This window comes from Hydrococcus rivularis NIES-593 (genome assembly GCF_001904635.1).
GTDB lineage: Bacteria > Cyanobacteriota > Cyanobacteriia > Cyanobacteriales > Microcystaceae > Hydrococcus > Hydrococcus rivularis.
Map to the genome: position 1 here is coordinate 1 of NZ_MRCB01000036.1, position 40696 is coordinate 40696.

The following is a 40696-nucleotide window of genomic DNA, read 5'->3' on the forward strand; positions in this document are numbered from 1 at the left end:
GGGTTTCGTCCAAGCGACTGGTTCGCTGGTATCGCCATCAGCCAAAATCGACTTTCGGGAAGAATTAGTAAATCCTTTTTGAGATCGGCTTCGTATCACTCTATGAAGACCTCGATCGATAAGCTTGCAAAAAGCGCGATCGCCGTTCATTCGTAAATAATACCTCACGCTTGAGCGATCGCTCGTCTGAAAACATTCATTCAAGTCAATCTGTAAAACAAGAAGTTTTGACTCATGAAACGTTTAATTCTCAGTAGTCTATCTATTCTTCTGTTGTCTGCTATCATCTTACCTACTGTCAAAGCCAAGGGGGTTGGCGGCACTGGCAAGAAAAACTTAACCACCGACGACGGGATTTCGCGAATTTTAATAGCACAAAATCAAACCTCATCTGGAATGTTAATGGCTAATGCTGACAATGGTACTCCAGATGGCTTGACGCAAGAGCAGTGGCTTGCCGCTAAGGGGGAGGTTTCCGTATCGCCAGTCAAAGATAACAGCTACACGGTCACGCTTAAAGCAAGTAACCTAGTGCCTAACGGACTTTATACCTTCTGGTGGGTCAATAAAAAAGTTGTGGGAATGGATATGGGGCCGGCAGGCGGGACTCCTGGTAACGAATTCAAAGCCGACAGCAACGGCAACGCTACTGCAACGATTACCGTACCCGCTAATAATAATTATCAAATGCTGGCGGTTGCCTACCACGCAGATAACAAGACACACGGTCAAATGCCTGGTGAAATGGGCAAAGTTACCTTCACTCATCTAATGGGCAATTTTCCAAAAACCAACTAGATGACTAGAAAGTAGCTGGCGTGGGAGCTTGAACATCATGCCAACTCGTCTAAAATCTCTCCTCGTTGGCGGGAAAAATGACCGAGAATAAACCGATGACCCCACCGAACCAACGCCGCTTCTATTCTAAGCTCAAACTGATATTTATCAGTGGTCTAGTTGCCATTGCGATCGCTGCTGCCAAATATTTTCCCCTGCAAGAACTTTTGCAAACATCGTTAATTCAGCTTAAAAATCTCGGTTTCATCGGCGCGATCGCATTTATCGCTATCTACAACCTAGCAACATTGCTTTTCGTACCCGGTTCTATCCTGACGATGAAAGGGGGTTGTTTGTTCGGCGTTTTTTGGGGTTCAGTTTGTGTCTTAATTGCTGCTACCCTTGGCGCGACGTGGGCTTTTTTACTTGGACGCTACCTCTCGCGGGATTGGGTTTGCCGACAGATTGGCAAAAATCCTAAATTTCAAGCGCTCGATCGCGCTGTTGGCAAGGAGGGATGGAAAATTGTTTTGCTAACTCGCCTTTCTCCCCTATTTCCTTTCAACCTCTTAAACTACGCCTTTGGGGTGACGCAGGTTTCCCTCAAAGACTACATCTTAGGTTCCCTCGGCATGATTCCAGGTACTGTCATGTATGTTTACATTGGCGCTCTAGCTAGCGACCTTGCCGCGATCGATATGTCCAATCGTCCCACGACAACTGAGACTCAAACTATACAGTGGGCAATCCGAATCATTGGATTAATCGCTACCATTGCCGTAACGATCTACACGACGCGCCTTGCCAAAAAAGCTTTAGATCGAAGCCTTTAGGATCGAGAAATCGCTCATGCTACAACTAAAAATCGCAAAAACCATGAAAAATATTCGTGCCAGAAACCGATCGCAGTTTTTCCGACAGGCTATTTTAATGGTAGCTACCTTTGGCATTACTCTTCTCTTTGCTGCTAACCCGGCTTTTGCCCAAGAATCTACTGGCAGTGTTGGGTTTAACCCGCAAGAATGGTTGCGAAATGCTTTGCAGTGGATCGACAGTCTCGGTACGGTTGGCGCGATCGCGTTTATTCTCCTTTACATTATTGCTACTGTCGCTTTTTTACCAGGGTCAATTCTCACTCTCGGTGCGGGTGTAGTCTTTGGCGTAGTTTGGGGAGCGCTTTATGTCTTCATTGGTGCTACTCTAGGAGCTACTGCCGCTTTCTTAGTCGGACGCTATCTAGCTAGGGGATGGGTTGCCAAGAAAATTGAAGGGAACAAGAAATTTCGAGCGATCGACCAGGGCGTTGGCAGAGAAGGACTCAAAATTGTCCTATTGACCCGACTTTCTCCGATATTTCCTTTCAATTTATTGAACTACGCTTATGGAGTCACTGGAGTTTCTCTCAAGGACTACGTTATCGGTTCGGTGGGAATGATACCTGGAACGATTATGTACGTATATATTGGTTCTCTGGCTGGTAATCTTGCCACGATTGGCACTGACGCTCAACCTGCTAACCCTGCCGTACAATGGACAATTCGGATTATTGGTTTTATCGCTACGGTAGCCGTCACCCTTTATGTAACCAAAATTGCGCGTCAGGCTTTAGAAAATGAAGTTTTAGAACCTGAGAATGAGCGATTCGATCTCAATTAATTAATCAAGAATATTTATTTCGATGAAACCCAAAAACGCACTGATTGCTAGTTTGACAGGAACAGTGATTGTAGCTTTGTGTTGCTTCACACCTATTTTGGTTATTTTACTGGGAGCAGTGGGATTAAGCGCAATCGTAGGTTATCTCGATTATGTTCTCTTGCCAGCATTGGGAATTTTGATCGTACTGACTGTACTTTCATATTTTCGCTACCGCAAGTCACATCGCAAAAATTGTTGTAAATAGGAGAAAAAATATGTCTGAAGAATGTTGCTCTCAAACTCAAAAGTCCTTAAAAGCAAACTGTCCGGTAAATGGAAATAAAGGCAAACGAGTTCCAACCATTACCCTGAAAAGTCTGCTAAAACCGAGGGCATTAGAAACCTTAAATCCTGAATCTAATTACTTTTTCTGCGACTCGATGGATTGTTCGGTAGTGTATTTCAACCAACAGGGTCAAACTTTTCTCACAGATGAAGTAAAAGTGCCTGTGTTTCAGAAAGATCGGGGGGGACAAGTTCCTGTTTGTTATTGTTTTAATTGGACGCGCGATCGCATACTCCAAGAAATTCAACAAACTAATCATAGCACGGCTGAATCTTCAATCCGCACTCATATTCAAGCTGGACGTTGTGGTTGTGAAGTCAATAATCCCCAAGGTAGCTGTTGTTTAGCCAATGTCCGTAAGGAAGTGAGAGATAAATGATGACAACAAATACAAAAATGACTGCTAAATTAATGACGGGTACTCAAGTCCCCGAACTTGAGGTTAAAACCCTTGATAGCAAGCTTTGGAAACTCTCCCAACAGAAACCCCAAAACCTAACAATGCTTGTCTTTTATCGAGGATGGTTTTGTCCGATTTGTCAAACCTATATAGAAGATCTCAACAATAATCTGAAGGATTTTGCCAAGCTGGGGGTTGAAGTCATTGCCTTGAGTGGAGACAGTCAAGAAAAAGCCCAACAATCAAGAGATAACTGGGGCATTCAACAGCTTACGATTGGCTGTGAAGTTAGTATTGACTTAATGCGTCGCTGGGGGCTTTATATTTCCCAAGGTGCATTTAAGAATGAACCCCCTCTATTTTGTGAACCCGGTCTTTTCTTGGTTAAACCTGATGGCACACTTTATTATGCGGCTATCAATAGCGCTCCCTTCGGTCGTCCGCAGATATCAGAGATTTTATGGGCGATCGAGTTTGTGTTGGAAAAAAAATATCCCATACGGGGAACAGAGTAGATCGTTCCATTAGGGATATTCAATGTTCTCAAGGAGTTAGTGATGTCAAATTCAGCCTTTCAAAACGTAATCGTTCCACCGATGGACGAATATAACCAAAGACTGGTTTCTTACGTTCATCCGCCTGATTGGGTCAATCCGCAACCGAGCGATCGCTACGATCTCGTCGTCATCGGTGCGGGTACGGCTGGATTGGTCGTCGCAGCAGGCGCAGCAGGGCTTGGCTTGGGTTTGAAAGTCGCATTAATTGAAAAACATCTCATGGGCGGAGATTGCTTAAATGTAGGTTGTGTCCCTTCCAAGTGCATCATTCGTTCCTCGCGCGTTGTTGGCGAGATGCGAGAGGCGGAAGCGTTTGGTATTAGCCCTCCCGAACAAATAAATGTTAATTTTTCTGCCGTCATGGAAAGGATGCGCAAACTGCGAGCGGGAATTAGTCATCACGATTCCGCTCAACGTTTCCAAAATCTTGGCATTGACGTATTTTTGGGATCGGGTCGTTTTTTACACAACAATAGCATTGAAGTTGGCGGTAAGACTCTTAAGTATAAAAAAGCAGTGATTGCGACGGGAGCAAGAGCCGTGCGACCTTCGATTGAAGGGATAGAAGAAGCGGGATTTCTTACTAATGAAACGGTTTTTTCTCTCACCGAACGCCCGCAACGTCTTGCTGTCATTGGAGGTGGTCCGATTGGTTGCGAATTAGCTCAGGCTTTCAGTCGTTTGGGATGTCAAGTAATTTTGTTCCACAAACATTCTCACCTCTTAGATAAAGAAGATGCCGATGCCGCAGAAATCGTTCAGAATGCCTTCATCCGCGAAGGGATTCATCTGGTGTTGAACAGCCAAATAGAACGGGTAAAAAAGACACCTGAAGGCAAAACGATTGATTTCATCGCCAATGGGACTAAACAGTCCATTATTGTAGACGAGATCTTAGTCGGTGCGGGACGCGCTCCCAATGTGGAAGGACTGAATTTAGAAGCGGTTGGAGTAGAGTACGATCGCAGGGGAGTGAAAGTTAATGACTATCTCCAGACAACTAATCCTAAGATTTATGCGGCGGGCGATATCTGCATGAATTGGAAATTTACCCATGCTGCCGATGCCGCAGCGCGGATAGTTATTAAAAATACTTTGTTTTCTCCTTTTGGTTTGGGACGATCCAAACTCAGCAGTTTAGTCATGCCTTGGTGTACCTATACTGACCCAGAAATCGCCCATGTAGGGATGTACGAACATGAGGCTCAATCCCAGGGAATTAATGTTAATACGATCGAAATTCCGATGAGTAGCGTCGATCGCGCGATCGCAGATGAGGAAACCGAGGGGTTTGTCAAAATCCATCACAAGAAAGGGTCTGATGAAATTTTAGGAGCGACAATTGTTGCCCGCCATGCTGGGGAGATGATTAGTGAAGTGACGACAGCAATTGTTAACAAGGTTGGTTTGAATGGTCTATCTAGCGTGATTCATCCCTATCCCACCCAAGCTGAAGGGATTAAAAAAGCGGCAGATGCTTATCGCCGTACACTACTGACACCGACCTCAAAAAAAATATTGGGATTACTCGCCAAGTTTTCTTAGGAGTCGATCCCAAAACGGTAAGCAGAGCAGCCAAATATCTCTATAAGCATTGCTAATATCAAATCCGGTTAATTAACCATAATTAACCGGATTTGATATGAAGAGCTTTTTGAAGCCCACATATCTCCGCCTGCTATGTCACACCATCGACACCCAGTAATCAGGATGTATAAAAAACTATTTAAGATCTGACGGTATGGCGCATGAGGCATTCCTTTACCACGCCTCGATGGTTCTGGAGGAAATATATCTTCAAACAACTTCCACTCCAGGTTGCTCAATCCTTCAAAACGCCCAGCCAGATCCTGATACATCCTTCTCAAATGAGAAGTAGATTACCACATCTTGGTATTAGTGGGATAGATTCATGGTTGCATAGGAATGATTTTCTCTGAATTTTCCACTTTCCTTAACAAAAACAACATCGATTTGTCCGAGAGCGTTGTCTAGAGGGCGGTTCCATCCCAGAATGATGTCGTATGCAACAAAGCCGCGTTCCTTCATATAGAGTACGACATCATGAAATTGAGGAGCATCTTTCATAAATTGAAACATAGATACTTCCAATACAACAACTTCTGTATCTCGTAAGGTCTGCTGACATCCATCAAGCACATTGAGTTCGGCACCTTGTGCGTCAACTTTGATCGGATAAGGACCATTGAGTTCTTTTTCCTTGATGACCTCATCTATCGCAATCATTGGAACAGTTCTCTCATATCCATCTGCATTAGTCCCCATCGTTTCTTTATAGAGCGATGAACCATCCAAATGATGGGATGTACATTAAAAGTTACTTCTCTTGTTTCGGAGCCAGCAGCAGCGATTAAATATAAGCCTCGGTATTTCTTCAAAATATGTTTCAATTCCGTTTCAAATTCTCTCAGTGGCTCTACAAGTAAAACAAAAGAGTCTGGAAAAGCTCTATAAAGTTCAGGAGTTTCTTTTGCCACGCCCACATCAATTATCGTGTTAGGTCTAAAACCTAAACTATAAAGAAGTGAATAGGATTCTGAGAGGTTATTTCTCGGAGTGCGCTCTCCATAAACTTTTGTAATTTTATAGCCGAGCTTATTTATAATTGCCTTTAAAAATTGTTTAATTTTCATTTTTCTCCTCATTAACGCATTTAGTTTGTCATGAAGCTAATACCATTTTTCATTCATTAATGACAGAGATGGTCGATCGCGAAAACATGAAAATTGGTATAACTTGTTATAATGAGGAAACTTTCAGTGTATTATCTGCTACAAAAATGTTAAACGAAAAGTTTGTATTTATCTTAACTAAAAAGAATGCTATACAAAGTTTTCTAGATAACTAGGTACGCTTTTGTCTAAGAGGACATCCCAAAAGTCTACTTTGTCATTTCCAGTGCAGGGGGACGCTTCGCGTTAGGGAAAAGGGGAAGGGGGAAAGAGGCATACTTCTTTCCCCCAATCGACCAATTTGGTCTCTCATCTAACTGAAAACTGCTATAAGACCATCTCTAAAAAAAATCTCTAAAAAAGAACGCTACAGATGTTCAAGGCAAAAGCTTTACACCCAGAGCGATTGAATAATTGCGAACTGATAATTGCGAATTGTGAATTGGGATAAGATGTTTCGCTTCGCTATTGCTACGCTCAACATAACGAAGTACTTTTCAGGCTCCGCCGCTCATTTGGTGGAATACCTTGCACGTTTTATACTTTTGGGACAACCTGTTACTCCCAACTTATATGAAGAATTGCTTTTTGGATAAAAAATGCTGACTTCTAAGCACGTTTTTGGCGGTATTTTATTAGCGAACCCATACCTAAAGCACCAACAGCTAACACAGCAAAGGTGGAAGAAGATTCAGGAACTCTAACCTCTACAGGTTCCACTTCTACGGGTTCTGCATAGATAAAATCATCTACAGCAACTAAGTCTACGCCATTTTGCGGATCGTCGGCAGGACCGGGGACGATTGTGTTATTTTCCAAATTAAAAAGTTGAGCATTGCCGAGGTTGAGTTCTACATCCGTGACAATCGGGTTGTCGAATAACACTCCAAGGAACGATGGCTGACCGCTGCTAGCAGGTTCGACGAAGAATCTACCTAGGCTATTTGAGCCGTTGAAAAACTCGATGAAGCTGGTGTCGGGAAGTTCTACATCGAGGAAAATGGCTCCAAAACCCCGCGTAGCAGCAGGAGTAGTAGTTCCGGGCACCGTGAAACTCTGCTCGATTTCATTATCATCTTCGCCGAAGTGAGCAAAAGTGTTGTTTGGGCTGAAGGCTGGAAACTGACCTGCAACGCCAGGATTAGCACTCTCGAAACCGTCTCCACTGACTGGATACTCTTCGTCGTATAGTGTGCCTCTATCGAGGAAGCGATCCTCTGGAATAAGAACGAGCCTATCTTGGACGATTACCTCGGTATTGCCGCCAAAATCGGTGCCGTCGAGTCTTACTCCATCCCAGTTAATAGTACGGAATCCATCTGCCTGAGGTCCGGCAGCACCGTTGTTGATTCCGCCAATTGCCGCCTGCATATCCTGAAATGCTCTAGCTGCATCAGTCCCAGCACCGCTAAAAATTGTTACTGCTTGTGCTGTTCCGGTCGTTCCTAGCAGCCCAAACATGGCTCCGGTCATTCCTACTAACAACCTTTTAGCAACAGTCATAGAATTACCTCCTTAACTGCTAAATTGGTCAATTGTTTTGTGTAGATTGTAATTGATTTAATTTTTTTTAAGTTTTCATAAAAAAAAGGTAGACGTTCGAGAAAGTCAATCGGTAAAGCCAATCCACAGATATACTCTTTTTGTTGATGTTGATTTTGCATTATAAAACTTCACAAAAATAATCAAAAACTATATTTAAATTTAATTTTCAAATTAGCGATCGCTTTAAATCTTTTTGTCAAGTAAGTTAGATAGATTCATCTTATCCATTTAAGCTTTCTTCAGCTAATGGACTATCTACCGTAGCGATGATAGATAAGTAAATATAATGAGACTACAATGTTCTAGGGAAACTTGAATAGACCATTTGCCGTAATGCAACCAGCAAATTTTCCCGCTACTACGGACTTAGTACTCATTGGTGGAGGTCACAGCCACGCGATCGCTCTAAAATTATTTGGGATGAAACCTTTACCAGGAGTTCGCCTCACTCTGATTACCGACGTTTCCCATGCCCCCTATTCGGGGATGCTACCCGGTCATGTGGCAGGTTTTTATAGTTTCGATGAAACCCACATCGATTTGCGTCGCCTCGCTAGATTTTCTCAAGCACAATTTTTACGCGATCGCGCGATTGGTTTAGATTTAGTTAACAACAAAGTTATTTGTGCCAATCGCCCTCCCGTTTCTTTCGATTATTTATCGATCGATATTGGCAGTACTCCCGCTACCAATTCAATTCCAGGCGCCTCAGAATATGCTATTGCTGCGAAACCCGTTCCTCAGTTTTTACAAGCTTGGAATCGAGTCGTAGAAGCTGTTACTAATAATCCCAAACAACCGATTAGTATTACTATAGTTGGTGGTGGGGCGGGTGGAGTCGAACTAGCCCTAAATATGCAAGCTAGATTGCATCAAGTATTAAAAAATGCTCGACAATCGTTAGATAATTTAACCATCCATATTGTCCATAGCGGCGCCGACTTATTAGCCGGTCACAGTCGATGGGTAAGTCAACGCTTGCAGCAAATCTTATTTAATAGAGGGATTAAACTACACTTACAAGAAACAGTCACTGAAGTATTACCAGATAAAGTTATCTGTCGTTCGGGATTAACGGTAGAATGCGATTATACTTTTTGGGTCACTCAAGCTTCCGCACCTAGCTGGATTAAAGAGTCGGGTATTGCTACAGATTCTCAAGGTTTTATTTTAGTAAAAGATACGCTTCAATCTGTCTCTCATCCTCATATTTTTGCAGCAGGCGATATTGCTACAATGCAACATTATTCTCGTCCAAAAGCTGGGGTTTTTGCCGTTCGTCAAGGAAAGCCTTTATTTGAAAATTTGCAGCGAATTATTTTAGGAAAAAAGCTGAAAGCCTACATTCCCCAGAAATATTATTTAAGTTTAATTGGAACGGGAGATAAAACCGCGATCGCGTCTTGGTCATTTTTGGGTTGGGAATCGCCTTTATTGTGGCGTTGGAAAGATAGTATCGATCGCAAGTTTATGCAACGCTTCAGCAATTTACCCCAGATGGAGAAGGATGATTAGTTAGATGTTATTTAGTGGTAATTTTTCCTGAAAATAGTCATCGCCCTCACCCCCAACCCCTCTCCCAAACTGGGAGAGGGGAAAAAGATGTCGATCGCGAAAACATGAAAATTGGTATTATAATCAACAAAAATACTTTCGATTATTGAGAGAAATTTTCTAAAAAGCTACCCAATCAACAATACTTTATTGCGAGCGAAGGTGGAAGAGCGTAGGTAATCATTTTGGCAGAATGTTATTTCTGCTACAAAATCTAAAATTATATTCGTTTATTAATATTAATTAGCAGCCTGTTGCACAACTTTTTACCTTACCTTTAGTAATGAAAATTATCAAAGGGCGATACTTTTTTTTTGTCAATCATAGTCGCAGTTTTAGTCGCACCCTGGGGATTTTTCCTGAGTCAAGCACCAGCAATCCAGACATTATTAGCTCAAAGGCCAATCACACTCACCGTATCTGCGGCGGCCGATCTCAACTATGTGTTCAAAGAAATCGGTGCTTTATGGGAGAAAGAAACAGGAAACAAAATCACCTTTAACTTTGGTTCGACAGGACAACTGGCACAACAAATAGAAAGCGGTGCGCCTGTAGATTTATTTGCAGCTGCTAACAAGTCATACATCGAAGACCTTGACAAAAAAGGGTTAGTAGTATCCAACACTAAAGCTTTGTATGGCAGGGGACGGATTACTTTATGGACAAGAGAAGACAGTAAACTCAACCCCAAAGACATTAAAGATTTAACCAAACCGGAATATAAGAGAGTTGCGATCGCCAATCCAGATCATGCACCCTACGGTATCGCCGCCAGAGAAGCATTTCAGTCAGTGGGTATCTGGGATGCAATCAAGCCGAAACTGGTGCTAGGCGAGAACATCCGCCAAACTCAACAATATGTGGAAACTGGCAACGTTGATGTTGGTATCGTGGCTTTATCTTTAAGCGTCAACAAGCCAGGAAAATGGGAGCTAATTCCGGAAAACTTACATAAGCCAATTGACCAAATGTTGGCTGTAGTCAAAAAGAGCAAGCATCAGACACAAGCTAAACAGTTTGCTCAATATATTAACGGGCCAAAAGGCAGACCATTAATGAAAAAATATGGCTTTGTTTTACCTGGAGAGACGGTAAAGTAATGGATTGTTTTCCTTATATATTGTCATTGCAAGTCACCGCACTAGCTACAGTATTACTGTTAGTTTTTGGGCTGGGACTAGCAATTTTCTTAGCCCGTGTTCGTTTTCGAGGAGAACTAATCATCTCTACAGTGCTGAATTTGCCCTTGGTACTACCTCCCAGCGTCATTGGTTTTTACCTATTGCTAGCTTTAGGTCGAGGTAGCCCCATATTGGAATGGTTTGGGATAGATATTTTATTCACTTGGCAAGCAGCAGCGATCGCTAGTGCAGTGGTGGCTTTACCCCTAATTGTAGAAGCAGCTAGAGCCGCAATTTTAGATGTCAATCCCGAATTAGAAGCAGCAGCACGTAGTCTGGGAGACTCCGAAATTAAGGTGTTATGGCGAGTCACACTACCTTTAGCTCGTTCGGGAATTTTGGCAGGCTTTATCTTAGCAGTCGCCAGAGCTTTAGGTGAATTCGGTGCAACCTTAATGGTTGCAGGGAATATCCCCGGACGCACCCAAACCTTACCTTTGGCTATTTATGATGCAGTGCAGAACCAAGAGTATGGCAAAGCCAACTTGATGGTGCTGGTGATGACTTTTTGGGCATTTCTATTGCTGTTATGGGCGCGTAGCCTGGAACAGCGTCGGCAAAAGCGTTTTACTGAGAAAATAATCAAAACTAAGGATGCAGCTTTTAGTAGACATTCACAAACAACTAGCCAGTTATCCTCTAGAAGTGAAATTTAATCTAGAGGGGCGAGTCCTGGGAATATTGGGGGGTTCTGGTTCTGGTAAAAGTATGACTTTACGTTGTATTGCGGGGCTAGAAACTCCTAAGCGGGGTCGCATTGTCGTTAATGGCAGGGTTTTGTTTGATTCATCCAAACGAATTAACCTACCAATTCGCTTACGCCGTGTGGGAATTGTCTTTCAAAACTATGCTTTGTTTCCCCATTTGACAGTTGCCGAAAATATTACCTACGGTTTACAAGATTTGTCTGTTGCAGAACGCCAGCACCGTTTGTCAGAACAAATTACCAAATTACAACTTTTTGGATTAGAAAATCGCTACCCACAGCAGCTATCTGGCGGACAACAGCAGCGCGTAGCTTTAGCGAGGGCTTTAGCTGTAGAACCAGAAGTGTTGTTGTTAGATGAACCTTTTTCGGCTCTCGATACCCACCTGCGACACCAACTGCAAGAACAACTGATTGAGACACTGAGCAGCTATCAAGGGGTGACACTTTTTGTTACCCATAATTTAGAAGAAGCATACGAAATTTGTGAACAACTTTTAGTCATGTCTCAAGGACAAGCGATCGCCTACGATAAAAAACAATCTATTTTTGAGCGTCCAGCTACTTATACAGTTGCTCAACTCACAGGTTGTAAAAACTTCTCTCAAGCTAAAGTAATTTCCCCTACACAAATAGAAGCTATTGATTGGGGCTGTACTCTCAAAGTCATTGAGCCAATTCCTGAATCATTAGCTTATGTGGGTATTCGCGCCCATCATCTCACCTTTACCAATGACCCCAACACTGAAAATACCTTCCCCTGTTGGTTAGCTCACACACGGGAAACGCCCCATAGGATGACGCTTTATCTCAAGCTACATAACCCACCGACTCAACCAAACGATTACCATATGCAAGCGGAAGTTTTTAAAGAAAAATGGTTAACTATCAAAGACCGTCCTTTCCCTTGGCATGTCAAATTAGATCCGCTCAAGCTGTTTTTAATGCAAATATAATAAAGGCGCCGGAGTATGAGAAGCGAGGGGAGATTTGAGATAGTTCCACCTAGAGAGTGATAATAGAGGGAGTAGCGCCTACTACTCTCAAACTTTCGTCTACTACTAGGAGTTTAGCACTGTGTCAGTCACCATCGAGCAAGATTTAAAAGACTACCTGGTTAGATTTGAGAATAAGCTGGATAAGTTAGGAGAAGACCTTAATCAGAAAATAGACAAACTTGATTCCAAAACAGACGGCGTTGCTAAAGAGCTTAACTCCAAAATAGATGACGTTGCTAAAGAGCTTAACTCCAAAATAGATAACGTTGCCAAAGAAGTTAACTCCAAAATAGACAATGTTGCCAAAGAAGTTACCGATCTAAAAGTGTCAGTGGCAAGGCTAGAAAAAACAGACGGACTGAGTAAGCGATTAGAAACAACCGAGTTTGTCAACCGTGGCATTTTTGTTAGTCTCATTATCGCCATTCTGGGCGGTTTTGCTAAGCTATTCGGTTTGATCGGCAATCGTTAACTTTAAGCAGCAGCACTTTCAAAATTAGCGATCGCTTAGCAAGATTTATTAGGCTTCATGCTTTGATTTTGGGAAGGGGAAAAGAAGAATTCTTTCAACTATTTTCTTCGTCAATCACGGCATTGCGATCTAACAACAGTAAATTGCGTAATTGTTCGGTATCTAATTCTGTTAGCCATTGTTCGCCAGTATCGACAGTTAATTCTGCTAACTGTTTCTTACTTTCAATTATGTCATTAATTCGTTCTTCTAGGGTTCCAGTACTGATGAATTTATGAACTTGAACGTTTCGTTTTTGTCCGATGCGAAAAGCGCGATCGGTTGCTTGATTTTCTACGGCGGGATTCCACCAGCGATCGACATGAAACACGTGATTTGCTCTGGTTAAATTTAACCCCGTACCGCCTGCTTTAAGGGATAAGATAAAAATAGGAGGTCCATTAGGATCGTTTTGGAAACGGTCTATCATTTCCTGTCTTTGTTGACTGCGAGTTCCACCATATAAGAATAAAACTTCGCGTCTTAATTTATTTTCTAAGTAAGGTTGGAGAAGTTTGCCCCACTCAGAAAACTGAGTAAAGATTAGAGCGCGATCGCCTTCTTCTAATAACTCTTCTAACATCTCTTCTAGTCGTAATAATTTTCCAGAACGTTGGCTCGTTTTAATACTTTCTTCCTTTAAAAAATGGGCAGGATGATTGCAGATTTGCTTCAGTTTAACTAGCAAGGTAAGAATTAGTCCTCGCCGTTGAATCCCGGCAGATTCTTCAATTTTAGAGAGTGATTCTTCTACTAATTTTTGATATAGTTCCGCCTGTTCTACAGATAACCCACAGAAGACATTCATCTCCTGTTTTTCTGGCAAATCTTGAATGATTTCCTTGTCAGTTTTCAGGCGACGAAGGATAAAAGGACGAACGAGCGATCGCAATGTTTGTAAAGATTCTCTATCACCATATCTTTCAATTGGAATAGCAAACCGTCGTTGAAAAAATTGTTGCGTTCCTAAAAATCCTGGATTGAGAAAATCTAAAATCGACCATAATTCTGATAAATGATTTTCTACGGGAGTCCCTGTCAAAGCAACGCGAAATCCTGATTTTAATTTACGTACTGCTTGGGACTGTTTTGCTTGTGGATTTTTAATATTCTGTGCTTCATCGAGAACTACTCCTTGCCATTCTACTGCTTCAAAAGTTGCCGCATCTCGATAGATCAAAGGATAGCTAGTAATGACTAAATTTTTATTCTTAACTTCCCTAGCAAAGGTTTTTCCTTTACTGCGTTTATCGCCGTGATGAATTAAGGTCGATAGCGTGGGAGAAAATTTTTTAACTTCTCTTTCCCAGTTGTTAAGTACGGAAGTTGGACAAACAACAAGTATCGGTTTTGCTAGTAAATCTTGTTCTTTTAAATTCAAGATAAAAGCAAGTAGCTGAGGCGTTTTTCCTAATCCCATGTCGTCTGCCAAACAAGCGCCTAAACCCCATTTTTCTAAGAAGGCTAACCAACCCACACCTCTCGCTTGATAAGGTCGCAATTCCCCTCTAAATCCCTCTGGTTTTTCTATCGGTTCGATCGCTTGTTTATTAGTAAAATTATTAATTAATTCTTTTAAAGCGCCAGAAACTTCAAAATTAACAATTGGAAGTTTTGCTAGAATTTTTGTTTCGCCACTACTAAGGCGCAATGCATCTTCAACCGTTAAATTAATCGGTTCGTTAGATTGCGTTAAAATCGCTTGTGCGGCGCGAACATCGGCGGGTTGTAGAGCAATCCATTCTCCATGAACTTTTACTAACGGCGATTTTTTAGCCAATAATTGCTCGAATTCTTGTTTAGAAATTGTGCGATCGCCAATGGCAATTTTTAAGTCATATTTGAGTAAACTTTTTAAGTTGAGACGTTCTCCTTTTTTGGGAGTGACTTCTGCGTGAAGTTTTATTCCCAATCGTTTTTCTTCCGCTCCTGAAGCTAATCCGGGTGGCAATTTTACGCCCAGTCCACTATCTTGTAATTGCCAAGCGATCGATTTAATAAATTCATAAACTTGAATCGAATTTAATTCGCATTGTTTGGGTTGTTTTTCTTGTAAACTATCTTCAATAGGAGAATAGAGACGAGAGGCTAGTCCTAATCCTTTGAGCAATGTTTCTTGGGGATGTTCGATAATTCGTCCCTCAAAATTTAAGCGATTGACAGGATTTTGCCAAATGGTTTGTGCGTTAATTAGAAAGTCCGGATCGTCTAATGCTTGCAAATAATATTTCAAGTGCCAAATCAATTCTCTTCCATTATTATCATCTTGGGTTGGTGGTTGTAGATAAAAGCAAACGTGAAATCGATCTTGACCTAATTGTTGGTTACTAGGTGTTGCTAAATAATCTTGAACGGGTAAACTCCAATTATATAGGGCAGTTTCTATTCGTTTTACTTCTTTTTCTGTTGCGGTAAAATTAGCCGAAATTTGAGTTAATCCCTTTAACCAAGGTTGAACGAGTGGAGCTTTAGGTAAATTAGAGATAGGAGTTAACCAAGCACGCAATTGAGCGTCTAGTATTTCTCTTAAAAACCCCAATAATAATTCCTGTTCTTTTGAGGTATTTATTAATTCTTCTCGCTCGCTTTGGAGATCGGAAGTATAAGCATAACAAGCAGCTGGCATAAGTTGAATAAATTTTGCAAAACGCGAGCGATCGACGCTGCTGTCGAGTAAAGGATACCATCGACCATAAAATTGTTCGGATTCTCGTCGAGAAATTCCCGGTAAAAATTTTCCTCTAGCTAATAAGTCTAAACTCCAGCGATAGATATGAGTCCAAAAGCGTAAATCCCCTCCTAAATATGAATCTCCAATTTGTAAAGAACCTAACGGTAGCGATTGTAAAATCTGAATAGTTTCAGCCGCATCGAGTCGAAATCCCTTAACTTCCCAATCATGCAAAACCAGAGATTTTTTTTCTATAGTTTGAGTTGAAAATTGCTCGGATAAAATTGGAATAATTCGTTTTTTTCTAGCTTGAGTTTGACTGGGTAAAGCAATAATTTCCGATTGCCATTTATCCTCGGATAGAGAATCAATTTTTAGATTTTGCAGAAGATTCTGAGAGCGCAAAAACGACAGTAATTCTTGTTGATTCAGGTTAAAGGGATGTAGGGTAACTGACTCGGAATTAGAATCGCTGTCTAGATTTCTCCAGGTTTCACCCCAAAGGAAAAAATAGCTATTAGCTGGTTTGACAATCCAACTTCCATGTAGAGTAGACATATGATTAGTTATCGGTTGTAACTCTTTTTCCGTATCTTACAGGTTGTCTAAAAAGTATAGAATGTGCAAGGTACTCCGCCGTGAGACGATGGATTCTGAAAAGCACTTCGTCATGTTGAGCGTTGCGATTACAAAGCAAAACATCTTACAGCAGTTTTCAGTCTCTTAGATGAGAGACAAAATTTATCGATTGGGGGAAAGGGAAAACATCCTGTATTCTACTGACTTTAAAATCCATCTAGCATACCAACTCCGAACAAGGATTCTTCGTTACGTTTTCCTGCACCTAGAATGACAAAATGGACTTTTTAGATGTCCTCTTAAATACATTCTGCCTGGGAATGTACTTTTTCCTTTTGAAAAATTTATTTAACCACTCGCAATTGTCCTGTTTGGATGCGCTTAAAGATTTCTTGGATGCCAGCTTGCTCGGAAGAACTGAGGGAAATATTTTGCAACATCGCTGCTAGAAATCGATCTTCTTGGGAGCTAGTAATTTGACCGGAGTTGAGGACGCGGTTAATTATATCGATTAAAGTAGGAGTGTCCCTATGACACTCTTGAGCTTGCAAGAAAAAATCGACAGTTTTTGCCTTTAACCACTGTTTTTCTACGGCTAGCTCGCCAAATCGAGGTCGAGGATATCTTCGCTTTTGCTCGACAACAATGGCATTAACCCGATCTTCATTCAACAAAGCAGCTTTTCTAAAATAGTACCCGATCGGATGCTGCCATTTTTGCGTCACTAACACGCTCCAGTAGTCGGCAAAGAAGTCAGCTGTCTGTGCTTTAATCCATCCGCGCAACGCTAGAATTTCCCCGATTCGCAGATCTTCATATTGTAGGCGATCGCGCAGCGCAACTTCCATCTGGGCAGTTGAAATGAGTGCGGCTCTTCGCAATACTAGACCTAATGGCTTAGTGGGGGGAAATTGAGACTCGGATTGTTTCACTTTGGGGAAAGGTTTGATTCGGTAAATCTCTGCGTCAGTACTCTAGATCGTGACACAGGAGGCGGTCTAGTGACAACTGCGAGATTGATAATTGGTAACAATTTTAACGGTTAATTGGTAACGGGTAACTGGTAGTCTAACGCCGATCTAGTCAGTGCTAAAACCTCTTGCCTTGCCCAGCGATCGGCTTCTAGAATATCTTCTAATGTTGGCGTTGTTTTATTGTGGGCGCTAAAGCGATCGCAAACGGCTTCGATCGTCCGAGGAATCTCCAAAAATTTAATCTTCTCCTCTAAGAACAAAGCTACTGCTTGCTCGTTTGCCGCGTTGAGTACCGCAGGCATCGCTCCTCCTGCCTTGCCAGCCGCATATGCCAACTGCATACAAGGATATTTCTGATGGTCGGGTTCTCGGAAGGTTAAACTGCCAGCTTTGACTAAATCCAGGGTTTCCCAATCAGTGTAAATGCGATCGGGCCAAGAAAGGGCATACAGTAAAGGCAGGCGCATATCGGGCCAGCCCAACTGTGCCAAAACCGACGTGTCTTGCAACTCGATCAGCGAGTGGACAATGCTTTGGGGATGAATGACGATATCGATCTTGTCATAATCGATTCCAAACAGGAAATGAGCTTCTATGACTTCAAGCCCCTTATTCATCAGGGTAGCGGAGTCTATGGTAATTTTCTTTCCCATTGACCAATTTGGATGCTTGAGGGCATCTTGTACCGTCACCGAGGCTAATTTTTCCACGGGATCGTCCCGAAACGCCCCGCCAGAAGCGGTCAAAATAATGCGTCGCAACCCCCCTTTGGGAACCCCTTCGAGGCATTGAAAAATTGCAGAATGTTCAGAATCGGCTGGAAGTAACTTAATTCCGTATTTTTCTACCAAAGGCAGTACTACCGGACCTCCAGCAATCAGAGTTTCTTTATTGGCAAGCGCGATATCTTTTCCCGCTTCAATAGCAGCGATAGTCGGCAACAATCCGGCACAGCCGACAATTCCCGTCACTACGCTTTCTGAATCGCCATAACGGGCAACTTCGACTACTCCCTCTTCTCCTGCCAAGAGAATGGGAGAGTAGTCCAGTGAAGCAACAGCGTTTTTGAGAGCAGAAAATTTGGTTTTATCGCGAACTGCAACGATTGCCGGTCGAAATTGTCGAATTTGCTCCGAGAGCATTTCGATGTTGCTGCCAGCGGCTAACCCCACGATCTGAAATTGGTTGGGGTATTGCGCTGCAATATCTAGGGTTTGAGTGCCAATAGATCCAGTTGAGCCTAGAACGGTGATTTTTTTCACGATTATTAAATAAATCTTTATTAAAGCAGGGGCTAGATATCACTATAAATTCTCACGACTCATCTGAGAAGACTGGAAGGCTGTTTGTAAAGAAAACATAATTGACTAAGGCAAGGAGCGCACCAACTGTCCGGGGACGAGGCGATGGGTGCCGCTGAGAATAACGCGATCGCCGCTTTGAAGAGTGCCGCGCACCAGGACGCGATCGCTTTGTGTATGTAAGACTTCCACATCTCTTCGTTCGACGAGAAATGTATTCCCGTCTTCCGATTTGACTGGTTCGCTCAAGACGTAGCAAGACCACAATCCGCGCGTCCCTTTGACTAAGGCGGTGATGGGTAGCCAGTATCCAGAGTCGCGAACGATCTCGTCTAACTTTAATCTAGCTATTTGTCCCGGCGAAACTTCTGTTCCTATCGATTCATCTAAAGTCAGAACTACTGTTAAAGTCCGGGTACTAGCATCAAGTTCCGGTAAAATTGACGAAACTTTTGCCTGATAGTTTTTTTGTCCGATTTGTAGCTGTTGGTGGCTGCCTGGGGAAATTCGGGCGGCGACGGTTGCGGGAACGCCGATGCGGACTTCCGGCGCTTTATTTTCTACTAAGCGCAGCACTGCCTGTCCGGCAGAGACGACGGTTCCTTCGTCAACCAGCCGGCGAGAGACTGTAGCACTAAAGGGAGCTTTGAGAATGTTTTTTTGCAACTGAAGTTGAATTCTAGCAATGATGGCATCATACTGTTGGATGAGAGATTGTTGAGCTTCAATCCGTTCGGGGCGCGTCCCAGCCAACAACTCATCTAGCTGGCTTTGCGATCGCTCCAGGCGAGCTTGCAGGACAGCTTGCTCGTTCAGCGCCTCGTCGCGTTGCTCGCGGGAAATCGCTCCTTCTGTGTAAAGCATTTCTCGCCGCTGACTTTTTTGGCGGGCAAGTTCTAGTTGTTGGCTCAAATCCCGCACCGATGCCCGTGCCGCAGCAATGATTTCGGGGCGGGAACCGGCTTGCATTTCTTTGAGCTGAGCGACAGCCTGGGCGCGTCGGGCAAGTAATTCGCGACGGGAGGTTTCTAACCGTTGAGAATCTAGATAAGCTAGAGGGGTTCCAGCCTTGACGCGAGATCCTTCATCGACGACGATGCGAGTTAGCTGCCCCGGCAGTTCGAATCCCAGTTCGCTAGTACGGCGAGCCGTAACCGTGCCCGTATAAAAGCGCGATTCTCGATAGGAATTGACTGGCTCGACAGCGATCGCTTTAACGGGGAGTATGCTGCTCGAACGAGGTTGTTTTGGTTGTAGAACGCGAGCCTCGCGGTTTCTCGGAAAAATTGAGTAACCCAGCATCAATAGGATAGCCACGCATCCCAATAAGGCAAATGCGTTAATTTTCGGGTTTTTAGTTAATTTTTCAACTCTAAAAGCCTCCCAAATGTTTTTTCTCTGGTTGAGTGTATGGTTATCGGAGCTTTCTTGCTTGCTGTTTGGAGGAGGGGACGTTGGTTCTGGAATGAATTCTTGATACGACGGAGGATTCAACAATTCAACCGCCGTACCGCCCCGAACGTCGCACCCCTCAACTTCCAACAACATTTCTGGAGCTGATTTTTGGGGTTGATGCAGTAACGCTGGCTCTGGTAGCGATCGCGCCCCTACTTCTGTTGCAATCGGTACTTGGGTGACAATTTTTTTGAGCAGCCTCGGATCGATCTGGTTATGTCCGCGATCGACAAAGCGAATGGTATGGGCTAACTCTGCCGCCTGAGTATTTTTAAGTAAATAGCCCTGTGCCCCGGCTTGCAGGGACTGAACTAAATAAGCTTCATCCTCGAAAGCGCTGAGAACGAGAACTTTGGTCTGAGGAAAGCGCTCAGAGATAATCTGCGTCGCCGCGATGCCATTCATTTTTGGCATCTCGATGTCCATCAGGACAATATCGGGTTCTAGCTTTTCTACCTGCGCGATCGCAGTTTCTCCGTTGTCAGCGCGTCCCACGACTTGAAAATCTTCCTCAGCCTCCAGCCAAGTTTGCAACACTTCGCACAGGAGAGCCTGGTCGTCTACCAGTAAAATCCGTGTCATGCACTAAACCCAAGTGTAACTAAGCTACGACGGCATCGGCTGGAGCTGGGGTTGGAGCTGGAGTTGGAGCCGGAGTACCGCCGGGATTGAGGAAGTTAGCGAAATCATCTCTAACCGCATTACCTAAAACTCCAGAGACACTGTTGGTCGCACTGGCATCGAAGAGGCTAGCAAGCCCAGCTTCAACTCGCCGTGGATCTACCGTACCACCGCCGGGAACCCCTTCACTGGGATTAATGCGATTGTCGCCAGCGGGAAGTTGCTCGCTAGGAACGAGCTGGGGAGTCTCGGTGGGCGCTGTACCAGACTCGTCGCCAGCAATTCTCTCCCTGGCAGATCCAGTCACCCTTTGCAATCTTCCTCGCCTAGCGTCAAGCTGAGCGAACCAGGCATCTACCGCTTCAGTATTGGTTCTTCCCAAAGAACCATCGGTAAATCCGGTCACATTAACTCGGTTACCAGTGTTGTCTACGCTCAAGCCTGTCGCGTAGTCAGTTCCCGCGCTTCCGAACTGTTGAATCCACTGGTTGTTGCCTGCCGTGTCGAACCTCGCCACCCAAGCATCATTTTCCCCTCTATTTCTGCCGCGTCCGCTAATCCTATCGTTCGTATATCCGGATATATAGATATCATCTTGTGCACTAATGTCCATATCAGCTAAATAGGAGCCATCATCGCCTGGAGTGCCAAACTGCCGGATCCACGTCGGCGTTCCATCTGCTGGGTTAAATCTGGCGAGCCAGATATCGTAAGCAGGATTGGCTTGGCTACCCGCCTGAAAATTACCTGTCGTCCATCCAGTGGCATAGACATTGCCTTGGCTGTCAACATCAACTCCCCAAGAAAATTCAAGACCTTGATCTTGACTTCCCAACTGTTGAAGCCACTGCACCTGACCGCTGGGATCGAGCTTCGCCAAAAAAACATCGTACTTTGACAGATTTCGAGAGGGATCGGCTTCTCGAACTAAACCCTGAGTCCACCCTACCACGTAGGCATTGCCATTCGCATCGGCGGCAACGTCGTATGCCTCGTCAAAAAAGGGAGATATGTCAAAAGGAAAAGTCGCTCCTGGCGCTCTAACCGCTGGGTTAAACCACTGCTGGTTCCCATTGGTATCGAATCTAGCCACCCAAGTATCATCCTGAACGGCAAATTGTAAGATGTCTTGTCGGTCGTTGTTTTTGATTCCCAATCCTGCCGCAGTGACATTTCCCTGTGCGTCTACATCGAGGGCATTTGCACCATTTGCAAAACCGCTAGTTAAATTAGCACCAAACTGCCGACCCCACAGCAGATTGCCATTAGGATCGTACTTGGCTATCCAGGCATCCTGAGATTGCGATTGCAACGGACCAAACAGGTTGCCCTGGGTCGATCCCGCCAGATAGATGTTTCCGGCACTGTCCGTAGCGACATCCAAGATCGAATCACTCTCGGAAGTTCCAAACTGCCGAATAAATGTTTGGTTGCCATTTTTATCGTATTTGGCTACCCAGAAATCTGAGGAGCCTGCGGAGGTGGTGCCATTTTGGACAGCCCCAGTGGTCGTTCCAGCGACGTAGAAATTGCCCGCAGGATCGGTAGCCGTATCGATCCCAAGATCGACACCAGAACCCCCTAATTGCTCGGCTCTCCTTTGCGCTGGTCTTTTGGGCGGTTGGTTGCCCACGTACTGAAAATAGTTTGCTGTCAGACTTAAATCGACTTCAGGTTTTGAGAGCACGAAACCGACGAGGTCGGGCACTCCCTGTCTGAGCGAAAAGATCGCCTCGCCAGCAAATGGTTGTTGAATTCCCTCGATCTGCAATCCTTCCAGTTCTAACAAGACATAATCTTGCGCAGAGCCGTTTAGCTGTATCCTGTCCTGAGAGGGATCGAAATCGTATATGAATGCGAACTCATTAGTTCCGAACAGATTCGTAGTAGTTAGGGTATTCGGGTCGCCTAAATAGTAAGGTCCGGTGCTATCTCCGAGAACATGTCTGTCTCGTCCTACCGAAGGAATATTCCTTTGTAAAATGAGAAAGGGATTTCCGCCTTGCGGAGTCCTTTGAATCTCAGTAATAATTTCAAACTCTGCTGGAGAGTTGTCAAATATATCCCCGAAAAGTAAATCTATATTTTGGGATGGAGGAGTTGAGTTGCGCGAAAAGGCATATATGGTATCGTTGCCACGGCGACCGAAAGTTGCTTCCAACCTCTCATCGGGTTCTGCAAAAGCTAAGTCGCTGACAGGCGTGAATAATGAGACAAGTAAGTTTAATTCTTCATCCATCTTATTTAAGTCCTCTTAATTCAATAATTTAGTTTTTTCGAGACTTAAGGTTCGGATTGGTTACTACTTTACCGCTGACTCGCGTAAAGGAAAAGTCAAATCGCTGAAATCGTATGCTGCTAAAGCTTCGATTGTTTGGGTCAATTAGTTGGTTATGGGTTGGTTATGAGACTGACAAAAAAGATTTAAAGCCTATAATTTTCTACAGGAAATATTTAGAAGTTTAGCCCTATAAAGGTAATAAAAAAGATTAGAGCGACAACGGGATTATGCCGCAAGCGAATAATCTTATAATTCTTTCAAACCTTTATCTATTCTCGTCTCTACTTCTGTGCCTATGGAGCGTTGCTCTCGAAGGGCAAATATCTTAGAGCTATTGTACCCAAGCTGCTTAACCGCTTCGATCGAATCTTTAAGGAGTAGAAATTCTAATCCCCGCCATTGGTTGAACACGCTGAGATAGCAACAGATTCGCTCGTACCAACTTAGCGGAGCTTCCCAGACAGAACTCAGACACTCTTGTGCTATTCGCCAATGTGGAAAGAATATTTGCCCCTCATTGGCTGGATCGAACCATATAGTATAGGCATGATGATCGGGAAGCTTGTCAGTTGGTTGTTTGGAGTTTCCACTCGCATAAATCAATAAATTGTCAGTGAACTGACTCATTGATTGTTGGGCGTGTTTTCTGTAAGAAAATAGGTATTCGGGGATTTCATAAAAGCGACCGAGCATAGCAAGTTTTAATAACAGAATTTCATCCGCATAAGAATAATTGCCTATCAGTGGTCTCATTTTGAGAGCGCTGGTGCGAATTAGCCCAAAAATTTGAATGTTTAAATGCCGACCGAGCAGCGCGTGAAAGCGCTCCTGCGGGTTCGGCGCATTGGTGTTTAGCTTGGCTTGGTAGTGTTGTAAAACTTGTCCATCTTTGTCAATGATTTTTGTGTAGGAGTGGCACAAGACTACGTTAGGGTTCTGTTCGAGTACCTTAACGCACTTGAGCAGAAAATCAACAGCCAGTACGTCATCATGGGCAGCCCACTTAAAGTATTTGCCCGATGACAATTCAAAAACGCGATTGAAGTTCCATGCCGCACCGAGATTCTTTTCGCTGCGGTAGTAGCGGATGCGGGAGTCTTTGGCTGCGTAGTCCCGGCAAATCTCTTTGGTAGCGTCGGTTGAGGCATTGTCTGAGATAATTAGCTCGAAATCTTCAAACGTCTGCGCCAAAATTGAATCCAAAGCCTCTTCGATAAATTGTGCGCCGTTGTACACTGGCAATCCTATGCTTAACGTAGGGTTATTATTTTTCATGTGTCTTCTTCAATCTTTTTTATTGTTAAACTTTTGCTCCAAGATCTCCTATGGTTTGCTCGCTGCTGGCTATTAATAAATCAGACAATTATTTCAAAACATTAGTTTATTTATTTGTTGGCAGTGATTTTTAACGATCGAATTCTTTCAAATAACTAGCAATTGCCTCGATTAAGTTTTGAATATCCTCTAAGCTATGATGCAAAGTAACAGTAAAACGGATGCCAGTTCTTTCTGGTGAAACGGCGGGGAAAGTAGCAACATTGAAGTAGTAACCATCTCTTCGTAAATTTTCTGCCAAAAACCTAGTTTTGTCGCGTTTCCCAACCCTAACAAAAAAGATAGGAGCTATTGATTCTTCGATAGGCACGTTATATTTTTTCAATAGCTCGTTACAATATTTAATTCTCGTCAGTAAATCGGATTGAAGCGTTCTTATCTCATCGGATAAATGAACCTTTGCGGATGCAATACATGCTCCCAGTAAGGGAGGCTGTATGGGTCCTGTGAATATAAGTGGTTCTCCACAGGTTCTAACCCGTTGACTCCATTTCTTTTCTGGAAACACTAATGCGCCTCCCGCCGCACCAAACGATTTATTTAGAGACGTAGCAATTACCATCTTGCTATGTAATTTAATCGTATCTAGCGTATATCCACGCCCAGATATTCTCTTCCAACTCATGCCATGAGCATCATCTACATACACATATAACTGTTCGTAATCATTCAGCATATCTTCTAAAGTCTTTAATGGCGATATATCGCCATGCATGGAATATATGCCGTCAATCATGTACCAAATACGAGAAGCCCTATTTCGCAGTTCTTTAATTTTCTGCTCTAGAATATCCAGACGATTATGGGGAATTTCGATCGCTTCGACACTATTTTCCAAGGATTTTAGTAAGTTTACAGCCATGCGCACAGTATTATGAACGTGGCGATCGAGGACGATAACATCCTTACTCTCAATCGTTACAGGAATTGCTGACATATGTGCAAGTGTTGTAGAAGGCAGAACAATTACGCAGTCGGCAGAAACATTAAAAATTTGAGCCAACAAAGCTTCCAGTTCAGAATGTTGACCGCTAGCTACATAAGCACGAGAAGAAGAAAATTGAGTGCCATATCTTAAGGCGCCTTCGATCGCACCATCAATCAAGCGTCTGTCAGTTTCTAATCCCAGATAACTACCAGAACCAAAGTTAATCAAATCCTGTCCGTGGATTTTTATCGTCCTGCCATTCAATTCGTCATCTTCTACAGATAAATAACAGTATCCCTTTTGGATTCCTTTTGTCATATATTGCTCTACAATATTCAGATATTTATGATGTTTAATCTGTGACATTTTTTTTGCTTCCTTTATTGGGTTTATTTTGAATTTAGTTTTTAAAAAATATGATTGGCAGTTTCTTGTCATTCCGTGTAAAATTTTTAGTTAATTTATTTAGTCATTTAGAAACAAGTTTTCTTCGCTGTACGGCTTCTAATCTTGCTTTATAATCTGGAATTTCTGTTCCCATCAATTTATCCCACCAAGTAAAAATCAAGGCATAATTTCCATTGAATTTTTCATGGTGCATATTGTGGTGCGTGCAGGGAGTTTTCCAATTAGTTAACCAAGATTTGGTAAACCATTGAGGATAAATTTCATAACCCAGATGAATTACGATCCCATTGAGCAATGTCAACAGCGCCCAAATACTTACAGCCAAGTCATGTACGGGAATAATAGACAGAGTTATCATCTGACCCAAAAATAAGATGGCAGCTTCCAAAGGATGAAAAGAATAGGTCGTAAAAGGATTGGGATCGACACTGTAATGATGAATTTTATGAACGCGATGAAAAAGTTTGGGATGGTGTAGAAAACGATGCGCCCAGTAGAAATAGGTATCGTCGAAAACTAACATCAAAAACACGCTCAAGACAAAGTATCCCCAACCATAATCGCTGATATTGGTATAAGCATTGTCATAAAACAGACCGTAGCGACTATGAAAAACTAATCGGTCTAAAATCCAACCAACTGTACCAATAACTACTAAAGTCGAGAAACTATATTCGATTTCTCTAAAAATTACTTTGACTTTTGTTCTTCGCCTGGGCTGAATGCGGAAATGTGTAAGTCGTTGTTCGAGGATCGCCCAAAAAAGTAGAAAACAAAAAATTGTATATCGGAAATAAGCCGTACCAGTATGAACTAAAGTATCGGAAATGCTACTTAACAATCCATCAACCAGTTCCATAAATGTACTCTAAATTTTACTTACCTGTTTTATTTATTGAATATTTATTTACAGGTTATCTAAGAAGTAGAGAATGTCATGTTGAGCGGAGCGATCGCAAAGTGAAACATCTGAGTATACCAACTCCAAACAGGACAAAATAGACTTTAGCGATAGCCTTGTATATAGAATCTGCTGACTAATTGCTAATTGCACATTGCACACGCAGGGGCGAGTGAAGTTCCTCCGAGCAGCGATGTTAATTGCGAATTGTCAATTGCAAATTACGAATTGGTAGGAAGTCTCGTTTCTGTCCGTGGCGTTGTAGGTGCCAATTCCAAGCATGAAGTATCATATCTTTAAGATCTCGATATTGAGGTTGCCAGCCCAAGATCTTTCGAGCCTTGTCGCTGCTGCCGACAAGGACGGGCGGATCTCCGGGACGGCGAGGACATTCGATCGCCTTGATGGGTTGTCCGGTCACTTGTTTGGCTGTCTCAATGACTTCTCTGACCGAGAAGCCGCTGCCATTGCCCAGGTTGAAGGTTTCGCTATCGCCTCCGTCGAGCAAACGCTCCAATCCCAACACGTGAGCCTGGGCTAAGTCAACAACGTGGATATAGTCTCGGATACAGGTTCCATCTGGGGTTGGATAATCGGTGCCGAACATAGAAATCGACTCTCGCTTGCCCAATGCTGCTTGCAAGACAAGAGGAATCAGGTGAGTTTCGGGAGTATGGTCTTCCCCCAGTCGTCCTGCCGGATCTGCCCCAGCTGCATTGAAGTAGCGAAAAATAACAGAATTTAAGCCGTAAGCCCGATTAAAATCAGCCAATATGTGCTCTACTGTCAGTTTGCTGATTCCGTAAGGATTGATGGGACGTTGGGGATGATCTTCAGGAATTGGAACCGACTTGGGTATGCCATAGGTGGCACAGGTAGAAGAGAAGACAATTTTTTTGACAGAGGCTTCCACCATAGCTTCTAGCAGAGTCAGGGTGCCGACAACATTGTTGCGGTAATACTTGGCTGGAGAAGAGACTGACTCGCCGACGTAGGCATAGGCAGCAAAATGCATGACCGCAGCGATCGAGTGAGTACTAAACAGACGATCGAGTAAAGCGCGATCGCCAATGTCGCCGACAATCAGTTTGGCTCCCAAAACGTTTTCTACGAGGTCTCGATGTCCGTAGATCAGGTTGTCGAGGATAACGACCTCATAGCCTGCCGCTTGTAAAGACTGCACGGCATGAGAGCCGATATATCCCGCTCCCCCAGTTACCAAAATAGTTGGCTTAGTTTGAGACATAGTTGCTTGCTCCTTGTTTTGGTCGCGTTGCGAAAATGATTGGATAATGGAAACTCCGGTTAGGAAAAGTTAAGCCGCTCAAAAGTGCGATCGCCCCTTATAAGTCGGCGAAATAAAGGCCAGAATCAACAATGCTCCGGCTAGCAGGGCAATACTGGCTACAAGCACGGTTGCATGTAAGCCCGACACGAAAGCATTGCCAATCGCCCGATGGATAGCATCGAGCGAAATGTTGGCTGGGAGGTCATTGGGGACTTTAGCTCCACCGTGCAAAGCATCGGCGATCAGTCGGTCTTGGACGTTGGCGGGTAGGTTCCAAGCAGAGAGCGATCGCCTCAAGTCTGAAGCTAGCCGTTGCGTGAGAATTGTTCCCTGTATGGCTATTCCAAAGACATTGCCGAGACGGTTACTGACGTTGAGTACCGCTGAGGCAATTCCCGCTTTACTAGAGGGTATAGCGCTCATCGCTGCCGCTATCAGGGGCGAGAGTGCTAAACCAGCGCCCAAGCCAGAGAGAACGAGACTTCCCAATATAGCTCCATACTCGGTGTCGGCACTCATGCGGGTAAATGAAAACGTCGCCACGCTCGCCATCGCCAATCCCATCGCGATCGCAAAGCGCCACCCCAACCGCGCCGCCAACCATCCAGAAACGAGCGATGCCATGACAAAAGCCCCATTCATCGGCAGGAAGCGAACCCCTGCCGCCGTCGCCGAGTATCCCTGCACCTGCTGTAAGAACAGGCTGAAAATGAACAGTAAGCTGACGAAAGTGAAGAATATGAAAACTGAGACGACATTAACGACAGCAAAAGTGGGGTTGTTAAATAGGTTTAGTGGTAGCATCGGGTGACTGCTGCGAGACTCAACGATTAAAAATGCCAGAAGGCTGAGTCCGGCAACCCCCAGCAGACCGAGCGCGAGCGGCGATTGCCACAAGCCAGCATTCCCCTCGGTAAGTGCGTAGGTGAACGAAGCCAGCAAGACGATACTGAGCAGAAAACCCGGCACATCTATAGGCTGCTGCCGCAGATTCCCGACTTCCTTGACAAAGCAGAAGGTCAGCCAAAAAGCGATCGCGCCTAGCGGTAAATTAAGAAAGAACACGCTCTGCCATCCCAAAGTATCTGCAAGTAGACCGCCTACCACAGGACCCGCAACGAGAGCGAGTCCCGACACAGCAGACCAGATCCCGATCGCTTTAGCTTTCTCCTTCGGAGCGGGGAATGTATTGGCGAGAATCGAGAGAGAACCTGGGACTAAGGAAGCAGCACCAATGCCCTGAAGCGTTCGCCCAGCAATCAAAACACCCAAATTGGGCGCCATAGCGCAGATCGCAGAGGCAGTCGTAAAAATAACCAGTCCGGCTAAAAAGACCCGCTTGCGCCCATACATATCTCCTAATGTCCCACTTGGCAGCACTAGACTGGCGGCAGATAAGGTGTAGGCGTTGAGAATCCACTGCAATCCCGACAGATCGGCATCCAGACTGACCTGAATCTTGGGAAGCGCTACATTCACCCCAGTATCGTCGAGATTAGCCATGAACAGTGCCAAACACATCGCCCACAGCGCGATCGCTTTAACAGGATTTCGATTCATCGCCCTCACTGCCCCAGTTCGATTGCTTCTGCCACCGTTGTCCTGTCGCTACTAGGGACAATCTTCTTTAAGAATTCGACCACTTCAAACACGGCGCGATTGTCGATAGCAGCAACATTGGCCCGATAGCGAGCCAACTTTTGGGGGTCGAGAAACTCTTCGACGGCGCGATCGATCTCTCGAAAACTGCGCAGCACCAAACCCACCTCTTTGAGTTGAACCCACTTAGCGTTGTATCGTTCGTGGATGAGCGTGGCAAAATTACATTCCACAATAACTGGCAGCTTCATAGCTATTGCCTCGCTGATGCTACCGGGACCCGGTTTGCCAATGAAAAAATCGGACAGATGCATATAATAAGGCATGTCTTGAGTAAAGCCAGTGACAAACCGCTTTTGGCTTCCTTGGCTATTGCCCAGAGCCACAGCGAGTTCTTCATTGCGTCCGCAAATAAAGATCAGTTGTAGTTTGTCTTGAAAACATTCCAGACGCTTGGCTATGTCGAGCATCACTTTAGAACCCTGACCCCCGAACATCACAAGTCCGGTGAGACAATCTGGATCTAAACCCAAACGTTGTCTTTCAGCTTGGCGATCGCACTTTATCGGTTCGGAAAATCGAGGGTGAATGACCATGCCCGACGTTCTAACGATGCGCTCTGGTTTCACTCCCAAAGAACGAGCTTGCTCGACGGCTCTTTCGGTGCCGCAGACCGTATAATTGTCGGTTTCCGGTTCCATCCAAGATCCGGGTGGCAAATCCTCAAAATCGATAGGGACGGTTACATAGGGAGTGCCAGGTTTGACCTTCGCTAAACTTTCTGATGCTACTTTGTTATAGAACGCTACTATAGAAACCACCATATCTGGCTGTCGCTCGCGCCAATATTGCTCAAAAAACTTGAGACCAAAATCGTAATTGAGTTCGATCAGTAATTTATTGAGGCGAAACATCAGCGGAAAAAGCCACGTCCAGCCGCTTTTGAGCATCAGGTTGTACAAGTCATGAGAAGAAATTCCGAATAACTCATAGATATTCACTATGCTCTGTTTCTCTGCTAAGCTCGCCACTAGATCGTCCATATCGGTTACATTGAGCTGCCAAGGCAGTTGTTGCTGCTCGATGACCGAACGGATTGCATTATAGGTAGCGTAATGCCCTCCGCCACCCTGCGAGGTGAGAAACTCGATCGCAACTTTTTTCATAATCGCTAAATTTTATCTATTGTGAATTGTTTTGGTCATTTTAGTCTTTCAAGCAGATGTTCTCCGACCCGCAAAGCGTTCGCTATAATCGTGAGCGTTGGGTTCACAGCGGCACTAGACGGGAAAAAGCCACCATCAACAACGTAAAGGTTATCAACATCATGGGTGCGGCAATTGAGATCGAGTACCGACGTTTTGGGGTCTTCTCCAAAACGGCAGGTACCACATTGATGCCCGACATCTTTCAAGGACATGTTTGCTGTCGTTAAATAAAGCGACAACGATCCAATATCATTGCGTGGCTCAATAGACCTTAACACTCGAATCCAACGCTTGATTAAACGTTTATACGCTTCCTCATTGTTATTTGTATATTCGAGATAAATTTTCTCACCCTTGACATACACGCGATTGTTGGGGTCTGGCAAGTCTTCAGTCATGAGGAGCCAACCAATCGCACGATCCGCTATTGTTTTATAGATTACCTTGGGGACAAAAGATGGTCCATTAGCGGCAGCTCTGTCTGTAGTAATAGTACCGAGCGATTGCACGTTTCCCATTGGGTAATCAAAATCTTTGTCTCCCCAATAAAAATCATTAACGGAAAGCGTCTTGGAATATACTATTGATTTGGGTCTTACGGTCAAAGCTACGATAAACGCAAGCTTATGCATCATGTAATTGCGTCCCACCAAATTGGAACTATTTGCCAATCCGTTTGGATGTTTGTCATTAGCCGATTTAAGCAACAATACTGCTGAGTTGATGGCACCACAAGCAACAACAACGATATCCCCAGAAAAAATCTGGCGCTTGCCTGTGATTTCTGTCTCTACGCCAGTCACTTCCCGACCCGATCGGCTGGTATGCAAGCGCAGCACTTTGGCTTCGGTCATTAAAGTCACATTGGGATAGGTTATTGCCGGACGCACGCCATTAACGTCAGCATCGGCTTTGGCATCGACCAAACATGCGAAGCCATCGCAAGTATCGCAACGAAGGCAAGCACTAAAAAGACGATTGACTTCATTGAGCTTGATACCGAGCGGTTGGTAAGCAGGATGCAAGCCTCTATCCTTAAGCGCATAGTGGATTCGTTCCATATAGGGTTCGTGGCTAATTGCCGGAAAAGGATAGTCTTCACTGCTTGGAGGGTCGGTTGGGTCGAGACCTCGCTTACCATGGACTTCGTAGAGTTTTTCAGCCCTATCGTAGTAGGGGGCAAAATCGGGGTACTTTAAGGGCCACTCCGGAGAGATACCACCTTTGTGAATAACTTTTTCAAAGTCTCGCTCGCGCAATCTGTATAGAGCGCTACCGTAAAATTTGGTATTGCCGCCGACATAATAGTGGGTAAACGGACGCACGGGTTTGCCGTTCTTGTCGTACCATATTTCAGAAGTTCGATAGCGATCTTTGGCATAAATTTCTGTAGAGTCCCAATTCGCTTTTTCTTTGGGAAGAAAAGTTCCTCGCTCTAGGACTAGAATTTTCTTGCCACTTGGTGCCAGAGCATTTGCCAGAGTTCCACCGCCAGCACCCGTACCAATAATGATGACATCGTAATGCTCGTTATTCATTTGCATAGAAGTCGTACCGTGAGGAAGTGAAGAGCTTGTGTGTAATTTAGTTTGGTAAGAGGCCCTCAGCCTGCATTTGCTTTTGGGCACAGCTTTGGTTGATCTCGACCACGCCTACCTTTTGAAAGACCGCATCTCCAAATTGCGGAGACAGTTGTGAAATTGCATATAAGATTTTGGTAGGAAGTCCTTCGAGTACGACTTCTTTCTGGTTTTGCTTAATCGATTGAAGGACTATATCTGCTACTTCCGTTGGCTGGGCGACGTGGGCTGCACTAGGCGGTGTGATGTCAAGAGCACGAAACATTCCGGCATCAGTAATTCCCGGACAGACCACCGAAACGCCAACATTAGTACTTGCTAATTCCTGCCGCATTGCATCCGACCACATAATCAAACCAGCTTTACTGGCTGAGTAGATGCTGTTATATGGCGAGCCTTTTTTGCCAGCCCCAGAAGAAATATTGACGATATGACCGCTATTGCGCTCTAGCATGCCCGGTAACACCAAACGGGTTAACTCCATCGCTGCCGCAAGATTGGTTGTCAGGATCGATTGGATATCTTTTAAGGCGTATTTTTGAAAAGGTCGGAATTTTTCTATGGCAGCATTATTAATCAAAATATCGACGGGTGCTGCAAGTTTCTCGATCTGCTCGACTAAAACCGATAATTCTTCCAATTTGCAGAGATCGAAGGAGATGCCAATCCCTTTACCACCTGCGGCTTCAACCTCAGCACAGATTCGATCTAAACCTTCTTGAGAACGGGAAACGCCGACTACAGTTGCCTGCTCTTTTGCCAAAGCGCGGGCAATGAATGCGCCAATGCCACCCGAAGCCCCGGTCAAAACGACTGTTTTACCTGCTATAGTTTTCATTTTCAGTCTCCGTTCTGTAGAAATTTTTATACAAATTCTTTACTTCTGACTTCTGGCTTCTCAAGGATTCCCTCTAGAAAATCAACCACTTCAAACACGGCTTGATTATTGAGAGCGGCGGCTTTGGCTCGGTAACGGGCTAAGTTGTCGGGGACGAGCAGTTGTGCAACAGCGCGATCGACCTCTCGAAAATCGCGGACTACGATACCAACCTCGTTACTGGCGATCCACTCCGGGTTGTATCTTTCTTGAAGCATGGTGAAAGCATTGCTGACTGTAATCACTGGCAGCTTCATTGCCAGCGCCTCGCTCATACTTCCGGGACCGGGTTTGCCAATGAAGAAATCCGATAAATACATGTAGTAGGGGATTTCGCTCGTATAATTTTCGACGTACCTCGGCAAGCGGCTTTGGCTGCGGCGCAGGGTATCTGCTAGTTTTTTATCGCGTCCGCAGATGAGAATGAGTTGTAGATTCAGCGAGGATCGCTCTAGAGACTGGGCAACCTCTAGCATGGCATTCGATCCGCGACCGCCAAACATGACTAAAGCCGTCGGCAAATCTGGCTCTAAACCCAACCGTTGTCTTTCAACTGCGCGATCGCAATCGATCGGTTCGTAAAACCGAGGGTTAATTACCACTCCCGAAGTACGGAGAATTTGCTCTTCGCGATAACCCAATTCTTGGGCTTGTTCGACCATCCGTTCGGTGGGACAAATTAAAAACTGATCCTGTTGCTCTATCCAGAAGTGAGGGGGACAATCTGCAAAATCGATCGGAAGGGTAATGAAGGGAACATTTGGTAGGGTCGCCTGCAAGCCTTCATAAAGGATTCGGTTTATGTATGGAAACAAGGAAATTACGATGTCTGGCTTGTGCTGGTACAAGTAACTTTTTAGCCGCTTTAGCCAAGCAGAATAGTTGAGGCGAACTTTTAGCTTCAGCGAGGGAACCAGGATCGGTTCGTTAAAAATTCTGACCCAGCTTCCCCAGCTTTCTTTGAGTACTAGATTGTTATATACCGTTTGCGGAAGACTCGTTCCACCGATTTCTTTAAAAAATTCGACGACATGAAATTGCCAAGGCAATTGCCGCATCTCGATCGCTTTTTGCAGAGCCTTGGCGGTGCTGTCGTGACCTCCGCCCATATCGGCTGACATCAAATAAACTTTTTTCATCTAGTTAAACCTCTCAATTAAGAGCAATAGTCAAAATATCGACATGTTTGGCTACAAAGTTTTGGCAGTTGAGCCAGCCTTTAGTAAATCCGTTTTTTGCAGCCACTCCCGCGTTCGTCGCATTCCCTCTTCGAGATCTATTTTTGGCTCGTAACCTAGCTGACTTCGTGCTTTAGCAATTGAATAAGCATAGGGGCGAGTTACCCAATTTACGGATTGTGGTAAAGTATCGGGGTTTTGACCGACAACTGACTGACCACAACAGCGCAGCCAAGCGATAAATTTAAGTACGCCTGCTGGTAGAGAAATAATAGGCGCGGGTACATCTCCTATTTTCGCCAGGCGCGTAAAATACTCTTTCCAGGACGTTTCTTGTCCGTCGGTGAGATTAAAGACTTCTCCATAGGCTTCTTTTTCTATAGCCAGAAATATGCCCTCAATTAAATTGTCCACGTATACGTGGTTCATGACTCCTCGCCCGCCATTAGCCAAGGCAAATACTCTTTCGCGCATTAATTGCAGCGGTCTAACTACCCAGGATGTGCTTCCAGGTCCGTAGACATCTCCCGGTCTGATGATGATGATGCCGAAATCTGGCGGGGCGTTGAGTTTTAAGAGTTCTTTTTCGCTTTCTATTTTTGTCTGGCAATAAGGATTATTCTCTCCACAGAGCGGTCCCTCCTCCGCAACCCCATTAGGAAAATTAAAGCCGTACACCATGACGCTTGAGAGATAAACAAAAGTGTTCGCGCCAGCATTTTTAGCGGCTTTAGCCATATTGAGGGTGCCACCAACATTGACCTCATAAAAATCCTTCGGCGAGCCACCTTCTTTAACAATGGCAGCCGCATGCAGAACGATGTCTACTCCTTGGCAAGCTTTTGCGGCAGCAACCGGATCGGTGATGCTGCCTACAATTACCTCGGCACCTAGTTTTTGTGCCGCTTTAGCTTTTTCTTGGGAACGTTGCAGTCCTCGAACTTTCATCCCCCTAGATAGAGCGATTTCGGCAGCCCGCAAGCCAATAAAGCCGCCAATTCCGGTAATGAGAAGCGTTTTGTTTTCAAGATTCATGGCTCGTCGATATGAATTAAAGTTCAGCTAGCAGCTAGACTCGCTTTAAGGGAAGCAAAATGTTTGCCTCCCAGTTCGATTTGTCCCTGTTCCACGCCGGTTTTGATTCTGGCAACTAAATACTCCCAGTCAGAGGCGATGATATTGGTGCCATGATCTGGCTCGACCAAACCAGCTAAAGCAATATCGCTACCATAGCGATCGACAAGATTACGGATGCCTAAAAAGTTGAAGACTCCTGATTCGTAAGTTCCACAAGGAACCGAGGGGTTGTAAACTCCAGTACAATATTCGTTTTTCGATTCAAACCACGCGATCGATGGATACCCGTGAAAATGAACCATGGGTGCGCCATTTTCGATTAGATTCGGTGCATATAAAGCGGCTGCCAGAGCCATAGAGACCATGACATAGATATCGTAAGAAGGTTTGATATCGCCTGCTGCCGGATCGATTCCTTTGGGTACTTGGAGTAATAACCTGTCTTGTAAGCCAATCCTCAAAACATCAGTTTCTAGATTGAGGTCGGTTTTCTTGGAACCCGATCGAGAACTGACAAGCCATAGATCTGGTAGCTGCTTAAATACGTATGTTTCCCCAATCCTGGTTTTTATATATCTTCTACCAATTTGGTTCTGGCGCAGTTCGTCGCGACTGAACCCTTCGATAGAGGACAGTCTTTCCCACTCTTGCTCGGATATTTCCACCGCACCCACGTATTGCGGCGGTTCGGCGTAGGCAACAAAACCATAAGAAACGCCCGTTCTGCCATTTGCCATCCAGTCCACAATATCTCGGTGGGACTTTCTTTTGACCGCATCATCAATCTTAAAACCAGAAGGTAGTAGACCCGTTGATGCCAACTCCCGACCCATTCTCACTAAATTGGTTGCATAAATCGATTCTTTCGGATCGTATTCACCAATCTCAAATCGGCTTAGGGGCAATGGTTGAATTGGTACGTAAATTTTAGGAATTAAAGATTTACAAACAAATTCATCAACTGACTCTACAGGAAATACCGAATCTGAAAGGTTCATATTTAAGATAGAAATTTTGGTGTCGGAAACTCCGATCGCGATTTCAGAAAATGTTTCGATCAGGGTATTTACACCAATAGGAATTTTCTGTTGATAAGGAATTTTTGGATCGACAAACTCTTGGTTGAGTTTTGTTAAAACGATCGCTTGAGTATTGGTAGGATCTTCTAGCGGTCGCGCATTCTCTTCTGCCCAACTGATAAACTGCATGATTTTAGAAGCAGATATCTGGCGATTTTTTAAAACAAAGCGAGAATAAAATTTATACAGTAACTCGGCTGCAAATATCTTCACTTTTCCTAGTAAAGAAGGACGTTTTTCTACATCGACAACCGCGCTAACCCCCGCTTTTACTACCCTGGTGGCAATCTTTTTTTTCCAATTGACAAAAGGAATTGTAATTTCGTAGTTAAACTCTTTAGTGGCTTCTTCCCAAGATAAGATCTGAACGCCATTGTCCCGCAGCTTGCCCTCTAACTCTTCTCGAAACTTCAAAATGGTTTCTTCTTTGTATCCATCGGGCAAAGGTCTAAAGGTAACTTTTAGCTTATTTGCCATAATTTTTGGATCGATAACGGGAGGGATAAAGCCAGTAACTTTACGGCAATAACCTCCAATCAAACGACCAATTGTCTGCAAGCTAAGGTCTTGAGTTTCAGAAGTGCAAATATCGCTAGCAATTCCGTTATTTTGTTGTAGAAACGCCAGAATTTCTGTTTTGCGTTCGGCTAGCTTTGTGCGTATTTCTGGTGTTAGTAATCCCTTTGGAGAATTAATCTTGAGTTTGTCATTATCTGCCCATAGCTGAACGCCTTGTTGATTAAGGTCATTCACAAGTTTGGATACATTCATCGTTTAAAAATCCCCCTATTTTATAATCTTTTTCAGAGCGAATTTGAGGTTCAAATCTCAAAGATTTCTAACTCAGAAGCTTCTAATTCTTTGGCTAGGTGCTGTGAAAGCGACTCAATCGTGGGATAATGCACTAGCAAGAGTGGAGATAGATCGAGTCCAAGAAATTGTTTGCCAGCGCTAGCAATACCGAGCGCTAGCACGGAATCGAGACCGTAGCTGTCGAAAGGTACGCGAACATTTATGTCATCGGGTTTGACTCCTAGCTCTTGGGCAATGCGATCGACCAGCCAAGCTTGGATATCTTTTGCTGTCAGAGACTTGGGATCGATTGGTTGCGCTTGAGTTGTTGGCTCGATGAATCGCGACGCTTCGGTCTGCTGCTGGTATTGCTTGGCTAATAATCCAAGCAGCTTAGGCAGCAAATTCAACTCCTCTTTTGAGAGTTCTCCGGTCATTTCTAACTGTTTGATTAACTGTTCGCGTTCTGTCTGAGCGAGAAGGGTAGCCATTGAGTGCTGACCGTTATTTTGGTCTGTGTGCCCATTGTTATTCGGCTCAAACCAGTAGCGCTTTCGCTGCCAGGGGTAGGTCGGTAGTTGCACCGATTGACGCGAGTAGTCGCGATCGAAACCCAACCAGTCTACTTTGGCTCCACGCACATATAAAGTCCCCAAACTCTCAAGGAGCTGTTGCCAATCGTCTTTGCCTGGATTCAGGCTGGATAGACAAACTTTTCCTGTTTTTTGGGCAAGCATCGGCTTTGGTGCAACTTCTACCAATATTTCGTACCCCTGTTGCGCTAGGGCATTCATGTTGATATCATTTATGGGTTGTCGCATGCGATCGCCTTTGGCGCTGCTCTCCAGGCAATCGCACCAGTATTGAGGGGTAGCGATTTGGGCAGTTGCTAGTTCGCCAGTTAAAGAAACTAATGAAATTCGCGGTTGGAAATAGGTAACTTCCTTAGCGATTCGCTCCAATTCTCCTGACGATGACTCCATAAGCAACTTCAAGCCATCTTCCAAACCAAACACGCCAGCGACGGTTGCAGCAACATATTCTCCTACACCGTAACCCATGACTGCGGAGGGTTTGATGCCCCAAGATTTCCATAACTGGAAGAGGGCATATTCGAGGGCAAATAAGGCAGCTTGTTCGATTGTGGATTGGGTATTTGCTTCGGCTTCTTGTGGGTATAAAACTTTAAGTAGTGGCTTTTCTAGATAGGGATGTAAGATTTCGGCACACTTATCTAAAGCAGCTCGAAAAGTCGGTTGGGTTTCGTAAAGCTGACGACCCATTCCTACATAATGGGAGCCTTGTTCGCCAAAAAGAAAGACGATCTTGGGAGGAGCTATTACCTTTCCCTTGAATAATCCTACTGCTTCCCGTCCAGCACTGAAGGCAGCTAGCTTGTCGTAGAGTTCGGCAGTTGAGGAAGCCACGACGCTCAGCCGATGCTGAAAATGCGATCGCCCGCTATTTGCCGTAAAGCAGATATCTTCTAGGGCTAGGTCTGGGTTAGCGGCTAGGTGCTTCTCGTACCGCTCGGCTAACTGAACGAGAGCCTCATCTGTCTTAGCCGATAGCGCCAGCAAGTGTAGGGGACGCTCTATCGACTTTCCTGGCATTGGCTCTGAAACGGGAGCCTCTTCGAGAACTACGTGAGCATTAGTACCGCTAAAGCCAAAGGAGCTAACTCCCGCCAGCAACGGCTTTTTGCCTACAGACCAAGGCAGACAATTTGTCGGAACTTTTATTGGTAGTTCGTCCCAGGGAATGTAAGGATTGGGCTGCTTAAAGTGCAGGTGGGGGGGAATCTCTTTGTGTTGCAAGGCAAGCACCACCTTGATCAGACTTGCTATCCCCGCAGCCGCTTCTAAGTGACCGATGTTGGTTTTCACCGAACCAATGACCAGCGGTTGTTCTTGAGGACGGTTCTTGCCAAATACTGCCCCCAAGGCTCCCACTTCAACTGGTTCGACTAGAGACGTTCCCGTGCCATTTACCTCTACATAACTGACTCGTGTCGGTTCGATGCCTGCATTCTCCAAAGCTTTACCAATTACAGCCTGCTGAGACGGTCCGCTATGGGCTACCAAGCTACTACTGCGACCATTGTGACTGACCGCTGAGCCTCGGATCGTGGCTAAGATCTTATCCCCGTCGGCTAAGGCATCTGAGAGGCGCTTGAGGACGATGACTCCACATCCTTCTCCTCGCGTATAGCCATCGGCAGCGGCATCAAAGGTTTTACAGCGGCCATCTGGCGCTAGCATTCGCGCTTTGGATAAGTTAATACTATTTTCTGGAGCTAGGAGCAAGTTTACTCCGCCTGCTAGAGCCAGACTGCACTCTTGCAAGCGCAGGCTCTGGCAAGCCAGATGAACTGCTACTAATGAGGAAGAGCAGACTGCATCGACTGCAAAACTAGGTCCTTTGAGTCCTAAACTGTAGGATATGCGTCCAGCCGCTACACTGTGGGAGTTGCCCGTTCCGTAATAAGCATCAATGTCTGTCGGTTCCCCCGTTCCTAAGAGTAAGCTGCTATAGTCGCCGCTAGAGATCCCGACAAATACGCCTGTTAAGCTGTTAAACAAGCGATCGGGTGCCTGATTGGCATTTTCCAGAGCCTCCCAACTTACTTCCAGCAGTAAGCGCTGCTGGGGATCGAGGCTAGCAGCTTCCCGGACCGGAATGCCGAAAAACTGAGCGTCGAAGGCATCCACGCGATCGAGAAACCCTCCGTAGCGGGTAGATATCTTGCCGGGGGCATCGGGGTCTCGATCGTAGTATTTTTCAATATCCCATCGCTGGGGGGGGACTTCTGTAATGGCATCAACCCCGTCGCGCAATAGCCGCCAGAATGCCTCTGGATTGTCGGCTCCTCCAGGAAATCGGCAACCCATGCCAATAATAGCGATTGGTTCTCTTCTGGCATACTCGATAGCATCGAGTTTGGCTTGCATGTCGTCTAAAGCCTTGAGTGCCCGCTTGATAGGAGATACAGACTTTTCTTGTTGTGAATTTAAATCCATCTCTTCAGTACCTCATGTTGTCCAATTTACTAAGCAGCAACGCTTCAGCCTCGCTGTCTGATAAATTGTCTAAATTTGATTCGGCTACACCTTGCTCGCGATCGCTACTTTTGTGTAACTCCACAGCAGATTCATCAAAAAACTCCGCTCCCATCACTTCTTTAGCCAGATAATCCGTCAGTGCTTCGACTGTTGGATAGTCAAACGCTAAAGTTGTGGGAATAGAGCATCCTAAACTGGTCTGTAGATGATTCCTTAACTCCACAGACATGAGCGAATCGAGTCCCAGATCTGACAAACCCTGCTGTATATCTATTCGATCGGGTTCGCTCAACCTCAGAACTTTGGCAACTTGACTGCGAACATGATTGATCAATAAATTCCGGCGATCGCTGACAGGAGCAGACTCTAATTGTTGCAAGAACGCTGTTTGTTGCGTTGCTGGATGCTCGGATGCTACTCCGAAAGTCTCAAGGAATGACGACATCACGCCTTCAGGGAATCGTTGTAGAAACTTAGACCAATTAACTGGCAATACCCCCACCTGAGCGGCGCTTCCTGCGAGCAAATTTCCTAATACTTGCATTCCCTGGGCTAAAGGAATCGGCTCAATGCCCTGGGCAGCCATGCGAGTGCGA

36 protein-coding genes are annotated in these 40696 nt (G+C 44.7%); 14 read left to right on the plus strand and 22 right to left on the minus strand.

The window, feature by feature from the left end:
• Window positions 1-234 precede the first annotated feature (234 nt).
• From NIES593_RS20260 to NIES593_RS20290, 7 genes are all read left to right on the plus strand, one after another.
• Window positions 235-798: a hypothetical protein gene (locus NIES593_RS20260; protein ID WP_073601309.1), complete on the plus strand. Its 564-nt coding sequence runs from the start codon at window positions 235-237 to the stop codon at window positions 796-798.
• Between the two features lie 77 nt (window positions 799-875).
• Window positions 876-1610 carry a TVP38/TMEM64 family protein gene (locus tag NIES593_RS20265; protein WP_217651988.1) on the plus strand — a complete coding sequence of 245 codons (735 nt, stop codon included), beginning with the start codon at window positions 876-878 and terminating at the stop codon, window positions 1608-1610.
• A 97-nt stretch (window positions 1611-1707) separates the two neighbouring features.
• Window positions 1708-2433 (plus strand): TVP38/TMEM64 family protein, encoded by a 726-nt coding sequence (locus NIES593_RS20270; protein WP_342747386.1) that lies wholly within the window; start codon window positions 1708-1710, stop codon window positions 2431-2433.
• Window positions 2434-2455: 22 nt separating this feature from the next.
• Window positions 2456-2680, plus strand: coding sequence for a mercury resistance system transport protein MerF (merF, locus tag NIES593_RS20275; RefSeq protein ID WP_073601312.1), 225 nt, complete (start codon window positions 2456-2458; stop codon window positions 2678-2680).
• A gap of 10 nt (window positions 2681-2690) precedes the next feature.
• Window positions 2691-3140, plus strand: a complete 450-nt coding sequence (locus tag NIES593_RS20280) for a putative iron-sulfur cluster-binding metallochaperone (protein WP_073601313.1) — start codon at window positions 2691-2693, stop codon at window positions 3138-3140.
• Window positions 3137-3676, plus strand: a complete 540-nt coding sequence (locus NIES593_RS20285) for a peroxiredoxin-like family protein (RefSeq protein ID WP_073601314.1) — start codon at window positions 3137-3139, stop codon at window positions 3674-3676. The genes NIES593_RS20280 and NIES593_RS20285 overlap by 4 nt, the downstream gene beginning before the upstream one ends.
• Window positions 3677-3718: 42 nt before the next feature.
• Window positions 3719-5263 (plus strand): mercuric reductase, encoded by a 1545-nt coding sequence (locus NIES593_RS20290; RefSeq protein WP_073601315.1) that lies wholly within the window; start codon window positions 3719-3721, stop codon window positions 5261-5263.
• Window positions 5264-5331: 68 nt separating this feature from the next.
• Here NIES593_RS20290 and NIES593_RS20295 read toward each other — a convergent pair whose 3' ends face one another.
• The 3 genes from NIES593_RS20295 to NIES593_RS20305 are packed head-to-tail and all read right to left on the minus strand — an operon-like array spanning window position 5332 to window position 6372.
• Window positions 5332-5577: a transposase gene (locus tag NIES593_RS20295; protein WP_073601316.1), complete on the minus strand. Its 246-nt coding sequence runs from the start codon at window positions 5575-5577 to the stop codon at window positions 5332-5334.
• A gap of 37 nt (window positions 5578-5614) precedes the next feature.
• Complete coding sequence (locus tag NIES593_RS20300) at window positions 5615-6004, minus strand: FkbM family methyltransferase (RefSeq protein WP_073601317.1); 390 nt, start codon at window positions 6002-6004, stop codon at window positions 5615-5617.
• The gene (locus tag NIES593_RS20305) at window positions 5962-6372 is read right to left on the minus strand and encodes a hypothetical protein (protein WP_139253764.1); all 411 of its coding nucleotides are present in this window, start codon (window positions 6370-6372) and stop codon (window positions 5962-5964) included. Before NIES593_RS20305 ends, NIES593_RS20300 begins: the two co-directional genes overlap by 43 nt.
• 59 nt (window positions 6373-6431) lie before the next feature.
• Between NIES593_RS20305 and NIES593_RS24355 the strand changes: the two genes are divergently transcribed.
• Window positions 6432-6587, plus strand: coding sequence for a hypothetical protein (locus NIES593_RS24355; protein ID WP_175561190.1), 156 nt, complete (start codon window positions 6432-6434; stop codon window positions 6585-6587).
• 433 nt (window positions 6588-7020) lie between these two features.
• Here the strand turns inward: NIES593_RS24355 and NIES593_RS20310 are convergent, their stop codons facing one another.
• Entirely contained in the window at window positions 7021-7914 is an 894-nt protein-coding gene (locus tag NIES593_RS20310) for a hypothetical protein (protein WP_073601319.1), read from the minus strand.
• Window positions 7915-8289: 375 nt separating this feature from the next.
• Here NIES593_RS20310 and NIES593_RS20315 point away from each other — a divergent pair, with 375 nt between their 5' ends.
• The 6 genes from NIES593_RS20315 to NIES593_RS20330 all read left to right on the plus strand — a co-directional run bounded on the left by NIES593_RS20315 (window position 8290) and on the right by NIES593_RS20330 (window position 12867).
• Window positions 8290-9471, plus strand: a complete 1182-nt coding sequence (locus tag NIES593_RS20315; protein ID WP_073601320.1) for an FAD-dependent oxidoreductase — start codon at window positions 8290-8292, stop codon at window positions 9469-9471.
• Window positions 9472-9485: 14 nt separating this feature from the next.
• Window positions 9486-9620 carry a hypothetical protein gene (locus NIES593_RS25320; protein WP_281250771.1) on the plus strand — a complete coding sequence of 45 codons (135 nt, stop codon included), beginning with the start codon at window positions 9486-9488 and terminating at the stop codon, window positions 9618-9620.
• A 204-nt stretch (window positions 9621-9824) separates the two neighbouring features.
• Window positions 9825-10610 (plus strand): molybdate ABC transporter substrate-binding protein, encoded by a 786-nt coding sequence (gene modA, locus NIES593_RS20320; RefSeq protein ID WP_073601321.1) that lies wholly within the window; start codon window positions 9825-9827, stop codon window positions 10608-10610.
• Complete coding sequence (modB, locus tag NIES593_RS24680) at window positions 10610-11347, plus strand: molybdate ABC transporter permease subunit (protein WP_083602499.1); 738 nt, start codon at window positions 10610-10612, stop codon at window positions 11345-11347. The genes modA and modB overlap by 1 nt, the downstream gene beginning before the upstream one ends.
• Complete coding sequence (locus tag NIES593_RS24685; protein WP_083602500.1) at window positions 11286-12353, plus strand: sulfate/molybdate ABC transporter ATP-binding protein; 1068 nt, start codon at window positions 11286-11288, stop codon at window positions 12351-12353. The genes modB and NIES593_RS24685 overlap by 62 nt, the downstream gene beginning before the upstream one ends.
• A gap of 121 nt (window positions 12354-12474) precedes the next feature.
• Window positions 12475-12867, plus strand: coding sequence for a DUF1640 domain-containing protein (locus NIES593_RS20330; protein WP_073601322.1), 393 nt, complete (start codon window positions 12475-12477; stop codon window positions 12865-12867).
• 94 nt (window positions 12868-12961) lie between these two features.
• Here NIES593_RS20330 and NIES593_RS20335 read toward each other — a convergent pair whose 3' ends face one another.
• The 18 genes from NIES593_RS20335 to NIES593_RS20425 all read right to left on the minus strand — a co-directional run.
• The gene (locus tag NIES593_RS20335; RefSeq protein ID WP_073601323.1) at window positions 12962-16135 is read right to left on the minus strand and encodes a DEAD/DEAH box helicase; all 3174 of its coding nucleotides are present in this window, start codon (window positions 16133-16135) and stop codon (window positions 12962-12964) included.
• Between the two features lie 365 nt (window positions 16136-16500).
• Window positions 16501-17088 (minus strand): hypothetical protein, encoded by a 588-nt coding sequence (locus NIES593_RS20340; protein WP_073601324.1) that lies wholly within the window; start codon window positions 17086-17088, stop codon window positions 16501-16503.
• A gap of 110 nt (window positions 17089-17198) precedes the next feature.
• Entirely contained in the window at window positions 17199-18392 is a 1194-nt protein-coding gene (gene dxr, locus NIES593_RS20345; RefSeq protein ID WP_073601325.1) for a 1-deoxy-D-xylulose-5-phosphate reductoisomerase, read from the minus strand.
• Window positions 18393-18497: 105 nt separating this feature from the next.
• Window positions 18498-20468: an efflux RND transporter periplasmic adaptor subunit gene (locus NIES593_RS24365; protein ID WP_083602501.1), complete on the minus strand. Its 1971-nt coding sequence runs from the start codon at window positions 20466-20468 to the stop codon at window positions 18498-18500.
• A gap of 19 nt (window positions 20469-20487) precedes the next feature.
• On the minus strand, window positions 20488-22746 hold the full coding sequence (locus NIES593_RS20360; RefSeq protein WP_073601326.1) for an SBBP repeat-containing protein: 2259 nt from the start codon (window positions 22744-22746) through the stop codon (window positions 20488-20490).
• 288 nt (window positions 22747-23034) lie between these two features.
• Window positions 23035-24063, minus strand: a complete 1029-nt coding sequence (locus NIES593_RS20365) for a glycosyltransferase family 2 protein (protein WP_073601327.1) — start codon at window positions 24061-24063, stop codon at window positions 23035-23037.
• Window positions 24064-24193: 130 nt separating this feature from the next.
• On the minus strand, window positions 24194-25369 hold the full coding sequence (locus NIES593_RS20370; protein ID WP_175561191.1) for an aminotransferase class I/II-fold pyridoxal phosphate-dependent enzyme: 1176 nt from the start codon (window positions 25367-25369) through the stop codon (window positions 24194-24196).
• A gap of 151 nt (window positions 25370-25520) precedes the next feature.
• Complete coding sequence (locus tag NIES593_RS20375; RefSeq protein WP_073601328.1) at window positions 25521-26318, minus strand: sterol desaturase family protein; 798 nt, start codon at window positions 26316-26318, stop codon at window positions 25521-25523.
• A gap of 238 nt (window positions 26319-26556) precedes the next feature.
• A complete protein-coding gene (galE, locus tag NIES593_RS20380; protein ID WP_073601329.1) occupies window positions 26557-27606 on the minus strand; it encodes a UDP-glucose 4-epimerase GalE in 1050 nt (349 codons plus the stop codon).
• Window positions 27607-27684: 78 nt separating this feature from the next.
• Window positions 27685-29208, minus strand: coding sequence for an MFS transporter (locus tag NIES593_RS20385; RefSeq protein WP_073601330.1), 1524 nt, complete (start codon window positions 29206-29208; stop codon window positions 27685-27687).
• 5 nt (window positions 29209-29213) lie between these two features.
• Entirely contained in the window at window positions 29214-30413 is a 1200-nt protein-coding gene (locus NIES593_RS20390) for a glycosyltransferase (RefSeq protein ID WP_073601331.1), read from the minus strand.
• A gap of 35 nt (window positions 30414-30448) precedes the next feature.
• Window positions 30449-31993 carry a GMC oxidoreductase gene (locus tag NIES593_RS20395; RefSeq protein WP_073601339.1) on the minus strand — a complete coding sequence of 515 codons (1545 nt, stop codon included), beginning with the start codon at window positions 31991-31993 and terminating at the stop codon, window positions 30449-30451.
• Between the two features lie 46 nt (window positions 31994-32039).
• The gene (locus NIES593_RS20400) at window positions 32040-32873 is read right to left on the minus strand and encodes an SDR family NAD(P)-dependent oxidoreductase (RefSeq protein ID WP_073601332.1); all 834 of its coding nucleotides are present in this window, start codon (window positions 32871-32873) and stop codon (window positions 32040-32042) included.
• 26 nt (window positions 32874-32899) lie between these two features.
• Window positions 32900-34051, minus strand: a complete 1152-nt coding sequence (locus tag NIES593_RS20405; RefSeq protein WP_073601333.1) for an MGDG synthase family glycosyltransferase — start codon at window positions 34049-34051, stop codon at window positions 32900-32902.
• A 51-nt stretch (window positions 34052-34102) separates the two neighbouring features.
• Window positions 34103-35125, minus strand: a complete 1023-nt coding sequence (locus NIES593_RS20410) for an NAD-dependent epimerase/dehydratase family protein (protein ID WP_073601334.1) — start codon at window positions 35123-35125, stop codon at window positions 34103-34105.
• A gap of 23 nt (window positions 35126-35148) precedes the next feature.
• Window positions 35149-37017: a TubC N-terminal docking domain-related protein gene (locus NIES593_RS20415; RefSeq protein ID WP_073601335.1), complete on the minus strand. Its 1869-nt coding sequence runs from the start codon at window positions 37015-37017 to the stop codon at window positions 35149-35151.
• Between the two features lie 50 nt (window positions 37018-37067).
• Complete coding sequence (locus NIES593_RS20420) at window positions 37068-40058, minus strand: type I polyketide synthase (RefSeq protein WP_073601336.1); 2991 nt, start codon at window positions 40056-40058, stop codon at window positions 37068-37070.
• A 4-nt stretch (window positions 40059-40062) separates the two neighbouring features.
• A partial coding sequence (locus tag NIES593_RS20425) for an acyl carrier protein (RefSeq protein ID WP_217651989.1) occupies window positions 40063-40696 on the minus strand: 634 nt, incomplete at its 5' end.

Excerpts from the sequence above, each read along its gene's own strand:
- galE (WP_073601329.1), bottom strand. The coding sequence starts at position 27,606 with ATGTCTCAAACTAAGCCAACTATTTTGGTAACTGGGGGAGCGGGATAT.
- NIES593_RS20305 (WP_139253764.1), bottom strand. The coding sequence starts at position 6,372 with ATGAAAATTAAACAATTTTTAAAGGCAATTATAAATAAGCTCGGCTAT.
- NIES593_RS20310 (WP_073601319.1), bottom strand. The coding sequence starts at position 7,914 with ATGACTGTTGCTAAAAGGTTGTTAGTAGGAATGACCGGAGCCATGTTT.
- NIES593_RS20290 (WP_073601315.1), top strand. The coding sequence starts at position 3,719 with ATGTCAAATTCAGCCTTTCAAAACGTAATCGTTCCACCGATGGACGAA.
- merF (WP_073601312.1), top strand. The coding sequence starts at position 2,456 with ATGAAACCCAAAAACGCACTGATTGCTAGTTTGACAGGAACAGTGATT.
- NIES593_RS20285 (WP_073601314.1), top strand. The coding sequence starts at position 3,137 with ATGATGACAACAAATACAAAAATGACTGCTAAATTAATGACGGGTACT.
- NIES593_RS20395 (WP_073601339.1), bottom strand. The coding sequence starts at position 31,993 with ATGAATAACGAGCATTACGATGTCATCATTATTGGTACGGGTGCTGGC.
- NIES593_RS20375 (WP_073601328.1), bottom strand. The coding sequence starts at position 26,318 with ATGGAACTGGTTGATGGATTGTTAAGTAGCATTTCCGATACTTTAGTT.
- NIES593_RS20270 (WP_342747386.1), top strand. The coding sequence starts at position 1,708 with ATGGTAGCTACCTTTGGCATTACTCTTCTCTTTGCTGCTAACCCGGCT.
- NIES593_RS20315 (WP_073601320.1), top strand. The coding sequence starts at position 8,290 with ATGCAACCAGCAAATTTTCCCGCTACTACGGACTTAGTACTCATTGGT.
- modB (WP_083602499.1), top strand. The coding sequence starts at position 10,610 with ATGGATTGTTTTCCTTATATATTGTCATTGCAAGTCACCGCACTAGCT.
- NIES593_RS20265 (WP_217651988.1), top strand. The coding sequence starts at position 876 with ATGACCGAGAATAAACCGATGACCCCACCGAACCAACGCCGCTTCTAT.
- NIES593_RS20390 (WP_073601331.1), bottom strand. The coding sequence starts at position 30,413 with ATGAAAAAAGTTGCGATCGAGTTTCTCACCTCGCAGGGTGGCGGAGGG.
- NIES593_RS24365 (WP_083602501.1), bottom strand. The coding sequence starts at position 20,468 with ATGACACGGATTTTACTGGTAGACGACCAGGCTCTCCTGTGCGAAGTG.
- NIES593_RS20370 (WP_175561191.1), bottom strand. The coding sequence starts at position 25,369 with ATGACAAAAGGAATCCAAAAGGGATACTGTTATTTATCTGTAGAAGAT.
- NIES593_RS20335 (WP_073601323.1), bottom strand. The coding sequence starts at position 16,135 with ATGTCTACTCTACATGGAAGTTGGATTGTCAAACCAGCTAATAGCTAT.
- NIES593_RS20410 (WP_073601334.1), bottom strand. The coding sequence starts at position 35,125 with ATGAATCTTGAAAACAAAACGCTTCTCATTACCGGAATTGGCGGCTTT.
- NIES593_RS20385 (WP_073601330.1), bottom strand. The coding sequence starts at position 29,208 with ATGAATCGAAATCCTGTTAAAGCGATCGCGCTGTGGGCGATGTGTTTG.
- NIES593_RS20280 (WP_073601313.1), top strand. The coding sequence starts at position 2,691 with ATGTCTGAAGAATGTTGCTCTCAAACTCAAAAGTCCTTAAAAGCAAAC.
- NIES593_RS24355 (WP_175561190.1), top strand. The coding sequence starts at position 6,432 with ATGACAGAGATGGTCGATCGCGAAAACATGAAAATTGGTATAACTTGT.
- NIES593_RS20400 (WP_073601332.1), bottom strand. The coding sequence starts at position 32,873 with ATGAAAACTATAGCAGGTAAAACAGTCGTTTTGACCGGGGCTTCGGGT.
- NIES593_RS20365 (WP_073601327.1), bottom strand. The coding sequence starts at position 24,063 with ATGAAAAATAATAACCCTACGTTAAGCATAGGATTGCCAGTGTACAAC.
- NIES593_RS20360 (WP_073601326.1), bottom strand. The coding sequence starts at position 22,746 with ATGGATGAAGAATTAAACTTACTTGTCTCATTATTCACGCCTGTCAGC.
- NIES593_RS20405 (WP_073601333.1), bottom strand. The coding sequence starts at position 34,051 with ATGAAAAAAGTTTATTTGATGTCAGCCGATATGGGCGGAGGTCACGAC.
- NIES593_RS20420 (WP_073601336.1), bottom strand. The coding sequence starts at position 40,058 with ATGGATTTAAATTCACAACAAGAAAAGTCTGTATCTCCTATCAAGCGG.
- NIES593_RS20415 (WP_073601335.1), bottom strand. The coding sequence starts at position 37,017 with ATGAATGTATCCAAACTTGTGAATGACCTTAATCAACAAGGCGTTCAG.
- NIES593_RS20260 (WP_073601309.1), top strand. The coding sequence starts at position 235 with ATGAAACGTTTAATTCTCAGTAGTCTATCTATTCTTCTGTTGTCTGCT.
- NIES593_RS24685 (WP_083602500.1), top strand. The coding sequence starts at position 11,286 with ATGCAGCTTTTAGTAGACATTCACAAACAACTAGCCAGTTATCCTCTA.
- NIES593_RS20300 (WP_073601317.1), bottom strand. The coding sequence starts at position 6,004 with ATGGGGACTAATGCAGATGGATATGAGAGAACTGTTCCAATGATTGCG.
- NIES593_RS20295 (WP_073601316.1), bottom strand. The coding sequence starts at position 5,577 with ATGTATCAGGATCTGGCTGGGCGTTTTGAAGGATTGAGCAACCTGGAG.